The organism is Roseovarius salincola, assembly GCF_026891095.1.
Taxonomy (GTDB): Bacteria; Pseudomonadota; Alphaproteobacteria; order Rhodobacterales; family Rhodobacteraceae; genus Roseovarius; species Roseovarius salincola.
Map to the genome: position 1 here is coordinate 339,476 of NZ_JAPTNL010000002.1, position 55,521 is coordinate 394,996.

Annotated in this window: 57 protein-coding genes and 1 tRNA gene (2 of these 58 only partly in view); 26 read left to right on the forward strand and 32 right to left on the reverse strand. The window is 65.1% G+C overall.

Translation table 11 applies throughout. The annotated features are described in order from the left end of the window. Positions 1-249: the 5' portion of a Na/Pi symporter gene (locus N5A93_RS04195; RefSeq protein WP_268953805.1), read on the reverse strand. It extends 804 nt beyond the left edge of the window; the window shows 249 of its 1,053 coding nt (coding positions 1-249); it begins with the start codon at positions 247-249; its stop codon lies off the left edge, out of view. After that, positions 213-746, reverse strand: a complete 534-nt coding sequence (locus tag N5A93_RS04200; RefSeq protein WP_268953806.1) for a Na/Pi symporter — start codon at positions 744-746, stop codon at positions 213-215. Before N5A93_RS04200 ends, N5A93_RS04195 begins: the two co-directional genes overlap by 37 nt. Positions 747-855: 109 nt before the next feature. Between N5A93_RS04200 and N5A93_RS04205 the strand changes: the two genes are divergently transcribed. Next, positions 856-932, forward strand: a tRNA-Pro gene (locus tag N5A93_RS04205). 298 nt (positions 933-1,230) lie between these two features. Here the strand turns inward: N5A93_RS04205 and N5A93_RS04210 are convergent. From N5A93_RS04210 to N5A93_RS04220, 3 genes are read right to left on the reverse strand one after another with little or no spacing between them, the layout of a single operon-like run. Further along, entirely contained in the window at positions 1,231-1,602 is a 372-nt protein-coding gene (locus tag N5A93_RS04210; protein ID WP_268953807.1) for a MerC family mercury resistance protein, read from the reverse strand. A 24-nt stretch (positions 1,603-1,626) separates the two neighbouring features. Beyond that, positions 1,627-1,962 (reverse strand): DsrE family protein, encoded by a 336-nt coding sequence (locus N5A93_RS04215; protein WP_268953808.1) that lies wholly within the window; start codon positions 1,960-1,962, stop codon positions 1,627-1,629. Between the two features lie 48 nt (positions 1,963-2,010). Beyond that, positions 2,011-2,454, reverse strand: coding sequence for a DUF302 domain-containing protein (locus N5A93_RS04220; RefSeq protein ID WP_268953809.1), 444 nt, complete (start codon positions 2,452-2,454; stop codon positions 2,011-2,013). A gap of 317 nt (positions 2,455-2,771) precedes the next feature. On the opposite strand from N5A93_RS04220, the gene N5A93_RS04225 reads away from it, so the two are divergent. Together N5A93_RS04225 and N5A93_RS04230 are read left to right on the forward strand one after the other, a co-directional pair. Beyond that, entirely contained in the window at positions 2,772-3,656 is an 885-nt protein-coding gene (locus N5A93_RS04225; protein WP_268953810.1) for a class I SAM-dependent methyltransferase, read from the forward strand. 122 nt (positions 3,657-3,778) lie between these two features. After that, positions 3,779-5,419 carry a winged helix-turn-helix domain-containing tetratricopeptide repeat protein gene (locus N5A93_RS04230; protein ID WP_268953811.1) on the forward strand — a complete coding sequence of 547 codons (1,641 nt, stop codon included), beginning with the start codon at positions 3,779-3,781 and terminating at the stop codon, positions 5,417-5,419. A gap of 28 nt (positions 5,420-5,447) precedes the next feature. Here N5A93_RS04230 and N5A93_RS04235 read toward each other — a convergent pair whose 3' ends face one another. The 5 genes from N5A93_RS04235 to N5A93_RS04255 all read right to left on the reverse strand — a co-directional run bounded on the left by N5A93_RS04235 (position 5,448) and on the right by N5A93_RS04255 (position 7,987). After that, positions 5,448-5,789: a hypothetical protein gene (locus N5A93_RS04235; RefSeq protein WP_268953812.1), complete on the reverse strand. Its 342-nt coding sequence runs from the start codon at positions 5,787-5,789 to the stop codon at positions 5,448-5,450. A gap of 33 nt (positions 5,790-5,822) precedes the next feature. Beyond that, positions 5,823-6,182, reverse strand: a complete 360-nt coding sequence (locus tag N5A93_RS04240; RefSeq protein ID WP_268953813.1) for a class I SAM-dependent methyltransferase — start codon at positions 6,180-6,182, stop codon at positions 5,823-5,825. 10 nt (positions 6,183-6,192) lie between these two features. Then, positions 6,193-6,618, reverse strand: coding sequence for a rhodanese-like domain-containing protein (locus N5A93_RS04245; RefSeq protein WP_268953814.1), 426 nt, complete (start codon positions 6,616-6,618; stop codon positions 6,193-6,195). Between the two features lie 41 nt (positions 6,619-6,659). Then, complete coding sequence (locus N5A93_RS04250; protein ID WP_268953815.1) at positions 6,660-7,013, reverse strand: DsrE/DsrF/TusD sulfur relay family protein; 354 nt, start codon at positions 7,011-7,013, stop codon at positions 6,660-6,662. 119 nt (positions 7,014-7,132) lie between these two features. After that, the gene (locus N5A93_RS04255) at positions 7,133-7,987 is read right to left on the reverse strand and encodes a sterol desaturase family protein (protein ID WP_268953816.1); all 855 of its coding nucleotides are present in this window, start codon (positions 7,985-7,987) and stop codon (positions 7,133-7,135) included. 84 nt (positions 7,988-8,071) lie between these two features. Between N5A93_RS04255 and N5A93_RS04260 the strand changes: the two genes are divergently transcribed. The 5 genes from N5A93_RS04260 to pnp all read left to right on the forward strand — a co-directional run bounded on the left by N5A93_RS04260 (position 8,072) and on the right by pnp (position 13,332). Then, positions 8,072-8,737 carry an ArsR/SmtB family transcription factor gene (locus N5A93_RS04260; protein ID WP_268953817.1) on the forward strand — a complete coding sequence of 222 codons (666 nt, stop codon included), beginning with the start codon at positions 8,072-8,074 and terminating at the stop codon, positions 8,735-8,737. Between the two features lie 111 nt (positions 8,738-8,848). Next, complete coding sequence (locus N5A93_RS04265; RefSeq protein ID WP_268953818.1) at positions 8,849-8,998, forward strand: hypothetical protein; 150 nt, start codon at positions 8,849-8,851, stop codon at positions 8,996-8,998. Positions 8,999-9,252: 254 nt separating this feature from the next. Next, positions 9,253-10,482 carry a calcium-binding protein gene (locus N5A93_RS04270; RefSeq protein ID WP_268953819.1) on the forward strand — a complete coding sequence of 410 codons (1,230 nt, stop codon included), beginning with the start codon at positions 9,253-9,255 and terminating at the stop codon, positions 10,480-10,482. A gap of 159 nt (positions 10,483-10,641) precedes the next feature. Continuing rightward, positions 10,642-10,911, forward strand: coding sequence for a 30S ribosomal protein S15 (rpsO, locus tag N5A93_RS04275; protein ID WP_268953820.1), 270 nt, complete (start codon positions 10,642-10,644; stop codon positions 10,909-10,911). 285 nt (positions 10,912-11,196) lie between these two features. Then, entirely contained in the window at positions 11,197-13,332 is a 2,136-nt protein-coding gene (gene pnp / locus N5A93_RS04280; RefSeq protein WP_268953821.1) for a polyribonucleotide nucleotidyltransferase, read from the forward strand. A 279-nt stretch (positions 13,333-13,611) separates the two neighbouring features. Here the strand turns inward: pnp and N5A93_RS04285 are convergent, their stop codons facing one another. Both N5A93_RS04285 and N5A93_RS04290 read right to left on the reverse strand, forming a co-directional pair. Further along, positions 13,612-15,198 carry a GMC family oxidoreductase gene (locus N5A93_RS04285; RefSeq protein WP_268953822.1) on the reverse strand — a complete coding sequence of 529 codons (1,587 nt, stop codon included), beginning with the start codon at positions 15,196-15,198 and terminating at the stop codon, positions 13,612-13,614. A 44-nt stretch (positions 15,199-15,242) separates the two neighbouring features. Continuing rightward, on the reverse strand, positions 15,243-15,701 hold the full coding sequence (locus N5A93_RS04290) for an Lrp/AsnC family transcriptional regulator (protein ID WP_268953823.1): 459 nt from the start codon (positions 15,699-15,701) through the stop codon (positions 15,243-15,245). Positions 15,702-15,838: 137 nt separating this feature from the next. Here N5A93_RS04290 and ald point away from each other — a divergent pair, with 137 nt between their 5' ends. Together ald and aroC are read left to right on the forward strand one after the other, a co-directional pair. Continuing rightward, positions 15,839-16,957, forward strand: a complete 1,119-nt coding sequence (ald, locus tag N5A93_RS04295) for an alanine dehydrogenase (protein WP_268953824.1) — start codon at positions 15,839-15,841, stop codon at positions 16,955-16,957. A 125-nt stretch (positions 16,958-17,082) separates the two neighbouring features. Then, positions 17,083-18,186: a chorismate synthase gene (aroC, locus tag N5A93_RS04300; protein ID WP_268953825.1), complete on the forward strand. Its 1,104-nt coding sequence runs from the start codon at positions 17,083-17,085 to the stop codon at positions 18,184-18,186. A gap of 23 nt (positions 18,187-18,209) precedes the next feature. On the opposite strand, the gene N5A93_RS04305 is transcribed toward aroC, so the two are convergent. From N5A93_RS04305 to N5A93_RS04315, 3 genes are all read right to left on the reverse strand, one after another. After that, a complete protein-coding gene (locus tag N5A93_RS04305) occupies positions 18,210-19,085 on the reverse strand; it encodes a DMT family transporter (protein WP_268953826.1) in 876 nt (291 codons plus the stop codon). 76 nt (positions 19,086-19,161) lie between these two features. Beyond that, a complete protein-coding gene (locus tag N5A93_RS04310; protein WP_085819154.1) occupies positions 19,162-19,449 on the reverse strand; it encodes an HU family DNA-binding protein in 288 nt (95 codons plus the stop codon). Positions 19,450-19,579: 130 nt separating this feature from the next. Then, positions 19,580-21,061 carry an AMP nucleosidase gene (locus N5A93_RS04315; RefSeq protein ID WP_268953827.1) on the reverse strand — a complete coding sequence of 494 codons (1,482 nt, stop codon included), beginning with the start codon at positions 21,059-21,061 and terminating at the stop codon, positions 19,580-19,582. A gap of 106 nt (positions 21,062-21,167) precedes the next feature. On the opposite strand from N5A93_RS04315, the gene N5A93_RS04320 reads away from it, so the two are divergent. Next, positions 21,168-21,614: a VOC family protein gene (locus N5A93_RS04320; protein WP_268953828.1), complete on the forward strand. Its 447-nt coding sequence runs from the start codon at positions 21,168-21,170 to the stop codon at positions 21,612-21,614. Then, entirely contained in the window at positions 21,611-22,366 is a 756-nt protein-coding gene (locus N5A93_RS04325) for a class II aldolase and adducin N-terminal domain-containing protein (protein WP_268953829.1), read from the forward strand. The genes N5A93_RS04320 and N5A93_RS04325 overlap by 4 nt, the downstream gene beginning before the upstream one ends. Before the next feature lie 2 nt (positions 22,367-22,368). Here N5A93_RS04325 and N5A93_RS04330 read toward each other — a convergent pair whose 3' ends face one another. Next, entirely contained in the window at positions 22,369-22,860 is a 492-nt protein-coding gene (locus tag N5A93_RS04330) for a lytic transglycosylase domain-containing protein (RefSeq protein WP_268953830.1), read from the reverse strand. 132 nt (positions 22,861-22,992) lie between these two features. On the opposite strand from N5A93_RS04330, the gene N5A93_RS04335 reads away from it, so the two are divergent. From N5A93_RS04335 to N5A93_RS04345, 3 genes are all read left to right on the forward strand, one after another. After that, positions 22,993-23,856, forward strand: a complete 864-nt coding sequence (locus N5A93_RS04335; protein ID WP_268953831.1) for an SDR family oxidoreductase — start codon at positions 22,993-22,995, stop codon at positions 23,854-23,856. A gap of 90 nt (positions 23,857-23,946) precedes the next feature. Next, positions 23,947-25,338, forward strand: coding sequence for a hypothetical protein (locus tag N5A93_RS04340; RefSeq protein WP_268953832.1), 1,392 nt, complete (start codon positions 23,947-23,949; stop codon positions 25,336-25,338). A gap of 99 nt (positions 25,339-25,437) precedes the next feature. After that, the gene (locus tag N5A93_RS04345; protein WP_268953833.1) at positions 25,438-26,727 is read left to right on the forward strand and encodes an ABC transporter substrate-binding protein; all 1,290 of its coding nucleotides are present in this window, start codon (positions 25,438-25,440) and stop codon (positions 26,725-26,727) included. Positions 26,728-26,776: 49 nt separating this feature from the next. On the opposite strand, the gene N5A93_RS04350 is transcribed toward N5A93_RS04345, so the two are convergent. The 10 genes from N5A93_RS04350 to hutI all read right to left on the reverse strand — a co-directional run bounded on the left by N5A93_RS04350 (position 26,777) and on the right by hutI (position 38,126). Then, positions 26,777-28,333, reverse strand: coding sequence for a TRAP transporter large permease (locus tag N5A93_RS04350; protein ID WP_268953834.1), 1,557 nt, complete (start codon positions 28,331-28,333; stop codon positions 26,777-26,779). Beyond that, the gene (locus N5A93_RS04355; protein ID WP_268953835.1) at positions 28,330-28,836 is read right to left on the reverse strand and encodes a TRAP transporter small permease subunit; all 507 of its coding nucleotides are present in this window, start codon (positions 28,834-28,836) and stop codon (positions 28,330-28,332) included. The genes N5A93_RS04350 and N5A93_RS04355 overlap by 4 nt, the downstream gene beginning before the upstream one ends. A 103-nt stretch (positions 28,837-28,939) precedes the next feature. After that, positions 28,940-30,025, reverse strand: coding sequence for a TRAP transporter substrate-binding protein (locus tag N5A93_RS04360; protein WP_268953836.1), 1,086 nt, complete (start codon positions 30,023-30,025; stop codon positions 28,940-28,942). 30 nt (positions 30,026-30,055) lie between these two features. Further along, positions 30,056-30,505, reverse strand: a complete 450-nt coding sequence (locus tag N5A93_RS04365; protein WP_268953837.1) for a DUF1810 domain-containing protein — start codon at positions 30,503-30,505, stop codon at positions 30,056-30,058. Next, a complete protein-coding gene (gene hutU / locus N5A93_RS04370) occupies positions 30,502-32,169 on the reverse strand; it encodes a urocanate hydratase (protein WP_268953838.1) in 1,668 nt (555 codons plus the stop codon). Before hutU ends, N5A93_RS04365 begins: the two co-directional genes overlap by 4 nt. A gap of 13 nt (positions 32,170-32,182) precedes the next feature. Next, entirely contained in the window at positions 32,183-33,328 is a 1,146-nt protein-coding gene (locus tag N5A93_RS04375) for an acyl-CoA dehydrogenase family protein (protein WP_268953839.1), read from the reverse strand. Next, on the reverse strand, positions 33,325-34,509 hold the full coding sequence (locus tag N5A93_RS04380) for a CaiB/BaiF CoA transferase family protein (protein ID WP_268953840.1): 1,185 nt from the start codon (positions 34,507-34,509) through the stop codon (positions 33,325-33,327). The genes N5A93_RS04375 and N5A93_RS04380 overlap by 4 nt, the downstream gene beginning before the upstream one ends. Beyond that, entirely contained in the window at positions 34,506-35,300 is a 795-nt protein-coding gene (hutG, locus tag N5A93_RS04385; RefSeq protein WP_268953841.1) for an N-formylglutamate deformylase, read from the reverse strand. Before hutG ends, N5A93_RS04380 begins: the two co-directional genes overlap by 4 nt. Before the next feature lie 106 nt (positions 35,301-35,406). Further along, entirely contained in the window at positions 35,407-36,936 is a 1,530-nt protein-coding gene (gene hutH, locus N5A93_RS04390) for a histidine ammonia-lyase (protein ID WP_268953842.1), read from the reverse strand. Further along, on the reverse strand, positions 36,933-38,126 hold the full coding sequence (gene hutI / locus N5A93_RS04395) for an imidazolonepropionase (RefSeq protein ID WP_268953843.1): 1,194 nt from the start codon (positions 38,124-38,126) through the stop codon (positions 36,933-36,935). The genes hutH and hutI overlap by 4 nt, the downstream gene beginning before the upstream one ends. 80 nt (positions 38,127-38,206) lie before the next feature. On the opposite strand from hutI, the gene N5A93_RS04400 reads away from it, so the two are divergent. Further along, on the forward strand, positions 38,207-39,577 hold the full coding sequence (locus N5A93_RS04400) for a formimidoylglutamate deiminase (RefSeq protein WP_268953844.1): 1,371 nt from the start codon (positions 38,207-38,209) through the stop codon (positions 39,575-39,577). After that, positions 39,577-40,308, forward strand: a complete 732-nt coding sequence (gene hutC, locus N5A93_RS04405) for a histidine utilization transcriptional repressor HutC (protein WP_268953845.1) — start codon at positions 39,577-39,579, stop codon at positions 40,306-40,308. The genes N5A93_RS04400 and hutC overlap by 1 nt, the downstream gene beginning before the upstream one ends. Before the next feature lie 14 nt (positions 40,309-40,322). On the opposite strand, the gene N5A93_RS04410 is transcribed toward hutC, so the two are convergent. Next, the gene (locus tag N5A93_RS04410) at positions 40,323-41,768 is read right to left on the reverse strand and encodes a mannose-1-phosphate guanylyltransferase/mannose-6-phosphate isomerase (RefSeq protein ID WP_268953846.1); all 1,446 of its coding nucleotides are present in this window, start codon (positions 41,766-41,768) and stop codon (positions 40,323-40,325) included. A gap of 101 nt (positions 41,769-41,869) precedes the next feature. Continuing rightward, positions 41,870-43,210 (reverse strand): phosphoglucosamine mutase, encoded by a 1,341-nt coding sequence (gene glmM, locus N5A93_RS04415; RefSeq protein ID WP_268953847.1) that lies wholly within the window; start codon positions 43,208-43,210, stop codon positions 41,870-41,872. Positions 43,211-43,442: 232 nt separating this feature from the next. On the opposite strand from glmM, the gene N5A93_RS04420 reads away from it, so the two are divergent. Then, positions 43,443-44,789 (forward strand): UDP-glucose dehydrogenase family protein, encoded by a 1,347-nt coding sequence (locus N5A93_RS04420; protein WP_268953848.1) that lies wholly within the window; start codon positions 43,443-43,445, stop codon positions 44,787-44,789. Here the strand turns inward: N5A93_RS04420 and N5A93_RS04425 are convergent. Further along, complete coding sequence (locus tag N5A93_RS04425; RefSeq protein ID WP_268953849.1) at positions 44,786-46,048, reverse strand: glycerate kinase type-2 family protein; 1,263 nt, start codon at positions 46,046-46,048, stop codon at positions 44,786-44,788. The genes N5A93_RS04420 and N5A93_RS04425 overlap by 4 nt on opposite strands. A 204-nt stretch (positions 46,049-46,252) precedes the next feature. On the opposite strand from N5A93_RS04425, the gene crcB reads away from it, so the two are divergent. The 8 genes from crcB to N5A93_RS04465 all read left to right on the forward strand — a co-directional run bounded on the left by crcB (position 46,253) and on the right by N5A93_RS04465 (position 53,856). After that, positions 46,253-46,630, forward strand: a complete 378-nt coding sequence (gene crcB, locus N5A93_RS04430) for a fluoride efflux transporter CrcB (protein ID WP_268953850.1) — start codon at positions 46,253-46,255, stop codon at positions 46,628-46,630. After that, complete coding sequence (locus tag N5A93_RS04435) at positions 46,627-47,673, forward strand: RluA family pseudouridine synthase (RefSeq protein ID WP_268953851.1); 1,047 nt, start codon at positions 46,627-46,629, stop codon at positions 47,671-47,673. Before crcB ends, N5A93_RS04435 begins: the two co-directional genes overlap by 4 nt. Continuing rightward, on the forward strand, positions 47,670-48,362 hold the full coding sequence (locus tag N5A93_RS04440; RefSeq protein WP_268953852.1) for an HAD-IA family hydrolase: 693 nt from the start codon (positions 47,670-47,672) through the stop codon (positions 48,360-48,362). Before N5A93_RS04435 ends, N5A93_RS04440 begins: the two co-directional genes overlap by 4 nt. Further along, positions 48,359-49,081, forward strand: coding sequence for an ATP12 family chaperone protein (locus tag N5A93_RS04445; protein ID WP_268953853.1), 723 nt, complete (start codon positions 48,359-48,361; stop codon positions 49,079-49,081). The genes N5A93_RS04440 and N5A93_RS04445 overlap by 4 nt, the downstream gene beginning before the upstream one ends. A gap of 192 nt (positions 49,082-49,273) precedes the next feature. Beyond that, positions 49,274-50,293 (forward strand): amino acid ABC transporter substrate-binding protein, encoded by a 1,020-nt coding sequence (locus N5A93_RS04450; protein ID WP_268953854.1) that lies wholly within the window; start codon positions 49,274-49,276, stop codon positions 50,291-50,293. Between the two features lie 130 nt (positions 50,294-50,423). After that, positions 50,424-51,692, forward strand: coding sequence for an amino acid ABC transporter permease (locus N5A93_RS04455; protein WP_268953855.1), 1,269 nt, complete (start codon positions 50,424-50,426; stop codon positions 51,690-51,692). A 1-nt stretch (position 51,693) separates the two neighbouring features. After that, positions 51,694-53,049, forward strand: a complete 1,356-nt coding sequence (locus N5A93_RS04460) for an amino acid ABC transporter permease (RefSeq protein WP_268953856.1) — start codon at positions 51,694-51,696, stop codon at positions 53,047-53,049. A gap of 15 nt (positions 53,050-53,064) precedes the next feature. Then, positions 53,065-53,856 carry an amino acid ABC transporter ATP-binding protein gene (locus tag N5A93_RS04465; protein ID WP_328405003.1) on the forward strand — a complete coding sequence of 264 codons (792 nt, stop codon included), beginning with the start codon at positions 53,065-53,067 and terminating at the stop codon, positions 53,854-53,856. A 149-nt stretch (positions 53,857-54,005) separates the two neighbouring features. Here the strand turns inward: N5A93_RS04465 and N5A93_RS04470 are convergent, their stop codons facing one another. The 3 genes in view from N5A93_RS04470 to argB are tightly spaced (at most 14 nt apart) and all read right to left on the reverse strand, a layout consistent with a single transcriptional unit that may run on beyond the window. Next, the gene (locus N5A93_RS04470; RefSeq protein ID WP_268953857.1) at positions 54,006-54,482 is read right to left on the reverse strand and encodes a SixA phosphatase family protein; all 477 of its coding nucleotides are present in this window, start codon (positions 54,480-54,482) and stop codon (positions 54,006-54,008) included. A gap of 14 nt (positions 54,483-54,496) precedes the next feature. After that, entirely contained in the window at positions 54,497-55,126 is a 630-nt protein-coding gene (locus tag N5A93_RS04475; protein ID WP_268953970.1) for a ferredoxin, read from the reverse strand. A gap of 12 nt (positions 55,127-55,138) precedes the next feature. Then, a protein-coding gene (argB, locus tag N5A93_RS04480) for an acetylglutamate kinase (protein ID WP_268953858.1) crosses the window boundary here: on the reverse strand, positions 55,139-55,521 show its 3' end. The gene runs 481 nt beyond the window's last position; the window shows 383 of its 864 coding nt (coding positions 482-864); its start codon lies beyond the right edge, outside the window; the stop codon is at positions 55,139-55,141.

Sequence of the window (55,521 nt, forward strand, 5' to 3'; positions counted from 1 at the left end):
CAGGTTGCCAAGCGCCGTCAGCCGCATCGCCCGCGACCCGCCGAGCGCCGCCAGAACGGCGGTGAGCGTGGTGCCGACATTGAGTCCGATGACCAGCGCCGCCGCCTGCGCGAAGGTGATCGAAGCGGCCCCGAGAAGCACGAGCACCAGGGCGATCCCCGCCGAAGAGGACTGCGTCAACGTGACGATGATCACACCGAGCCCGACCAGCATCAGACGCCCGCCCCAGCCATCGCCACCCGGCAGCATCTCGGGGTGCAGCAGCGCATCGGCCCCGTCGAGCCCCCCTGCATCATGTCGAGCCCGATGAAGAGCAGGCAGAATCCGGCCAAGGCACGGCCCGCGCGGGCCACCCGCCCATGCGCCAGCATCGCGGCCAGCGCGGCGACGAAGATCACCGGCAGCACGGCGGTGCCCAGCTTGAGCTTGAAGCCGAGGATCATCACGATCCAGCCGGTCAGCGTGGTGCCGATATTGGCGCCGTAAAGCACGCCCAGCGCATGGGCGAAGTTGAGCAGCCCCGCGCCCACCGCGCCGATGGTCATCAGCGTGACCGCCGTCGAGGATTGCAGCGCGCCGGTCGCCACCGCCCCGGTCAGCGTGCCGCGCAACGGCGAGGCGGTGAAACGCCCCAGCATCCGGCGCAGGTCGGGGCCTGCGGCCTCTCGCAGGGCACCGGTCATGATGTCCATTCCGATCAGGAACAGGCCGATGCCGCCCAGCGCGGTCAGAAGGTTCAAGGTCATGGTTTTGCCTCCGACGACCGACAATGCAAATACGGCCCGGCGAATACAAGCGCGCCGCGATACCCCCTTGCAAAGAAGAGCAACGACGTATAATCGCCTGTTCCACGGTCGGAGTGTAGCTCAGCCTGGTAGAGCACTGTCTTCGGGAGGCAGGGGTCGGAGGTTCGAATCCTCTCACTCCGACCAGTAAAACAAGGCGCCTTCGGGCGCCTTTCTTGTCTGCGAGACAGATCTTTGTGGTTCGTTGAACCCGAGCGCCATCCGAACGCAGGCGCCCGCGCTGCCTTGCAGCGATGCCGCGGACTTCAGCGTGCGTGGGTGAACGAGGTGATGCGCGAAACCGAATGTCCGGGATACTGGGCGATCTCACCTATCGAGATACCGGCCTGCGCCATGTGCACCGCCGCAATATGCGCGAGAACGTGGGGCGACACGCCGTCCCGATATGTAGTTTTCGTTCACAGGAATGATCACGGCCTTGGCCTCATGCGCCTGCAAGCCTGAGCCGCCAATCCCAGGCTGCGGCCACCACGAGCGTGGCAAAGCCCGCGATCTCGACCATGAGGCTGTAATCGACGAACTGGACCCAGAGGACGACGCCGAATCCGGCCGCCGCCAACAAGGTTGGCATCATCTTACCATGGCGCCGCGTTCCGAACGCCACCGCCACGACCGCCACCAGGGTGATGAGAGCGATGACGACCGCCCAGATAGTCTCGTCGAGGGTCAGTGTGATCCCGGCCGCCGACAGAGTGATCACCACGGCCAACGTGCCATAGCAGCTTACCAGAGCAAGAGCGCTTGCGGCGAGTCCGGCCCAATCCGGGCTGGCCGCCGATCCATTACCGCGTTTCATATGTCTTCCTTCAAACCGCCAGGATCAAAAGCTCAGCGTGGCTGCCCCTGCCTTGATGCGTTCGTGCATGGCGCTTGCGCCGACGATCCGGACGCCGTCGATCAGATCATCCTGACCGTAGCCGCGCGCCTTCACGCAGGGCGGGCAGGCCCATAGCGTGCCGCCGCGCGACAGGAAATCGGCGATCAGATCCTTCAGGGGCTCCATCGGATGGGCGTGAACCAGATCGGTGACACCACGCCGGACAATGTCCACCGCGTCGGCGGTCAGAAAGACCGATGCGGTCAGCCCCGCCGTCAGCCCACCATTGACGACGGTGAACCCGACCGACGCCCGTTCGTCTGTGGGACCGTGGCTCATCAATGCAATCAATTCTTCTGTCAAATGGTCTCTCCCTTCCTGATCGTCTCACTCGACACCGAGCGTATCCGAGAGCAGCGCTGCGAAGGCCGGCTTTCCGGTCTCCGCCGCCGTCTTGAGGCTGGGCGCGTCGGAAAGCTCTGTCATGAAGCCGAGATCGAGCATGGACATTTCGGTGCCGCCATCATCGGTTTCGTAGAAGGCCATGTTGCCGCAAGGCATCATCGCCATGACGTGAAGACCGGCTTCCACGATATCGGGACCAAGAGGAAGGTAACAGATCTTCAGCGCGGTCACCGCACCGCCCGCCAGGTCGAATTCGGCGAGGAAGAGCCAGTCTTCCTCTGCTTCGACATGCTCGCGGATCGCGGCGACGGCCTGGGCGCGCTCCATGTCGAGCTCATGGGTGAGGAACACATCGTCAGCGATTGCCGCACTGGCCGTGAAGGCAAGAGCGGTCACAAGGCCGGTCAGCGTGCTTGGGTGTTTCATGCGGTTGATCCTCCGTGTTGGCTGTTCTGCCTGGATTTGCAGAGGCGCAGGCAGGGCGCCGTCAGGGCAAGGTTAGCGTGGCGGTCCCGGTTCGGCTTGCGGGTTTCCTGATGATTGGCTGGTCACGGTCCGACAACGGCGCAGGTGCCTGACATGGCGTCAAAATGCTGATCGTCGCTGGCGATGGATCGTCAGGGAATCCCCACATATCCCGCAAGCACCGGATCGCGCGGAAAAATAGACTGAGCATGTGGCCCCCGGCATCTTTCAGCCGGCGTGGCCCGCAGATAGCCAGTTGGAGGGACGCGACCATGAGCATGGCAGACACAACAACCGGGGCACCCAGGGAAGACACTGAATTCGTCCAGTTCTGGAACGAGGTGCTGGCCCCGAAATTCACCCGCTTCCGCCATGTTCTGGTGGGCGGCCTTACCTATCACAGCGAGGCAGTGTTCCCCAAACTTCCCGTCAAGGCCGGTGACCGGGTGCTTGACGTGGGCTGCGGCTGGGGGGACACGGCGATGAAGCTGGCCCGATTGGTCGGACCCGAGGGCGAGGTGTTCGGCATCGATTGCTGTGATGCCTTTCTCGCTGATGCGAAGGCCGATCTGGCCGGGACCGAGTTGACGAACGTGACGTTCCTGCGTGGCGATGCCGAGGTCGCCTTGCCTGAGAAGGACTTCGATCTTGTCTTCTCGCGCTTTGGCACAATGTTCTTCGCGAATCCTGTGGCGGGCTTGCGCAATATGCGGCAGGCGCTGCGTCCGGGTGGGCGGATGGTGCATATCGTCTGGCGCGATCCGGCAGACAACCCCTGGCTGTCCATGGCCAAGGATATCGTTCTGCGCCATCTGCCAGCGCCGGGCGACGATGCGCGCACCTGTGGGCCGGGGCCGTTCTCGATGTCGGACGAGGCCACGGTGCGCAAGATGATGGAGGTCGCCGGCTACACCGACATCGCGTTCGAGCGCGTCGATGCTCCGGTGCGGGTCGGCGACGATGTCGAGGACGCAATCGCCTTTCAGCTTTCGATCGGGCCGGCGGGAGAGGTTTTCCGCGAGGCCGGCGCTCTGGCAGAGGAGAAGCGGCCCGAGATCGAGGCGGCGCTGGCCAAGGCTATCGACGCCCAGGTGCGCGACGCCGACGGCATCGTGATCGACAGTTCTTCCTGGGTGATCAGCGCGCGCAATCCGGGCGATTGACCGCCCGGCGAAGTTGCGACCAGAGCCTGAATTGATGCGCGGCGCCGGATCCGCTATACTTGCCGACCATCGGTGCTGCGGTGTGTAGCCGCAATCTTCCAAGCCGTGAAAGAAGGGAATCGATGGCTTCACGGGCGGTCGCAGACAGGGCGATCAGCGGGCGCACTCCGGACAGCGCGGAGGATGCGGCGGGAAAGGTCAACCTCGACAAACCAACCAAGGCCATCCGGTTTGGCCCGTTCGAACTGGATTTCGACCGCTACGAGCTGCGCTGCAACGAGGCACCCGTTGCGCTTGAGCCGCGCACCTTTGATCTTCTGGTATTGCTCGCGCGCAATCGCGGCCGGACGGTGACGCGCGACGAGATATTCCGCGAAGTCTGGCCCGGTCGGTTCGTGTCGGATGCGGCACTCAGCAGTCAGGTTCGCTCGGCCCGCAAGGCGCTCGGGGATGACGGCAAGCGACAGGCCGTTATCGCCACCGTCCATGGCCGCGGCTTTCGGTTGCGCAACGCCGCACTCGCGCCCGAACCTGCCACCAGTGCCCCGGACCGGCCGGACCGTCGAGACAATCCCGCCCCCTGCGTTGCGATCCTGCCCTGCGCCGTGCCCGGCGACGACGGGCGGGGTGCCGTGATTGCCGAGGGATTGACGGAAGACCTCATCAACGCCCTGTCGCGCAATCGCTGGCTGCATGTCGTTCCCCGCAACGCCGCCTTCGCGCTGGGCCGCTCGGGTGAACCACCGGGCGAGATCCTGCAGCGGCTGGGGGCCGACTATGCCGTCACGGGCAGCGTGCGCCTTGTCGGGGACCGCGTCCGCGCGACGATCCTGCTAACCGAGACGCGCGGATTGCGCTGCATCTGGTCAGATCGGTTCGACCGTCGGCTGCGTGACATTTTTGATCTTCAGGACGAGCTTTCCAGTCTTGTTGCCGCGCGCATCGCCAGTGAGCTCGGGATAACGGAACAGAAGCGAGCCGCGCGGCTCAGGCCCGGCAATCTGGGCGCGTGGGAACTTTATCAGCTCGGCACTGCCGAGTTCTATCGCTTTACAGTCGCGGGCAACAGGCGCTGCCAGGACCTGATGTGTCAGTCCCTGGAACGAGCGCCCGATTTTGCGGAACCCTATGCACGGCTGGCCTATGCGATGGTTCTCGAAAGCGTCTATTTCGAAGGGCCGACAACCCCGGAGCATCTGGATGAGGCACTGCGGCTTGCCGAACGTGCCGTGGCCCTGGACGACCATGAGGCCAATACCTTCTTTGCTTTGGGGCGCGTGCAGCTTGCGCGCGGTGAATACGCGCGGGCGATCGACGCGCTCGAAACCGCGCTCGCACTCAATCCCTGTCATGCCCTGTCACATTGCGGGCTGGGAGATTCGCTTGTCTCGGATGGCCGGTTCAAGGCCGCCCTACCCAGCTTTGGACGCGCGCTTGCGCTCAGTCCGCAGGACCCGTTTCGCTGGGCCTTCATGTCTTATCGCTCGCTGGCGCATATGTTTCTTGGTGACCATGCGGCAGCCGTGCATTGGGCGCGCAGCGCGACGCTGGTCCCCAACGCGCATTATTGGGCACGCGCAAAGCTGGTTTCGTGGCTGGCCCGGTCCGGCGATCTTGATGCCGCGCGCGCGAATGTGCCCGCGCTGATGCGGGCACGCCCCGGATTCACCCGCGATTTCGCGCGGTCGCGGCTTTTTTTCGTGCGCGACCCCGCGCATCTGGAGCTTTTTCTGGACGGGCTTCGCCGTGCCGGAATTCCCTAGAGTGGGTGCCCTGATTTGAGCAAGCCTGTCATGACCGCGCCGCACCAGGTTTGGTATCGGCCTGTCTGGTTCCGCTCAGGACCAGAAAGGCCGCACCAAGCGTTGTCCAGCGCCCGAGCCACGGATCCAGAGGCGCCATGAACTTTGCTGCCAAACCAAACGGTGGATAGAAGACTGCGCCCGAGATGGCGGCATCCTGCAACCCCGCCTGATCCGCGAGCGCGAGCAGATCGCCCCGGCTTCGGAAATGAGCTGACTGCCAGAGCTTTGAGCCGAACCAGCCCTTCAGGCGGCGCTGCGCCGCCCAGAGGTTCCAGCGACCGAGCTCGCCAAGGACCAGCCGGCCGCCGGGTCTGAGCACGCGAACCATTTCGTGGATTGCCGGGCGCGGATCGTCGACAAATCAGAGCGTGGCGACGGATACGACGCAATCGAACTGCCCGTCGGGAAATGGCACCTCGCGCGCATTCCCTTCGACCAGATCGAGCGTGACACCGGCGGCTTTCGCGCGGCGGCGGGCGGCGGCGATCATGTCTGGCGAGGCATCGAGGCCAGTGACCCGTGCACCGGCCTGTGCGAGCCGGGTGGCCAGCACCCCGTCGCCGCAGCCTACGTCCAGGATGCGCATGTCGCCTGCCGGGCCGATGCGGTCCAGCAGGAGACGTTCCTCAAGTGCATCCGTGATCCGGCCAAGCGTGCTTTGACGCCATTCTGCATAGGCCGGGGGAAGCGTTTTCAGTGCGTCGGTCCGGGTCTCGGGCATGAGCACTCCATCAGGGCTTCCAGGCGGCGTCCTGTTGCCAGCCGGTGAAACCGCTCTGCATGACGACGACGTTCGTGCGTCCCGCAACCCGCAGCGCGAAGGCAGCCTGCGCCGAGAGGCTGCCGGTGTTGCAGAACAGGATCGTCATGCGGTCTTCGGGGATCTCGTCGATCCGGTCGAGCACTTCGCGCCATTCGATATTGACGGCACCGGGGATCGTGCCCGCCTCGAACTGGTCCGCGTCGCGGGTATCGACGAAGAGCGCGGTATCGAACACCGTCTGATTGAGCTGCTGGGGCAGGATGATGCCGGCCTCGTATTCCGAGAACATCATGTATTCCTGCATCGCCTCGACGGCCGCGTCCTGCGCCAGGAGAGGCGCCGCATGGACGCCAAGCGCGACGGTCGCCGCCGCAAGAAGGTGTTTCAGGGTCATCCGGGGTCTCCCTCGTTTCGGATTTCTGTTTGTCTCAGCGGTCAGAACACCAGCACTTTTTCGGCGGCGAGTGTTGCCTGTGCGAGTTCGTCCATGGTCGAGCGGGCCGGCCCCTCCATCATGTCGTCATCGGCAAGGCCGCGGGCGTCCATGCAGGTGCCGCACATCAGAACGCGGCCCTTGGCGGTGAGGACGCGGCGGAGCATGCGCTCGACGTTGTAAAAGCCATCCGGCGTCTTCTGCCCCGCCTTGGCACAGAGCACCGCGTCGGCCATCAGGAAGACGGTGATTTCAGCCTCCGCGTCGTTCTTGGCCAAGGCATGGGCCATGCGCAGCCCGTTGAAGCTGCGCTCGGTGCCATAGGGCGGGTCGTTCAGCAGGATAAGGTGTTTCATGGTTTGTCCTCAGTTCGGGGTGCTGGCTTCAGGAGCGGACAGGACCGTGTCGATAGGCCGGGTGTTGGTGCCGCGCTCTGTCTGGCCGCGGCATGCACCGCGTTGAAGGGCGTTGTCCGTCATTCCGATGGCGTCTTCGTCGTGATGCGTGGGTCGAGCGCGTGGCCTGATGCCGGGCCGCGGACGGGCTGGATCAGCATCCGGTCGAGCCAGAGATCACGGCGCGTGCGGAATTGCTCGATGCCGATGTCCATGCCCTTGTGCCCCTTGGCGGGCTGGGCGATGTAGGTGCCAAGCAGGCGGTCCCACCACGGCAGGTTGAAGCCGTAATTCGAGTTGGTCTCGCGCGGATCGACGGAGTGGTGGACGCGGTGCATGTCGGGCGTGACCACGAAGAGGCGCAGCACCCGGTCCACAGGTCGCGGCAGGTCGATATTGGCGTGGTTGAACAGAGCCGTCGCGTTCAGCAGCACCTCGAACAGCAGAACTGCGACGGCGGGCGGGCCGAGGGCCGCGACCACCGCCAGCTTGATCCCCATGGAGATCAGGATCTCGACCGGGTGAAAGCGCAGGCCAGTCGTGGCGTCAAAATCAAGATCGGCATGGTGCATCCGGTGCAGCCGCCACAATGCGGGAATGGCGTGAAACATCACATGCTGAAGATAGATCGCCAGATCCAGCAGCAACATCGAGACGACGATGGCGACCCAGAAAGGCGCGTCAATATTATTGAACAGCCCCCAACCGCTGTCCTCGGCCATGATGGCAAGGCCCACCGCGAGGATCGGGAAACTCAGCCGCAGGATCACCGTATCGAGCACGACAAGGCCAAGGTTGTTTGTCCATCGGATCACGCGCGGAATGTCGCGTCGACGACGCGGGGCGGCGACTTCCCACAGCGCCATCGCCGCCAGCACGCCAAGAAAGATGCTGAGGCGGATCGCGGGTTCGGCGGAAAGGATGGTCTCGGACATGGCCATGAGCCTTGGGGTTGCGAACAGCGGTTATACTGTTATCATTCAATGTATCAGTTGAATGATTAGACCTTGGAGTTCTCCATGTCAATCAGCCCGAAGACAGCCCTGCTGGAGGAATATGCGCTTGTCGCCCGCGCCCTGTCTGCGCCTGCGCGGCTTTCGCTTCTGGAACAACTGGCGCAAGGGGAGCGCGGGGTGGAGGCGCTGGCCGACAAGACCGGCCTGACCGTCGCCAACTGTTCGCAGCATTTGCAGCAGCTACGCCGCGCGGCCCTCGTGACCAGCCGTCGCGACGGCAAGGCGGTGATTTACCGGCTGAGCGATGCGAGGACGCTTGAACTGATGGACCTGTTGCGCATCCTGGCCGAGCGCAACCTTGCACAGGTCGAGCGCATCCTGCGTGGCCTCTCGGACGGGGAAGAACCGCCCGAGCCGGTGAGCCGCGAGGAGCTTGCCGCACGGCTGGCCGATGGTGCCGTCACCGTTCTCGATGTGCGCCCGGCGGACGAATACGCCACCGGTCACATTCCCGGCGCGCTCAACATGACACTGTCCGAACTGGAACGGATCCTTCCCACGCTCGACCCGACCACCGAGATCGTCGCCTATTGCCGCGGCCCCTATTGCATCTATGCCCATCAGGCGGTGACCGCTCTGCGCAAGCACGGGCTGACCGCGCGGCGGCTTGACGGCGGCCTGCCCGAATGGCGCGAGGACGGGCGAGAGATCGCGGTTCATCCAGGGTAGCCGGACGTCAGTTCGGGTGTTCAGGCCCGGTCGTGACGAAGACCTTTTACGCGGCAGCTTGCTTGATCCGCTTTTGAACACCGAGAACATGGCGTTGCCGCCGTTTCGGACATGACCGTGCAAGGCCGCCACTGCCTGCGTGCGGCGATCAACAACCACCGGACGACGCCATCACGACACGCGACCGAGGAACGGACAAGCGAATGCGATCTGCTTACCATCGGATTCCTGGCGACGAGCCACGCCGTCCATCACGAGTGACGATTATGGCTTTGCCCGGCCGCGTCCCTGCACTGTGTGGATACTGGTGCTGAACGGGCGGAGCAGGAGCTTGGCCGCCCGCCCCGATCTTCGGGAGGCCGGAGGGTCGACTCCTCTCACTCCGACCAGATTTACCCCAGATCACGTATCCGCGCATCGGTGTGCCGGATGGGGCGCGTGTCGTCTTCATGGGGTGTTAACCGGTTTCGCGGGAAGTTATTGACCAGACAGGCTTTTGGTGGCTCAATCATAGCGTGTATTTTCGGGTTGATGCGATGTTCATGATTGCGGGGTTGCTGAGTTTGATGGCTGTCGGTGCGACGGCTTTTTTCGGATTCGATTTCAGCACGGAAGAGGAGGTCGACGCCTCGCTGATGCCGCCCGAAAGCATGGATGACGGCACCCCGAAAACAGATCTTCTTGACCTCGTGCGAGATGGTGCCGAGGTCAATGCTGATGCTGATGCTGATGCTGATGCTGATGCTGATGCGGAGGCGGGAGCGGATCCTGACGATGACGACGCCGATGGCGCGGCCGAAGATGCCGGGGATACCAGCGAAGATGACGCTGGCACGGAGTGGGCCGAGCAGCCCGGCGAGACTTCGGGCGACGACACGGGTGACGCGTCGGTGGCGCCGGAGCTGTTGGCGGTCGCGCAGTTGGGCGAGATCGCCCGGGGCGATGATGGCGATGATACGCTGGAGGGCGGCGAGGGCGACGACCAGATCAACGGCTATGGCGGTGACGACCTTGTCGCAGGCGGGCCGGGCGACGATCAGCTTTATGGGCAGGATGGGCAGGACACGCTTCTTGGCGGTGCCGGCGACGATACGCTGCATGGCGAGGCGGGCGATGACGCGCTTGCCGGCGAGGACGGCCATGATGCGCTTTTCGGGCATGGCGGTCAGGACACGATGTCAGGTGGCGCAGGTGACGATACGCTGCATGGCGGCGAGGGCGGTGACCTGCTCATGGGCGATGAGGGGGACGATGCGCTGCATGGCGGGTTGGACGATGACACGCTGATCGGCGGGTTGGGGCAGGATACGTTGTTCGGCGGGCCGGGCAACGATGCGATCGTCGGCGTGAGCGAGGGTTTCGCAAGCCCGGATTTCGAGGATCTCGACGGCCGCGATTACCTCAATGGTGGCGATGGCGACGATATGATCCTGATGGGCAAGGACGATATCGCGACCGGCGGCGCGGGCGCCGACAGCTTCGTGATGGGCGACTGGATCACGCAGGAGCATCAGGCCGAGATCACCGATTTCTCCGCTGCCGAAGACGCGCTGATGGTGATCTATGACGACAGCGCCGATCCCGATCCCGAGCTGTCCATAGAAGCCGATGAAGAGGATCCCGACCGCCAGCATCTTGTGCTGAACGGTGAGCGGATCGCGATGCTGACCGGTGCGGCGGGGCTGAGCCTGAACGATATCGCGCTGATCCCTGAAAGCGCGCTGCCCGAGGCGCCTCTCGTCTGAAGCCCGGCACGCCGGGGTCTGCCGATTGGCCCTTTTCATTCAGCGTGAATTCTTTTATACGCGCCCATCCCCGGCCATCTGCGGGGGAGTTCTCCATAGGACCCTGCTGGACGACATCCCGGCTTGCGCCCTCGACCCTCTGACCAGAAGGAGACCCCGATGTCGATTACCGTTGAAGAAAAAGACCGCGTCATGAAGGAATATGCGACCAAGGAAGGCGACACCGGTTCGCCCGAAGTTCAGGTTGCCATTCTCACATCGCGGATTTCCACCCTGACCGAGCATTTCAAGACCCACAAGAAGGACAACCACGGACGTCGTGGCCTTCTGAAGATGGTTGCCCAGCGCCGCAAGCTGCTGGACTATCTGAAAGGCAAGGACGAGGACCGTTACCGGGACCTCATCAAGCGCCTCGGCATTCGCCGCTGACGAATTCAGTCCCGACAGGACAGCCAGCGCCCGCTCGCAATCGAGCGGGCGTTTCGCGTTTGCGGGCGGCCATGGCCGCGTTGATTGCGCGGCTTCAGGCGGATTCGCGGGGGCGGCAGTGATCGCTGCTTTCAAAATCCGCCAAACTCCTGTAATGCGCGGCCATCTGTGACGTGATGCCTTTGACCCCGGGCGCATGGGAATGGATTGGGGTCGGCGGCAATGGGGCCGCCATTGAAACGGGGGGCCGGGATACGCCCGGAAGCCTCCAGCTAGGAAAATACGATGTTCAAAGAAGTGAAAAAGTCGATGCAGTGGGGGGAAGAGACCCTCACACTTGAAACGGGCAAGGTCGCCCGTCAGGCGGATGGCTCTGTCATCGCCACGCTTGGTGAAACCTCGGTCATGGCCAACGTGACATTCGCCAAGGAACCCAAGCCGGGCATGGATTTCTTTCCGTTGACCGTGCACTATCAGGAAAAATATTATGCTGCGGGCAAGGTGCCCGGTGGCTTCTTCAAGCGCGAGGCCCGTCCGACCGAAAAGGAAACGCTGACCGCCCGCCTGATCGACCGTCCGATCCGCCCGCTGTTTGTGCCGGGCTTCAAGAACGAAACGCTGGTGATGTGCACCGTGCTCTCGCATGATCTGGTCAATGATCCCGACATGGTGGCGATGATCGCCGCGTCGGCGGCGCTGACCATTTCGGGTGCGCCCTTCATGGGGCCGATCGCCGGCTGCCGCGTGGGCTACGAGGATGGCGAATACATCCTGAACCCCGATGTCGAGGATATGCACGACCTGCGCAACAACCCCGATCAGCGCCTTGATCTGGTGGTTGCCGGCACGAAAGATGCCGTGATGATGGTCGAATCCGAAGCTTATGAGCTGAGCGAAGAGGAAATGCTGGGCGCGGTGAGCTTTGCGCATGAGCAGATCAAGCCGGTTTGTGACCTGATCATCGACCTTGCCGAGGATGCCGCCAAGGAACCGTTCGACTTCACCCCGCCGGATTATTCCGAGCTTTACGAGGCCGTGAAGGCCGCGGGCGAAGACAAGGTGCGCGCGGCCTATGCGATCACCGACAAGCAGGAACGCACCGCAGCCGTCGCCGCCGCCAAGGAGGCGATCAAGGAATCGCTGAGCGAAGAGCAGCTTGAGGATGCCAACCTCGGCGCGGCGCTCAAGAAGCTGGAAGCCAGCGTTCTGCGCGGCGATGTGGTCAAGACCGGCAAGCGGATCGACGGGCGTGCGCTCGATACGGTGCGCGACATCCGTTCGGAAACCGGTTTCCTGCCGCGCACGCACGGTTCGGCGCTGTTCACACGCGGTGAAACCCAGGCGCTGGCCGTGACCACGCTGGGCACTGGCGACGACGAACAGATCATCGACGCGCTGCACGGGAATTTCCGCTCGAACTTCCTGCTGCACTACAACTTCCCGCCCTATTCGGTCGGTGAAGCGGGTCGCGTTGGCCCTCCGGGCCGCCGCGAGATCGGCCATGGCAAGCTGGCATGGCGTGCCCTTCAGGCGGTTCTGCCCGCGGCCACCGATTTCCCCTACACGATCCGCGTCGTGTCGGAGATCACGGAATCCAACGGCTCGTCGTCGATGGCATCGGTCTGTGGCGGTTCGCTGTCGATGATGGATGCGGGCGTGCCCCTCAAGGCGCCGGTGGCCGGGGTGGCCATGGGCCTGATCCTGGAAGAGAATGGTGAATACGCCGTTCTGACCGATATTCTTGGCGACGAGGACCACCTTGGCGACATGGATTTCAAGGTGGCTGGTACCGAGAAGGGCATCACTTCGCTGCAGATGGATATCAAGGTCGCGGGGATCACCGCCGAGATCATGCAGAAGGCTCTGGCGCAGGCCAAGGATGGCCGGATGCATATCCTGGGCGAGATGTCCAAGGCGCTGAGCGAAGCGGGCGACTTCTCGGTTCATGCGCCGCGCATCGAGACGATGACCATCCCCACCGACAAGATCCGTGAAGTGATCGGGTCGGGCGGCAAGGTCATCCGCGAGATCGTGGAAGTGTCGGGCGCCAAGGTCGATATCAATGACGAGGGCATCATCAAGATCGCGTCGCCCAACAACGAGGCGATCGAGAAGGCCTATGAGATGATCCACTCGATTGTCGCCGAGCCCGAAGAGGGCGCGATCTACAAGGGCAAGGTCGTCAAGATCGTCGATTTCGGCGCCTTCGTGAACTTCTTCGGCAAGCGGGACGGGCTGGTGCATGTCAGCCAGATCGAGAACCGCCGCCTGAACCATCCGTCGGATGTGTTGCAGGAAGGTCAGGAAGTCTGGGTCAAGCTGCTGGGCTTTGATGATCGCGGCAAGGTGCGCCTGTCGATGAAGCTTGTCGATCAGGAGACCGGCGAGGAAGCCAAGAAAGAGGAAGGCGCAGAGGGCTGATCCCTCTGCAAATTCCGAATCAATGGCGAAGACCCCGGCGCGATGGCCGGGGTCTTTGTCGTTTCCGGGAGGATAGCGGCGTTTTGTCGCAGCGGATTTATGCCGAAGGTAGGGATTCCCTTACGGGACATGACCGGGTTTTTTCCCCATGATTATCAGGAAATATCTGGCTACCCTCAGGTTTGTAACGAGTAATTTGGTTAAAAGTTCCGGCTGCGCCATCACTCACGGAAAGTGCGCAAACGGCTTGGCCTCGGCGGGTGTCCCTGCCGGGGCCTTTTAACGCGCATCCTCCAAAATCATGTCAGCGGCCTTCTCGGCGATCATGATGGTCGGAGAATTGGTGTTGCCGCTGACGATGGTCGGCATCACGCTGGCATCCACCACCCTGAGCCCATGTACCCCGCGCAGCCGCAACCTCGGGTCGAGCGGCGCACTGTCATGCGCGCCCATATGGACCGTGCCCACCGGGTGAAAGATGGTCGTGCCGATATCGCCGGCGGCATGGGCCAGTTCGGCGTCGTCCTGCGCGGCGATGCCGGGTTTCACCTCCTCGGGCGCATAGCGGCGCATCGGGGCCTCATCCATGATGCGCCGGGCCAGCCGGATCGCGTCGGCGGCCACCTGACGGTCGCCATCGGTGGACAGGTAGTTCAGCGCGATCTCGGGCGCGGCGGCGGGATCGGGCGAGGTGATGCGGATATGCCCACGGCTTTCGGGGCGCAGGTTGCATACGCTGGCGGTCATGCCGGGGAAAGCATGCAGCGGCTCGCCGAACGCATCGAGCGAGAGCGGCTGCACATGGAATTCCAGGTCAGGCGTTGCAAGATCAGGGCGCGACCGCGCGAAAGCGCCCAGCTGGCTGGGGGCCATCGACATCGGGCCGCTGCGCGTGAGCATGTATTCCAGCCCGATCTTCGTCTTGCCCCAAAGCGTCGCGGAAAGCGTGTTCAGCGTCTTGGCCCCGGTCAGGCGCCATGAACAGCGCAATTGCAGGTGATCCTGAAGGTTGCCGCCGATCGCGGGCATGTCGAGCCGCGTTTCGATCCCGTGGTCCTGCAACAGCGCGCCCGGCCCGATCCCCGAGAGTTGCAGGATCTGCGGACTGCCGATGGATCCGGCGCACAGGATCACCTCGGCACGCGCATAGGCGGTCTTGCGGGTGCCGCGCTGGTCGTATTCCACGCCCACCGCGCGGCCCTCTTCCAGCAGCAGGCGCCGCGTGTGGGCTTGTGTTTCGACCCAGAGGTTCTCGCCCGAGGCGACGCCCAGAAAGGCGCGCGCGGTGTTGAGCCGCCAGCCCTTGCGCTGATTGACCTTGAAATAGCCGACGCCCTCGTTGTCGCCGGTGTTGAAATCATCGCTCGCGGGCAGCCCGGCGGCAATGGCGGCGGCTTTCCAGTGGTCAAGGACCTCCCAGTGCAGGCGCTGGTTATCGACCCGCCATTCGCCGCCCGCGCCGTGCATGTCCGACGCGCCATCGACGTAATCCTCGGAGCGTTTGAAATAGGGCAGCACATCGTCCCAGCCCCAGCCGGTATTGCCCATCTGCCGCCAGCCGTCGTAATCGGCGGCCTGGCCGCGCAGATAGAGCATCCCGTTGATCGAACTGCACCCGCCCAGAACCTTGCCGCGCGGGTAGAGCAGCGAGCGCCCGTTCAGGCCGTCTTCGGCGACAGTGCGAAAGCACCAGTCGGTGCGCGGATTGCCGATGCAGTAAAGATACCCCATCGGGATGCGGACCCAGTGGTAATTGTCGCGCCCCCCCGCCTCCAGAAGCAGTACCTTGTGGCCCTTGCCGCTGAGGCGGTTGGCCAGAGCGCAGCCGGCGCTGCCCGCGCCCACGATGACATAATCCCAATCCATGGCGGAACGATTGACGATCAATGACGGAATGGCAAGACGCCGTGTCAGACGGGCAGGGCGGTGGTGTTGAAGACCGTGCGCAGCGCGAAGCTGGATTGCATCTTGGCCACACTGGGCAGGCGCGTGAGATACTGGCGGTGGATACGGGCGAAATCCTCGGTGCTTTCGGCGACCACCTTGAGGATGTAATCCGCCGCACCCGCCGTCAGGTGGCATTCCAGCACATCGGGAATCCGCGCCACCGCCTTTTCAAAGGCTTCCAGCACCTCGTCGGCTTGCGTGGCCAGCGTGATCTCGACAAAGATGGTGGCGGAGACACCCAGCTTGCGGGCATCCAGAAGGGCCACATAATCGCGGATATAGCCTTCGGCCTCGAGCCGCTGCACCCGGCGATGACAGGCGCTGGCCGATAGGTTCACATGCTCGGCGAGGTCCGCATTCGAGATACGCCCGCGCCGCTGAAGCAGTTCGAGCAAGCGACGATCCATCGCGTCCAGGGCCATTTGAGCAATACCTTTCACCTATGGGGCGGACATTGTGAAGGATATTCACAAAAACCGTATTTTTGCGAGGGAAATTTCAAAGCAATTGCGCGGCGGTTGCGGCATTCTCCGCGCATCATCATGGGAGGGATTCGCACATGAAAATCGGTTGCCCGACAGAGATCAAGCCGCAGGAATTTCGCGTCGGCATGACGCCCAATGCCGCGCAGGAGGCCGTGGGCCATGGCCATGAGGTGTTCATCCAGGCCGGCGCCGGGATGGGCGCGGGGTTCGAGGATGATGCCTATGTCGCCGCTGGCGCGCGCATCATCGACACCGCAGCAGAGATCTTCGCCACCTGCGAAATGATCGTGAAGGTGAAGGAGCCCCAGCCCGGCGAGCGCAAGATGCTGCGCGAGGGGCAGTTGCTGTTCACCTATCTGCACCTTGCCCCCGATCCCGCCCAGACACATGACCTGCTGGAATCGGGCTGCACGGCGATCGCCTATGAGACCGTGACCGACCGCAATGGCGGCCTGCCGCTGCTGGCGCCGATGTCCGAGGTGGCGGGCCGTCTGGCGCCGCAGGTCGGCGCATACACGCTGCAAAAGGCCAATGGCGGGCGCGGTGTGCTGATGGGCGGCGTGCCCGGTGTCGGCCCCGCCAAGGTGGTCGTGATCGGCGGCGGCGTGGTGGGCACCCATGCGGCGCGCATCGCCGCGGGCATGGGGGCGGATGTCACCGTGCTCGACCGCTCGCTGCCGCGCCTGCGCTATCTTGACGACGTGTTCGGCGACGCCTTCAACACCGGCTATTCCTCGGCCGGCCTTCTGGCCGAGCATCTGACCGAGGCCGACATGGTGATCGGGGCGGTCCTGATCCCCGGCGCCGAGGCCCCCAAGCTGGTGCGCCGCGATCAGTTCCCGTCGATGAAGCCCGGCGCGGTGCTGGTGGATGTGGCCATCGACCAGGGCGGCTGTTTCGAGACATCGAAAGCGACCACCCATGCCGATCCGATCTACGAGGTGGACGGGATCATGCATTACTGCGTGGCCAACATGCCGGGCGCCGTGGCGCGCACCTCGACCATCGCGCTGGGCAATGCGACCATGCCTTTCATGCTGGCGCTGGCCGACAAGGGCTGGAAACAGGCCTGCGCGGATGATCCGCACTTGTTGAACGGCCTCAATGTCCATGCCGGGCAGCTGACCTATTACGCGGTCGGCAAGGCGCTGGGCATCGACGTGATCTCGCCCGAGAAGATCATCAAGAGCTGATATCGCGCCTTGCGCGGATGGATGCGGGCCGCCCTCAGCCGGGCGGCCCGTTTTCGTTGCGGTGGCGAAATGGCTTGAGGCATGGGCGCCGCCCCGCTAGATCATCCCGCAAAGGAGCGCAGACCATGAGCCTCAACACTTTCGGACATCTGTTTCGCGTCACGACCTGGGGTGAAAGCCACGGGCCTGCGCTGGGCGCGACGGTGGATGGCTGCCCGCCGGGGATCGCGATTGACGAGGCGTTCCTTCAGAAATGGCTCGACAAGCGCCGGCCCGGCCAGAACAAGAACACCACCCAGCGGGATGAACCCGACGCGGTGCGCATCCTGTCGGGCGTGTTCGAGGGGCAGACCACCGGCACGCCGATCCAGCTGATGATCGAGAATACCGACCAGCGCTCGCGCGATTATGGCGAGATTGCCCGGACCTTCCGCCCGGGCCATGCCGATATCACCTATCACCTGAAATACGGGCTGCGCGATTATCGCGGCGGCGGGCGCAGTTCGGCGCGCGAAACGGCGGCGCGGGTGGCGGCCGGTGGCGTGGCGCGTGCGGCGCTTGATGCGCTGGTGCCGGGGATCGCGATCAAGGGCTACATGACGCGCATGGGCGATATGGTGATCGACCGTGACCGGTTCGACTGGAACGCGATCGACGGCAATGATTTCTGGATTCCCGATGCCGGGGCCGCCCCCGAATGGGAGGCCTATCTGAAAAAGCTGCGCAAGGACAAGAACTCGGTCGGGGCCGAGATCGAGCTGGTCGCGCGCGGCTTGCCCGCGGGGCTTGGCGCGCCGGTCTATGGCAAGCTTGATACCGACCTCGCCGCGGCGATGATGTCGATCAACGCCGTCAAGGGTGTCGAGATCGGCGAGGGTATGGCCGCCGCGCGCCTGACCGGGACGCAGAACGCCGATGAGATATTCATGGGCGAGCATGGCCCGGAATTTTCATCGAACCATGCCGGGGGCATTCTTGGCGGGATATCGACCGGGCAGGAGGTGGTGGTGCGTTTCGCCGTCAAGCCGACCTCGTCGATCATGACGCCGCGCCGCTCGATCCGCATGGATGGCAGCCCGACCGAAGTGGTCACCAGGGGCCGCCATGACCCTTGCGTAGGTATCCGCGCCGTGCCGGTGGGCGAGGCGATGATGGCCTGCGTGGTGCTGGATCACCTGTTGCTGCATCGCGGACAGGTCGGCGAGGGGCCGCGCGGCAGCATCGGCTGAGGCGCTGATTCGTTTTGCGGCCTTCAGGCGCGCACCTGTTTCTGGCGCGACAGTTGCACCGCAAGGATGCCCAGCGTCACCACCGCGACGCCCAGTATGTCCCATGGCCCCAGCTTTTCGCTCAGCACCAGCGCGGCGATCAGCACCCCGAGGAACGGATTGAGGAAGTGGAAGGTCGCGGCCTTGATCGCACCGATCCGATTGACCAGCTTGAACCAGACCAGCGTCGCCGCCAGGCCCGGTATGAGCGTGGTATAGACAAAGGCCGCGATCAGTTGCCAGCTCCAGTCGATTTCGATCGTCTCGGTCGCCAGGCCAGCAAGACCCAGAAAGAAACTGCCGACCAGCATCTGCAAGCCCACCACCATCAGGAAGTTCCCCCCCGATGTCGCCCCGCGCACCGACAGCGTGGCCAGCGTCAGCGCCAGCACCCCGCCCACGCACAGCGCGACGCCGTAGATATCCGCGCCACCCTGAAGGCGCGAGCCCATGATGATCGCCACACCGATCAGCCCGGCCACCAGCCCCAGTCCGCCCAGCCAGCCACTGCGCTCGCCGAAGATGACCCAGCTTGCCAGCCCCACCATCAGCGGCATGGTCGAGGCGATGATCGTCGCCAGCGAGGCTTCGATGGTCTGCATGGCAACGAAATTAAGCCCCAGATACAGGGCGTTCTGGCAAATCCCGAAGATGATCGTCGCGCGCCACTGGCCGCGCGTCAGATGCCAGCTCTGGCGCAGGGCCAGCGCGATCGCCACCCCGATCAGCCCCGAGATCAGGAATCGCAGGCTGAGCGCCGTCAGCGGCGGTGCGGCGGCCACGATGATCCGCGCCGAGGTGAAGGCGCTCGACCACATCACCGCAAAGGCCACACCCATCGCGATTGCCCGGATGTCCATCGTCGTCGTCTCCTGAAACTGAAAAGGGCCGCCCTGTCGGGGGCGACCCTTTCCGAAACTCGCGGTCTTTGCAAGGTCAGCCGTTGACGCTGTCCTTGAGGGCCTTCGCGATGGTCATCTTGACCACCTTGTCGGCGTCTTTCTTGATCTGCTCGCCCGTGGCGGGGTTGCGCACCATGCGCTCGGGGCGCTCGCGGCAGTAGATCTTGCCGACGCCCGGCAGGGTCACGGCGCCGCCGTTCGACACTTCGCGGGTGATGATGTTGATCACGGCGTCCAGTGCTGCATTGGCGGATTTCTTGTCGCTGCCCATTTCTTCTGCCAGGGCGGCGACGAGTTGGGTTTTGGTCATCGGTTTTGCCATTTCATGGTCTCCTTCAACTGCCCGGTCTTTGGGCCTCGTGTGCAGATTTTAACTGTATGTTGTGACCAAACACAATGAATAGTGGGGAAAAGCAAGCCTTTTTCCTGCATTTTGAGGGGATTTCGCCGATCTACAAGAAGGCGGTTTCGTTGAAACTGCGCAATTTCCGGCTATGGATGCGCTCAAGCGGCATTTGCCGCAAGGTTTCAATGGCGCGGATGCCGATCATCAGGTGTCGTGCGACCTGTGTCTTGTAGAAATCCGAGGCCATGCCGGGCAGCTTCAATTCGCCATGCAGCGGCTTGTCGGACACGCATAAGAGCGTGCCATAAGGCACCCTGAAGCGAAAGCCGTTGGCCGCGATGGTCGCGCTTTCCATGTCCAGCGCGATGGCGCGCGACTGGCTCAGGCGCTGCACCGGCCCGGTCTGGTCGCGCAGCTCCCAGTTGCGGTTGTCAAGGCTGGCCACGGTGCCGGTGCGCATCAGCCGCTTGAGGTCATAACCTTCAAGCTGGGTTTCGGCCTCGACGGATTGTTCCAGCGCGATCTGGATCTCGGCCAGCGCCGGGATCGGCACCCATGAGGGCAGGTCGGCATCCAGCACGCGATCCTCGCGCAGATAGGCATGGGCCAGCACGAAATCGCCCAGTTGCTGGGTGTTGCGCAGCCCGGCGCAATGGCCGACCATGATCCAGGCATGCGGGCGCAGCACCGCGATATGGTCGGTCGCGGTCTTGGCGTTCGATGGGCCGACGCCGATATTGACCAGCGTGATCCCCGACCCGTTCTCGCGCTTGAGGTGAAAGGCAGGCATCTGCGGCTGCTTTTCGCAGGGGGGGATCACCTCGTCGGGGTCGGTGATCTGGGTGTTCCCGGTGCTGACGAAGGCGGTGTAGCCGCTGTCGGGGTCGGCCAGCATGCGCCGGGCATAGGCTTCGAATTCCGAGACGTAGAACTGGTAGTTGGTGAACAGCACATGGTTCTGGAAATGTTCGGGATCGGTGGCGGTGTAATGCGACAGCCGCGCCAGCGAGTAATCCACCCGCTGCGCGGTGAAGGGCGCCAGCGGCTCGCTCCCGTCGGCGCCGGGCTGAAAGGTGCCGTTGACGATGTCATCATTGGTGGTGCTGAGATCCGGAACATCGAAGATGTCGCGCAGCGTGAACTTTGCCGCGCCTTCCTGGGGCACGGTGATGCCGGGGTCGTTGGCGACGGCGAAATGGATCGGCATCGGCGTGTCGGAAACCCCGATGGTCACCGGAACACGGTGATTGTCCAGCAGCAGGCCGATTTGCTGGCGCAGGTAGTGGCGGAAAAGGTCGGGCCGCGTGATCGTGGTCGCGTGGGTGCCGGGCGCGGCGACATGACCAAAGCTCAGCCGGCTGTCCACCTGCGCATGGCTGGCGGTGGTGATGCGGATCTGGGGATAATAGGCGCGGATGCGCTGCGTGGGCAAAGCGCCACGCAGGGTATTGGCGAACTCGTCGCACAGGAACCGCGCCGCGCCCTCGTATAGCAGGATCAGCCGGTCGACCGCCGCGCGCGCGTCGCTGAAATCTTCGGGTCCGGGCAGGTCGGGTGTTCTGAACCCGGCGGGGCCGTCCGTCGCCATGGGGCGTGTTCCTTCGCGTTGTTCGGATATCGCCCCTGCACGTTGACACGGCCACTGGCGGCGATCAAGCTGATGGGCGAAACGGATGCGCGCGAACAGGACACCCATGGATTTTGAAACCGTCACCCCCGAGGCGTTCGGCCGGTCGCTGCGCGGTTTCGGCTTCAATATCCTGGTCAGCGACGTGCCGCGCACGGCGGATTTCCTGACGGCGGTGTTCGGGCTGGAACTGCACCGGGTCAGCGCGGATTTCGCCATCGTGGCGCAAGGTGACAGCGTGATGCAGCTGCATGGCGATGGCACCTACCATTCCCATCCGCTGCGTGGGCTGCTACCGGAAAACCCGCCACGCGGCGCGGGGATCGAGATCAGGCTTTACGATTGCGACCCCGACGATGCCGCAGGCCACGCCGAGGCGGCGGGCGGCACGATCCTGCAACCGCCCACCGACAAGCCGCACGGGCTGCGCGAGGCGGTGATCCTGTGCCGGGATGGCTATGCCTGGGTGCCTTCGCGCCCACTGAAAGACTTTGAACAAGGAGAAAGAACATGAGCGTGACGCAACTGACCCCGAACCTCGATCACCGGGCCGAGCGGGTGGATCTTGCCGCCGCGTTTCGATGGGCCGCGCGGCTGAACATGCACGAGGCCGTTGCCAATCATTTCAGCCTGTCGGTCAATGATGACGGCACCCAGTTCCTGATGAACCCCAACCAGATGCATTTCGCCCGGATCAAGGCCAGCGACCTGATCCTTGTGGATGCCAACGATCCCGAGACGTTGCAGAGGCCCGGCGCGCCCGATCCCACCGCATGGGGGCTGCATGGCGGGCTGCACCGGCATTGCCCGCACGCGCGCTGCGCCATGCATGTGCATTCGATCCATGCCACCGTGCTGGCCAGCCTTGCCGACAGCTCCCTGCCGCCGATCGACCAGAACTGCGCCACCTTCTTCAACCGCACCGTCATTGATGACGGTTACGGCGGGCTGGCCTTCGAGGATGAGGGCGAGCGTTGCGCGCGCCTGTTCGACGACCCGTCGCGCAAAGTGATGATCATGGGCAATCACGGGGTGATGGTGATCGGCGACAGCGTGGCCGACACGTTCAACCGGCTCTATTATTTCGAGCGCGCCGCCGAGACCTATATCCGCGCGCTTCAGACCGGGCGCGAATTGCGTGTGCTGCCCGACGAAATCGCCGAAAAGACCGCGCGCGAACTCGAGTCCTATCCGGGGCAGGGCGAGCGCCACCTTGCGGAACTGCGCGCGATCCTGGATGCCGAGGGCTCGGATTACGCGGCTTAGGCTCAGGCCGGGCGCAGGCCGGTTTCGACCAGCAGGCCCTTGCGCTTGGCCTCGTAGTAATAGCCGCGCGCGTACCACATGATCGCGGCGTCCGGGTCGCCATCGGCCACCATGTAGGCGCCGCGCAGGTATTTGACCGCGTATTTCAGGTTGGTTTCCGCATCCAGCAGGTCGTCGGGCTGACCGCGAAACCCCATCGTCCGGGCGGTCTGGGGCAGGATCTGCAACAACCCGTAATAGGGGCCGTTGCGTGCCCAGGGGCGATGCGTGCTTTCGCGGATCGCCAGGCGATGCACCAGTGATCGGGGCACGTCGTAATGATCGGCATATTGGTTGATCAGGCGGCGCAGTTCCGGGGTCTCGTTGGGATAGAGCGGCGGCGCCATCATGTTGCGGGTGGCGGTCGTCGTAGTCTCGCGCGCGCCGCATCCGGCAAGTGCTGTGGCAAGGCCAAGGCCAAGAACGAGGGCGGAACGTCGGCTGTAACGCTGCATGAGGCCTCCGGGGTGCTTTGCCGTGTAATCTGCCCTGATCGGCGCGTGCGCGCCAGACTCTTTGCACGCCATCCGCGAAAGATCGCCCATGCACCCCTTGCCTTCGCGCGCATGATGGCCAATTCATCCCTCATGAACAGAACACTTCTTTCCTTTGGCCATGGTTACAGCGCGCGCGCGCTGGCGCGCCGTTTGCTGGATGCGGGCGGCTGGACAATCTATGGCACCACCCGCAGCCCCGAGAAGGCCGAGCGCCTGCGCGCCGAGGGCGTCAATCCGATCCTCTGGCCCGATGGCGACATGCAAAAGGCGTTCGGGGCCGCGACCCATATGCTGGTTTCTGCCGGACCCGATGGCGATGGCGACCCGGTGCTGAACCATTGCCGCGACGAGATCGCCGCCATTGCACCTCGGCTGGAATGGGCCGGGTATCTGTCGACCACCGGCGTTTATGGCGACCATCAGGGCGATTGGGTCAACGAGGACACGCCGCTCACGCCCTCGACCCGGCGCGGCAAGATGCGTGTCGCGGCCGAAGCCGCATGGCGCGCGGTGCCCGGCTTGCCGCTGCATATCTTCAGGCTGGCCGGTATCTATGGCCCCGGTCGCGGCCCGTTCGAGAAGGTCCGCAAGGGCACCGCCCGCCGCATCGTCAAGCCGGGGCAGGTGTTCAGCCGCATCCATGTCGAGGATATCGCGCAGGTGCTGGAAGCCTCCATCGCGCGCCCCGACCCCGGCGCGGTCTATAATCTGTGCGATGACGATCCCGCGCCGCCCCAGGACGTGATCGCCTTTGCCGCCGAGCTTCTGGGCCTGCCAGCGCCCCCCGAGGTGCCTTTCGATCAGGCCGAGATGAGCCCGATGGCGCGCAGTTTCTATGCCGAATCCAAGCGCGTCGACAACAGCCGCATCAAGCAGGATCTGGGTGTCCGGCTGGTCCATACCGATTACCGCTCGGGGCTGCGCGCGCTTTTGAAGGACAGCGGCGGCGCCTGACGCGATGTGTCGCGGCGGGTGAGGTGTTTTAACCCATGGCATCGATTCCTCTAGTCGCTAAGCTGACCTTTTGAGATGGCGGGTTTCGGGATGCGCATTCAAACAGGTCTTGTTCTGATCGTTCTTGCGACGCTGCCCGCTACCGTGCTGGCGCATGCCGCCGAGCAGGGCTTCGTGCTGTTGTTGCCGACCGATATCTATATCCGTGCCGGGGTGGCGGCGGTGGCGCTGACGCTGGTGCTGCTGGCGTTCCTGCCGGGCTGGGTGGCGGCGCGGCTGTTCCGCCCCATGGGGATCATTCGCCGCCCGCGCGGCGTCGGGCTGCACCATGTGACCAGTTGCCTTGCGGCGGTCCTGCTGTGGGGTCTGGTCTGGCGCGGTTTCACCGGGGCGCATGATCCGACGGTCAATCCGCTGCCGCTGTTCATCTGGACGCTGTGGTGGGTGGGGCTTGTGACCTTGCAGGGGCTGCTGGGCGATCTCTGGCGCTATATCAACCCCTGGACGGGACCGGCGGCGGTGCTGGCGCGCCTGACCGGATCACGCGCGCCGCTGCGCTATCCCAACGCGCTTGGATATGGGCCGGGTATCGTTATTTTCCTGGGTTTTGCGGCGTTTCTGCTGGCCGATCCCGCCCCGGCCGATCCGCACCGGCTGGCCGGTGTGGTGGGGGGGTACTGGTATCTGACGCTGATGGGGGTCACGCTGTTCGGGCCAAGGTGGCTGTTGCGGGCCGAGGCGCTGAGCATCCTCATGCGCTGTTATGGCCACATGGGCCTGATTGGGCGCCTGCGCGGACGCATCAGCGCCGGGCTCTGGGGCTGGCAGCTTTTTTCGCTGGGGCGCGTGCCGTTGGGGTTGGCGCTGTTCATGGTGCTCTTGTTGGGCACCGGCAGTTTCGATGGCGTGAACGAGACCTTCTGGTGGCTGGCCTTGCTGGGGGTCAATCCGCTGGAGTTTCCGGGCCGCTCAGCGGTGGTGACGCAGAACCTGATCGGGCTGGGGCTGGCCAATGCGGCGCTGATCGCGGTCTTTGCCAGCTGCCTCTGGCTGGGCGAGCGGATCGCGGGCACGCGCCGGTCCCTGGGCGAGGCGTTCAGCCTTTTCGCCCCCTCGATCCTGCCGATCGCGCTGGGCTATCATCTGGCGCATTACCTCACCAGTTTTCTGGTTGAGGGTCAGTATGTGCTGGTGGCGCTCAGCGATCCGCTGGGGCGGGGCGATGATCTGCTGGGGCTGGGGCCGTTCTTTGTGACGACCGGGTTCCTCAACACGCCCGCCACCGTCAAGGCGATCTGGCTGACGCAGGCGGGGGCGGTGGTTCTGGGCCATGTGATCGCGATCCTGCTGGCCCATGCGCAAGCGGTGCGCGCCTATGGCAGCAACCGGCGCGCGGTGCTGGCGCAGGCGCCGCTGGCCGGGTTCATGATCGCCTACACGTTTTTCGGCCTCTGGCTGCTGGCGTCGCCGCGTGGCATATAGGCCGTCTCAGGGTCTGGACAATCACCGCCCCGCTTCGCAGACTCCGCGCCGACGGGGCCAAGGCGGGCCAGCAGGCCCCAAACCGGGAGAGACCAAGGAATGACGACGAAAGCCTCGAAACGCACCACGCGGCGCGCCGCGCTCAGGACCCTTGCGGGCGGCGTCGCGGGCGCGGCCAGCCTGCCGCTCTGGGCGCGCTATACCCATGCGCAATCCAGCGAACCGATCCGCATCGGTTTCCAGGTGCACCGCACCGGCATCGGCGCCGCCTACGGGCGCTGGTATGACCGCACCACGCAGGCCGCCACCCGGCTGATCAACGAGGCCGGCGGCATCAATGGCCGCCCCATCGAGATCATTGCCGAGGATGACGGCACCGATCCCAAGCGCGGCGCCGAGGTGGTCGAGAAATTCGCCAGCCAGCACAAATGCGATATCGCTTTCGGCACGCTGTTCAGCCATGTGGTCACCGGCTCCGCGCCGCGCGCGGGGGAATTGAAACTGCCTTATTTCGTGGTCTCCGAAGGGCATCACGTCGCCTCGGGCAGTCTTAACCGCTACACGCTTCAGCCCGGCATCACCGATGTGAAAAGCCAGGTGTTGTCGATGGCGCCTTTCGTGGCTGAGAACCTTGGCAAGAAGGTCACGATGATCTTCCCCGATTACGCCTTCGGCCACGATCACCGTGATTTCTTTTCCGAGGCGATCGAGGCGCATGGCGGCGAGGTGGTGGCCAAGCTGGCGATTCCGCCGACGGAAACGTCTTTTACCCGCTATTTCCCCAAGATCCCGCGCGAGACCGAGGTGATCTATCACGTCATGGTCGGGCCCGGCGTGCTGACCTTCGTCAAGGAAATGGGCGAGTTCTTCGGCCCCTCCGCGCCGCAGCTTTTCGGCTTCATCGACAGTCTCGAGGCGGTCGCCATCGACAGCCCCGGCCTTGAATTCTTGGAAGGCAGCCATTTCTGGGAAGGGATGCCGCGCCACAGGCAGCCCGACCAGACCGAATTCGAGACATTCTACCGCGAACAGGTGGGCGTCGATGATCGCGGCGCGTCGGTCAGCGATCCGACGGATGTGTCCACCTATGGCCATATGTTCGGCTGCTGGGAGACGCTTTATGTCGTCAAGGCCGGGATGGAGGCCGCGGGCTATCAGGGGCCGGGCGACCGCCCCGCGCTGATCGAGGCCATCGAGGCGATGACCGATCTGCCCCATTCCAGGGAATATCCGCAAGGGCCCAAGGTGTTCAACGGCAAGACCCACCAGGTTTTCGGCCAACAGCACATCACGCGGCTTGAAAAGGGCAATCTGGTCAAGGTGCATACCACCTCGATCGAGGACACGTTCTATCCCGACGAGGTCGATTACACCACGCAGCCGCTTTGACGCCGCCGCGGCGCGGCCCCGCGCGGGCCGCGCCGACCGTCCGGCGGGTTCAGAACACCACGCCGGGCAGCCATGTCGCCAGCCCGGGCACCGCCCAGATCACGGTGATGGCCAGGATCTGCAACAGGATGAAGGGCGCGACACCCTGGTAGATCTGCCCGGTGGTGATCTCGGGCGGGGCGGCGCCGCGCAGGTAAAACAGCGAGAAGCCGAAAGGCGGCGTCAGGAAGCTGGTTTGCAGGTTGATCGCGATCAGGATCGCCAGCCATACCGGATCATGCCCCATCAGGATCAGCACCGGCGCGATCAGCGGCAGCAGGATCACGGTGATCTCGACGAAATCCAGGAAGAAGCCCAGCACGAAGATCATCGCCATGGCGAAGATCAGCGCGCCGGTCGGTCCGCCGGGCATGGATTGCAGGATATGCGCGACGCGCTCCTCGCCGCCCAGCCCGACGAAAACCAGCGAAAAGACGCTGGCCATCAGGATCGTGCCAAAGATCATCGCGGTCACGGTCATCGTGCTGGTGACCGCCCCGGCCAGCACATCGCGTTGCCCCAGGCGGCGCAGTGACGCCAGAACGGCCGTCATGCCGATCAGCGCCAGCACCCCGTAAAGGGCGCCAAGCGTCCAGGCGCCCGCGCCCGCGTCGCTGCGTTGCAGGCGCACCGGTGCCAGACCGGCGGCAAAGGCCAGGATCAGCAGCGCCGCGACACCGGCGCCGATCAGGCGCGGGCTCACGCCCTGGCGCGCGCCCGCCATCAGGATCGCGCCGATCGCGCCCACCGAGGCCGCCTCGGTCGGGGTGGCGATGCCGCTCAGGATCGCGCCCAGCACCGCGATGATCAGCCCCACCGGCGGCAGGATCGCGCGCGCCACTTCGCCAATGCCGGGTCGGCCCTCGGAGATGGGCGCGGGGGGCATGTCCTGCGGGCGGATCACGCCGCGCGCCAGAACGTAAAGAATATAGATCGCCACCAGCGTCAGCCCCGGCACCAGCGCCCCGGCAAATATCTGGCCGACCGATATGGTCTCGACCGAAAACTTGCCTTGTTCGTATTGCGCCTGCTGATAGGCGCTCGACATCACGTCGCTCAGGATGATCAGAAGGGTCGATGGCGGAATGATCTGCCCCAGCGTCCCGGCGGTGCAGACCAGCCCCGAGGCCAGCCGCGGATCATATCCGGTGCGCAGCATGGTCGGCAGGGCGATCATGCCCATCGCGATCACCGTCGCACCCACGATCCCAGTCGAGGCCGCCAGCAGCGCCCCCACCAGGATCACCGAAATCCCCAGCCCGCCGCGCAACTGTCCGAAGGCGCGGCCCATCGTATCCAGAAGGTCCTCGGCGATGCGGGACCGCTCAAGGATCACGCCCATGGTGACGAACAGCGGAATCGCGATCAGCACCTCGTTGGTCAGCACCCCGAACACCCGCTGTCCCAGCGCGCCCAGAAGGCCGAGATTCATCGCGCCGCTGGCCCATCCCAGATAGGCGAACAGGATGGCGGTGCCCGAAATCGCGAAGGACACCGGGAAACCCGACAGGATCGCGCCCATCAGCGCGGCGAACATCAACAGGTCCAGATATTCGGCGAAGATCATGCCGTGCGCCCCGCTTGCAGCGTCAGAAGGTTGCGCAGGAAACAGGCCAGCGACTGCACGATCAAGAGACCGCAGAACACCGGGATCAGGGTCTTCAGCAGGAAGACCGCCGGGATGCCGCCCACCGAAATGGCGCCTTCATGGATCGTCCAGGCGTTGCGCACCGATGGCCATGACCAATAAAGCAGCGCCAGGATCGAGGGCAGCAACAGCACCGCATGGCCGATCAGGTCGATCCAGGCCTTGCCCCTGTCGCTGGCGCGCGCCTGAAAGATATCGACGCGCACATGATCGTCCACCAGAAGGGTATAGCCCGCGCCCAGCATGAACAGTGTGGCATGCATGTAGAGTACGCTTTCATTCATCGCGATCGAACTGAATCCATAGACATAGCGCAGCAGCACGATGGTGAATTGCACCAGAACCATGGCGATCGCCAGCCAGCGCACCACGCGCCCGACGCTGCGGTTCACCATGTCCAGTCGCTCGGCCCAGCGTTCCATCACCTGCCTGCCCTCACTTGCGTTGCGCGTTATGGCCCCGTTCAGGCCGGAATGGCCCGGCGCGCGGGGTGTTGCGCGCCGGGCCGGTTGGTGGGGTCGGGTGTCAGTAGCCCAGAACCTTGGCGCGGGCGTTCATGTGCCCGTTATCCGCATAGGTCATATAGGCCCCGACCGAGTCGCGATAGGTCAGGAAGCTCTCGGTGATGCGCCCGACCAGCTCGTCGCTGTCGCCGCGCAGCTCCTCGAACACTTCGGCGGCGGCCTCGCCCATGGCCATGACCACCTCGTCGGGCAGCTTGCGGGGGATCACCCCCTCGTTGTCGACAAGCTCCTTGAAGGCTCGCGCGTGCTTGGTCTCGTATTCGGTCCACACGTCGTTATAGAGGCTGGCGCATGCGGTGCGCACCACGCCTTGCAGGTCCTCGGGCAGGGCGTTCCATGCCTCGGCGTTGACGCCGCATTCCTCGGCCGAAGAGGGCTCGCCGACGCCGGGCCAGTAGTAGTTCTTGGCCAGCTGGTGGAAGCCGAGCGCGGAATCCGTCCAGGGGCCGATGAACTCGCCCGCATCCAATGCGCCCGATTGCAGCGCCTGGAACATCGCCGGGCCGGACATCGCCTGCACCGCCATGCCGATGCGCGCGCACATTTCCGAGGCAAGGCCGGTGGTGCGGTATTTCAGCCCCTTGAGATCGTCGACCGAGTTGATCTCGTCGCGGAACCAGCCGAACCATTGCGGCCCGGAGTTGCCGCACAGGAACGGCTTGACGCCGAAGCGGCCATACATCTCGTCGTAAAGCTCCTGGCCGCCGCCATGCACCATCCAGCCGACCTGCTCGTCGGCGCGCAGGCCGAAGGGCTGGGAGCCGAACAGCAGGATGCCCTTGGATTTCGAGCCCCAATATGCGGGGACCGCGTGATAGATATGCGCGGTGCCTTCGGCCACGGCATCGAACACGCCCGGTCCGGGAACGATCTCGCCCGCCGCATGGAGTTTCACCTCCAGCCGGCCACCCGACAGGGTGGTGATCCGGTCCGCAAGGGTCTGCGCGGCAACGCCCGGCCCCGGCAGGTTCTTGGGCCATGCGGTGACCATGGTCCATTGGGTGATGTCCTGCGCCACGGCAGGAGCGGCCAGCGTGCTTGCCGCCGCGCCGATCGTGCCGGCCTTGATGAAGTCACGTCTTTTCATGTCAGTACCTCCTTGAAATGATAGGGTCATTCAGTTTGTCGTTCCCGGTTCTTCAGCCGGATTTCTGCTGTCGGCCTCGAGCAAGTCAAGAGTGATCGGGCAGCGTTGCCCATCATGGAACGCGTCCAGCACGTCACCAAAGATCTGCCCGCCGCCGGCTGCCTCGAAAAGCGTCATGGATGAGCGCAGTTTAAGCGCATCCACTGTGCCAAGAATGGCCTCGGGGTCGCGCCCCGCATGGGCCAGCATCGCCTGCGCGATTTCCTTCAGGCGCGGGCCAAGAATGGGATCGGCCAGAAAGCTGCGGGCCTCGGCAAGGTCCGCGATTCCGTAATGCTGCGCGGTCGCCGAGCGCCCCAGCCCGCGCAGCTGCGCAAAGACGAACCACATCCAGTGGCTGTCCTTCCGGCCCGCGCGGATTTCCTCCAGCGGCTGCGGCCAGACGCGCGCCTGCGCTTCGATGAAGCGCGCGAGGCTCACTTGAGGATGCCCGGCAGGTTGAGGCCATGTTCGCGCGCGCAGTCCAGCGCGATGTCATAGCCCGCATCGGCATGGCGCATGACGCCGGTGGCCGGGTCGTTCCACAGCACCCGTTCGATGCGGCGGTCGGCGTCCTTTGTGCCGTCGCAACAGATCACCATGCCGGAATGCTGGCTGAACCCCATGCCGACGCCGCCGCCGTGATGCAGGCTGACCCATGTCGCGCCGCTGGCGGTGTTCAGAAGCGCATTCAGCAGCGGCCAGTCGCTCACGGCGTCGCTGCCGTCCTTCATGCCCTCGGTCTCGCGGTTGGGCGATGCGACCGAGCCAGAATCCAGATGATCGCGCCCGATCACCACGGGGGCCGAGAGTTCGCCGTTGCGCACCATCTCGTTGAAAGCCAGCCCCAGCTTGTGGCGCAGGCCCAGCCCGACCCAGCAGATCCGCGCCGGAAGGCCCTGGAACGAAATCCGCTCGCGCGCCATGTCCAGCCAGTTATGCAGATGCGGGTCGTCGATCAGTTCCTTGACCTTGGCATCGGTCCTGTAGATGTCCTCGGGGTCGCCCGACAGCGCGCACCAGCGGAACGGCCCGATCCCGCGGCAAAACAGCGGGCGGATATAGGCGGGCACGAAACCGGGAAAGGCGAATGCGTCCTCCATCCCCTCGTCCTGCGCCACCTGCCGGATGTTGTTGCCGTAATCCAGTGTCGGCACGCCCGCGTTCCAGAAATCGACCATTGCCTGCACCTGCACGCGCATGCTGGCGCGGGCGGCCTTTTCCACCGCCTTGGGCTCGGTTTCCTGGCGCGCGCGCCATTCGGCCACGGTCCAGCCCTGCGGCAGGTAGCCATGCACCGGATCATGCGCGCTGGTCTGGTCGGTGACGATATCGGGGCGCACGCCGCGCCTGACCAGTTCCGGGAAGACATCGGCGGCATTGCCGATCAGCGCCACGGATTTGGCCTCGCCCGCACTGGTCCAGCGCTCGATCATTTCCAGCGCCTCGTCCAGATCGCTGGTGATCTCGTCCACATAGCGCGTGCGCTTGCGGAACTCGGCGCGGCTTGCGTCGCATTCCACGGCCAGGCAGCAGGCCCCGGCCATCACCGCCGCCAGCGGCTGCGCACCACCCATGCCGCCCAGGCCCCCGGTCAGGATCCAGCGGCCCGTCAGGTCGCCGTCGTAATGCTGGCGCCCGGCTTCGACAAAGGTTTCATAGGTGCCCTGCACGATGCCCTGACTGCCGATATAGATCCAGGACCCGGCGGTCATCTGGCCGTACATCATCAGCCCCTTCTTATCGAGTTCGCTGAAATGGTCCCAGTTGGCCCAATGCGGCACCAGGTTGGAATTGGCGATCAGGACGCGCGGCGCGTCCTTGTGGGTGTGAAACACGCCCACCGGCTTGCCCGATTGCACCAGAAGGGTCTCGTCCTCTTCCAGCCCCTTCAATGTGCCCACGATGCGGTCGAAATCCTCCCAGGTGCGCGCGGCGCGGCCGATACCGCCATAAACCACCAGCTCATGGGGGTTCTCGGCCACATCGGGATGCAGGTTGTTCATCAGCATCCGCATCGGTGCCTCGGTGACCCAGTGCTTGGCGCTGATCTCGGCGCCGGTATCGGGATAGATGTCGCGCGTGTTGTGACGGGGATCGGTCATGTTTGGTCCTCCCTCAATGGGCCAGCAGATGGCCGGCAATGATGTTGCGTTGAATTTCGGACGAGCCTTCGTAGATGCGCATGATCCGCAGATCGCGCGTCAGCGGTTCGATGGGGAAATCGCGGGTATAGCCATAGCCGCCGTGAATTTGCAGCGCGGTATCGGCCACCATGTCGGCGGCCTCGGATGCCTTCAGCTTGGCCATCACCGCCGCATCCGAAAACCGCTCGCCCAGCTCGCGCCGCCTTGCCGCCTCCAGCGCCATCAGCCGCGCCGATTGCAGCTCCAGCGCCATGTCGGCCAGCATCCAGCGGATGCCCTGCTTGTCGCTCAGCGCCTCGCCGCCGATCACCCGGCCCTTCGCATAATCCCGGGCGCCGTCCAGCGCTGCCTGCGCCATGCCGATACATTGCGCGGCCACCTCGACGCGGCCATTGTCCAGCACCTTCATCGCCGTCTTGAAACCCTGCCCCGCCGCGCCCAGAAGCGCATCCTCGGGCAGTTCGCAATCGATATTGAGCGTGAACACATGCCCGCCCTTGAGGCCCATGGTCCGCTCCGGCGCGCCCGGCTCGAACCCCGGCGTGCCCTTTTGCACCACAAAGGCGGAAATGCCACGATGCCCGGCCTCGGGGTCACTGACCGCGTAGACCACCACGAAATCCGCGATCCCGCCATTCGAGATGAAGCATTTCGTGCCCTGCAGGTGCCATCCGTCTTGCGTGCGCCGCGCGCGGGTCTTCATGTCGGCGGGGTCGCTCCCGGCGGTCGGCTCGGTCAGCGCGAATGCGCCCAGCATCTCGCCCGTGGCGGCCTTTGGCAGGATCGCGGCGCGCTGCGCATCGCTGCCCCCGATCAGGATCGAATCCGTCGCCAGGTAATGCGCCGTCAGCGCCGACACCGTCGAGCCACAGCCCCCCGCCACGATCTCGACCGCGCGCAGCAGCGCCTGCGCCGAAATGCCGGCGCCGCCATGCGCCTCGGGCAGATTCGCGCCCAGCAAACCGGCCTCGGCCAGCAGCTTGATCTGCTCATGCACGAAAGCGGCGGTTTCGTCGGTCTCGGCCGCTTTCGGGGCGATCCGCTCGGCCACGATCCGCTCCAGCATGTCGCAAAACAGCCGTTCTTCCTCGCTGAGCATGTGAAACAGCCCGCTCATGTCAGCACCCCCGCTTTTCTCAGGTTATCCAGTTGCGCGGCCTCGACGCCGCAAAGATCGTGCAGGATGCTTTCGCCATCCGCGCCCAAACCGGGGGCCGATGCGCGCGCGGCGGGTTTTTCATCGTCAAAACGCACCGGCTGCGCCACCACCGCCGCTTGCCCCAGCACGTCATGGGGCAGATAGGCGATCAAGTTGCGGCTCTTCGCGTGTTCGCTGGCGCTGGCCTGCGCGATATCCCAGATCGGCGCGCTCGGCAGTTGCGCCTCGGCCAGGGCGGTCATCGCCGCTTCGGTCGTCCTTGCGCGGCTCCAGTCCTCGATCATGGCTTTCAAAGCGGGTTCATGTCGTGTGCGCGCCTCGTCCGTGGCAAAGCGCGCATCCTGCGCCAGCTCCGGCTGGCCGATCAGCTCGGCAAGGCGCGCGAATTGGGCGGGCGTCAGCACGGCGATCACCACCTGCCCGTCCTGCGTCGCAAAACAGCCGAACGGGGTCGAGAGCGGATGCCGGTTGCCCACGCGTCCGGGCGTTTCGCCAGCGTAAAGATACTGCGCGTGGCTGGTAGTCAGCAGCGAGAACAGCGCGTCATACATCGCCACATCCAGCGTCGCGCCCTGTCCGCTGCGCGCCTTTTGCACCAGCGCCGCCATGATCGCCCAGGACCCGAACAAGCCGCCCATCAGGTCGGCGATCGATTCCCCGGTCTTCAGCGGCGCGCCGCCCTCTTCGCCGGTGGCGGCCATCAGCCCCGACATCGCCTGCACCACAAGGTCATAGGCGGGCAGGTCGCGAAACGGTCCGGTCTGCCCGAATCCCGAGATCGAGCAATAGACCAGCCCCGGATCGTCACCGCGCAGCCTTTCAGGCCCAAGCCCGATCTTTTCCGCCACGCCGGGGCGGAAATTCTCGACCACCACATCGCAGCCCGCCGCGATGGCGCGCGCCAGCCGCAACCCCTCGGGGTCCCTGAGGTTCAGTGCGATGCTCTTCTTGCCGCGATTGTTGAGAGTGAACAGCGCGCTTTCGCCCTCGGCGAAGGGGCCGATATGGCGGTAATCATCGCCGCGCGGCGGCTCCAGCTTGATGATCTCGGCGCCCAGGTCGGCCAGCAGCGCGGTGCAATAGGGGCCTGCCAGCACGCGGGTCAGGTCCAGCACGCGGATACCTTGAAGCGGCTTCATGACAGCGCCCCGCCGCGGCCCAGATCGTCCAGCCGCTTCAGGATGTCCGCCAGATGCGGGCGCAGCGCCCCGGCGCGTTCGTGCAGGTAGGGCCAGGGCGGGGATTCCTCCATGTAGATCGATTGCGCCAGCTCCATCTGGATCGCGTGCAGCCCCTCGGCGGGGCGCCCGTAATGGCGCGTGGTCCAGCCACCCTTGAAGCGCCCGTTCACGACGCAGCCATAGCCTTCGGCGGCGCGGCAGACGTCCTCCACCGCCTCGGCCACGGCGGGCGCGCAGGTCTTGCCCTCATTGGTGCCGATATTGAAATCGGGCAGGGTGCCCTCGAACAGAAAGGGGATATGCGAGCGGATCGAATGGCAATCATAGAGGATCGCCACCCCGTGGATCGCCTTCACGCGCTGCAGTTCCGCAGCCAGCGCAGCATGGTAGGAGGCATGCCAGGTTTCGCGCCGGTATTCCACCTCACCCCCCGATGGCGGCTCATCCCAGATCGGCGCGCCGTCGAAATCGGTCAGCGGCACGAGCCCGGTGGTGTTCTGGCCGGGATAAAGGCTTTCGCCCGACGGGTCGCGATTGGCGTCGATGACATAGCGATGGAAAGTCGCGCGCACCAGTGTCGCGCCCTCCAGAAGCCCGGCGTAAAGCTTGTGAATATTCCAGTCGGTGTCGCTCAGCCCCTTGCCGCGCGCATTGAGCCTTGCGCGGATGTCCTGGGGCACATGCGTTCCGGTATGGGGCAGGCCCAGAACCACCGGGCTTTCGCCGCGTGTCACCTCGACCGGATCCATCACGCCATTCCTTCTTCTGTTGCGAAATATCCCGGGGTGAATTGGCCGCAGGCCAAGAGGGGCAGCGCCCCTCCCTTCCTTGCCCCGATGCGCCGCCACCAGCCGCTCAAAGCGTCATCTCCAGCCCGGCGGCCACCACAAGATCGCCCTCGCGGATCAGCGCCGCCGCCTCCTGAAGGTCGGGCGCAAGATATCGGTCGGCCTCCAGCGCCGGGATCGCCTCGCGCAGCCGCGCGATCACTTTCTGCAACGGCGCGCTGGTGGTCAGCGGCGCGCGAAAACCGATGCCCTGCGCGCCGCAGATCGCCTCGACGCCAAGGATCGTGTTGAGGTTCGCATTCATCCGCGCCAGCCGCCGCGCGGCATGGGCGGCCATGCTCACATGGTCCTCCTGGTTGGCGCTTGTGGGGGTGCTGTCGGTGGTGCAGGGATTGGCCAGGTGCTTGTTCTCGCTCATCAGCGCGGCGGTTGTGACTTCGGCGATCATCAGCCCCGAATTGAGCCCCGGCGCAGGCGTCAGGAAGGGCGGCAGGTCGAAGCTCAGGTTCGGGTCCACCATCAGCGCCACGCGGCGCTGCGCGATGGCGCCGATCTCGGCGATGGCCATGGCGATCTGGTCGGCGGCGAAACCCACCGGCTCGGCGTGGAAATTCCCGCCCGATACGATGCGCCCCTCATCGACCAATACCAGCGGATTATCCGTGACCGCGTTGGCCTCGATCTCCAGCACCTCACCGGCGCGGCGCAAGAGGTCGATCGCGGCGCCGCTCACCTGTGCCTGACAGCGGATGCAATAGGGATCCTGCACGCGCGCATCCCCTTCGCGGTGGCTCTCGCGGATCTCGCTGCCATCCATCAGCGCCCGCTGGGCGCGGGCCGCGGCGATCTGGCCGGGATGGCCGCGCAGCGTGTGAATCGAATCGATCAGCGGCGCGGTCGATCCCATGATCGCATCGGTCGACAGCCCCGAGGTCACGATGCAGCCCTGCGCATTGCGCCAGGCATTCCATAGCCCCGCCAGCGCGCAGGCGGTCGAAAACTGCGTCCCGTTGATCAGCGCCAGCCCCTCCTTGGGGCCAAGCACGATGGGGGCAAGCCCCGCCTGCGCCAGTGCCTCGCCGCCCGGCATGCGCGCGCCATCCGCCACCCGCGCCTCGCCTTCGCCGATCATCACCGCCGCCAGATGCGCCAGCGGCGCCAGATCCCCCGACGCCCCGACCGAGCCCTGATCGGGCACCACCGGCGTCACGCCACGCGCCAGCATATCCTCGATCAGGGTGATCGTGCGCCATGCCACGCCCGAGGCCCCGCGCCCCAGCGACATGAGCTTGAGCACCATTATCAGCCTCGTGGTGGCGGTGTCCAGCGCCTCGCCCACGCCGCAGCAATGCGACAGGATCAGGTTGCGTTGCAGCGCTTCGGTCTGATCGGCGGGGATCTTGACGCTGGCCAGCTTGCCGAACCCGGTATTGACCCCGTAAACCGCCTCATCGCCCTCGGCGGCCTTTTGCACCAACGCGGCGGCGGCCTCGACGGCGGGGCGGCAGGCGCGATCCAGGGCCGCGCTCAGTTTGCCGCGCCAGATCGCTTCCATCCGGGCCAGGGTCACCTCGCCGGGAACCAGCGTCTCGGTCATGCCTCACCTCCGAAAATCCGCCGGTAAAGCGGGTTGAACCCGATGCGATACGCCAGCTCGGCTGGCTGCGCCGCGTCCCAGATCGCGAGATCCGCGCGCTGGCCCGGCGCAATGGTGCCGCAATCCGCCAGCCCCAGCGCCTTGGCCGCATGGCAGGTGACACCGGCCAGCGCTTCCTGCGGGGTCATGCCAAACAGTGTGCAGCCCATGTTCATGCTCAGCAGAAGCGACGACATCGGCGACGAGCCGGGGTTGCAATCGGTCGCCAGCGCCATCGGCACGCCATGCGCGCGAAAGGCCGCAACCGGGGGTTTTTGCGTCTCATGCAGCGTATAGAACGCGCCGGGCAACAGCACCGCGACGCTGCCCGCGGCGGCCATCGCGGCGGCGTCCTCATCATTGGCGTATTCCACATGATCAGCCGACAAGGCGCCGTAGCGCGCCGCCAGTCGCGTGCCGCCGATATGGCTCAGTTGCTCGGCATGAAGCTTGACGGGAAGGCCCAGCCGTTTCGCGGTGTCGAACACCCGTCCGATCTGCGCCGTGTCAAAGGCGATTCCCTCGCAGAACCCGTCCACCGCATCGACCAGCCCCTCGGCGGCGGCGGCCTCAAGGGCGGGCAGGCAGATGTCGTCGATATAGGCGTCGGGGCGGCCCTTCATCTCGGGGGGCAGCGCATGGGCACCAAGGAACGTGGTCACGATCCTGACCGGGCGCAGCGTCGCGATTCGGCGCGCGACCCGCAGCATCCTCAACTCGGTCTCGATATCCAGACCATAGCCCGATTTCACCTCGATCACGCTGGCGCCCTCGGCGATCAGCGCATCGGCAAAGCGCAGCGCACCCGCAAGCAGCGTGGCCTCGTCGGCATCGCGCGTGGCGCGCACGGTCGACACGATCCCGCCACCGGCGCGCGCGACCTCTTCGTAGCTGGCACCGCCCAGGCGCATCTCGAATTCGCCCGCGCGGTCGCCGCCATGCACGATATGGGTGTGGCAGTCGATCAGCGCCGGGGTCACCAGCCGCCCGCCCAGATCCTCGGCCGGTTCCGTGCTATGTTCGGCAGGCAGGTCGGCGGCGGGGCCGATCCAGCGCACCAGCCCGTTCCCGATTGCGATCGCCGCGTTTTCGATCAGGCCATAGGGCCTGTCGCCAACCATCGTCGCCACTGTCGCGTTTTGCAGGAGCATTGCACAACCTTGTTGATCTGCGAGTCGTTTCATGTGATTATGTCTATACATATTCCAACGGTCAAGACGGGAAAATGGCGATGACACGGATCTGGGCTGAACAGGCGCTTTTGCCCTCGGGATGGGCGCGCGATGTGGCGGTGGAACTTGACGCGGCGGGGCGCATCGCCTCGGTTGCCGAAGGTCAAGCGCCGGGCGCGGGCGATCAGCGCAGCGGCATCCTTCTGCCCGCGCCCGCCAATGCCCATTCCCACGCCTTTCAACGCGCCATGGCCGGTCTGACGGAATCGCGCGGCCCCGATCCGCGCGACAGTTTCTGGACCTGGCGCAAGCTGATGTATCGCTTCCTTGACCGGCTCGATCCCGATCAGGTGCAGGCCATCGCCGCCCTTGTGCAGATGGAGATGCTCGAGGCGGGCTATGCCACCAATGTCGAATTTCACTACCTTCACCATGCCCCCGGCGGCGTGCCCTATGACACCCTTTCGGAAATGGCGCAGCGCATCGTTGGGGCCGCACAGCAGACCGGCATCGGCCTGACGCTCCTGCCGGTGCATTACCGCTTTGGCGGCTGCGACCGGCGCGACCTGACCGCAGGGCAGATCCGTTTCGGCAACGATCCCGACCGGTTCGCGCGGCTGGTCGAAGACTCCCGCGCGGCGCTTGGCGCGCTGCCGGATGACGCGCGCCTTGGCGTTGCCCCTCACAGCCTGCGGGCCGTCACGCCCGGGGATATCGCCCGCGCGCCTGATCTGGCGCAGGGCGGGCCGCTGCACATGCATCTTGCCGAACAGGTGGCCGAAGTCGAAGAGGTGCAGGCCGCGCTGGGCGCGCGCCCGGTGGAATGGCTGCTCGATAATGCGCAGGTGGATGGGCAATGGTGCCTCATTCACTGCACCCAGATGCAGCCGCATGAAACCGAGGCGCTGGCCGCCTCGGGCGCGGTGGCGGGGCTGTGCCCGATCACTGAATCCAGCCTTGGCGACGGCATTTTCGACGGCGTGCGCTGGATGAATGCGGGCGGGCGCATCGCGGTGGGCTCGGATTCGAACATCCGCATCGCCCTTTCGGAAGAACTGCGCACGCTGGAATATTCCCAGCGCCTGCGCGACCGCTCGCGCGCGGCGCTCGCCCATGCGCAGGCCAGCACCGGGCGGCGTCTCTTTGATGCGGTCTGCGCGGGCGGCGCGCGCGCTTCGGGGCGCGACAGCGGGCGGATCGCGCCCGGTGCCCTGGGCGATCTGGTGGCGCTCGATGCGGGTCATGTGGACCTTACCGGCCAAAGCGGCGACATCCTGCTCGATTGCTGGATATTCGCGGGCAATGACGCGATGGTGCGCGATGTCTGGTCGGCGGGGCGTCACCTGGTGCAGGCTGGGCGCCACCATGCGCGCGACCAGATCACCGCCGCCTATGCGCGCGCGATGGAGCCGCTGCGGGGGGCGCTCTGATGGCCACCGGCGCGCCGCCGCCCAAGGGCTGGCAGGCCATCCATGACGAGGTGCTGCGCCGCATCCATGCGCGCGACTGGCCGCCCGGCCATGTCATCCCCAACGAGGTGGATCTTGCGCGCGAATTCGGCTGTGCGCGCGCCACGGTCAACCGCGCGCTGCGCGCCTTGGCCGGGGAAGGCATCCTTGAACGCCGCCGCAAGGCGGGCACCCGCGTCGCCTTGCACCCGGTCAGCCGCGCCACCGTCGATGTGCCGGTGATCCGGCGCGAGATCCAGGAGCGCGGCCAGCGTTACGATTACCGCCTGCTTGACCGCGGCACCGCGCAGCCCCCGGCGGCGATCCGCGCGACGCTGGGCGCGGGCGAGGCGCTGCATGTCACCGCGCTGCACAGCGCCGATGGCGCGCCCTATGTGTTCGAGGATCGCTGGATCAGCCTTGATACCGTGCCCGGCGCGGCGTCGGAATGCTTTACGTCGCTCAGTGCCAATGAATGGCTGCTGGCGCGCGCGCCCTATACGCATGGCGATATCGCCTTTTCCGCCGAGGCCGCGTCGGCGCGCGACGCCGCATTGCTGGACACCGGCACCGGCGCGCCGCTTTTCGTGATCTGGCGCACCACCTGGGATCATGACCGCGCGATCACCACCGTCCGGCTGGCCTATGCGCCGGGCTATCGCATCCGCACGCGGATCGGCGGCGTCGCCGCCGGAACCGGTCAGGGGGATTAAACCCGCGGGCCTGCTCAGCCGTCGTTCTCGCGGGCATAGACATCCTCGTAGCGGATGATGTCGTCCTCGCCCAGATAACTGCCGGTCTGCACCTCAATCAGCGCCATCGGCACCTTGCCGGGGTTCTCCATCCGGTGCACCGCGCCCAGCGGCACATAGACCGACTCGTTCTCGCTGACCAGCTTCACCTCGTCGCCGATCGTCACCCGCGCGGTGCCCGACACGACGATCCAGTGTTCGGCTCGGTGAACATGGCTTTGCAGGCTCAGCGCCGCGCCCGGCTTGACCACGATGCGCTTGACCTGGAACCGCTCCGACAGGGCCAGCGTCTCGAAATAGCCCCAGGGCCGGTGATCGCGGGCAAAACTGTCGGCCTGGCTCACGCCCTTGGCGCGCAGCGTCTTGACGACCTGCCCCACGTCCTGGGTGCGCGACATGTCGGCCACCAGCACCGCGTCGGGCGTGGCCACGACCATCGTGTTGCTCAGCCCCAGCCCGACCACCTCGAGCCCTTCGCTTTCCGAGCGCAGCAGCGTGTTCTCGCAGTCTATCGCCGTGGCCGGCCCCGACAGGCAGACGCCATTGCCGTCGGACCCGGCCTCCTGGCGGACGGCGGCCCAGCTGCCAAGGTCCGACCAGTGATGCGCGTAAGGCACCACCGACAGGTTCCCGGCGCGTTCCATCACCGCGAAGTCGATCGAGATGCTTTCGGCTTTCGCCCAGGCTTCGGGGTCGAGCCGCAGAAAGCCGAGATCGGGGCGGGCCTTGTCGAGCGCATCGCGCACCGGGGCCATCAATTCGGGGGCATGGGCCTCGAAGGCGGCGATCACGTCGCGCGCGGCAAACAGGAAAATCCCCGCGTTCCACAGGAAATTGCCCGCCGCCAGCATGTCGCGCGCGACATCGGCATCGGGCTTTTCCACGAAACGGCGCAGCGCCACGGCACGGCCCGATCCGTCAGGCGCCTCGCCCAGCTCCAGGTAGCCATAGCCGGTCTCGGGGCGCGTCGGCGTGATCCCGAAGGTCACCATCTGACCGCTCGCGGCGGCCTCGGCCCCGGCGGCGATGGCGGCGTGAAAGGCTTCGGTGTCGGGGATGACGTGATCCGACGGCGCCACCAGCATCAGCGCGCCGGGGTCGCTTGCGGCCACATGCAGCGCCGCGGCCAGAACGGCGGGGGCGGTATTGCGCGCCTCCGGCTCGATCAGCACCGCGCCGGGCTCGACACCGGCCTCCAGCATCTGTTCGGTCACCATGAAGCGGAAATCGGCATTGGTCAGCACCACCGGCGCGGCGAATGACAGCCCCGCGCCTTGCCCGCTCAGCCGCTTTGCGCAGCCCTGAAGCAAGCTCTCATCGCCCAGGATGCGGGCGAACTGCTTGGGATAACCCTTGCGCGACAGCGGCCAGAGTCTCGTGCCCGAACCGCCGCAAAGAATGACCGGAGTGATCGTCTGCATCTGTCAAAAATCCCGTCGCATCATCTGAACGTTTCCGCCTTCCTGCCGCGCCTTTGGGGCAAGCCAAAGGCGCGCCGCGGGCATTCTGTTGACCTTGGCGCTCAGCTTTCGCGCTCCACCGCCGCCACCACATCGCCCAGAACCCGATCCAGCAGCGCCGGATCGACGGCCTCGGCCATCACCCGGATCAGCGGCTCGGTCCCCGATTTGCGGATCAAGAGCCGCCCGTCATGCCCCAGCGCCTTTTCGCCCTTGGCGATGGCCTCCTGCACGGCGTCGGCCTCCAGCGGGGCCTTTTCGGGCTGGTAGCGCACATTGATCAGCTTCTGAGGCACCGGCTCGAAAACGCGGGCAAGCTGGCTGGCGCTCTGGCCGGTCTCGACCATGCAGGCCAGGAATTGCAGCGCCCCGATCAGCCCGTCGCCGGTGGTGGCGTAATCGGTCATCACGATATGGCCCGATTGCTCGCCACCCAGCGAATGCCCGCCCTGGCGCATCGCCTCGACGACATGACGGTCGCCCACCGCCGTGCGCTTGAGGGCGATCCCGCGGTCGTTCAGATGCCGCTCGAGACCGAGGTTGGACATCACCGTCGCCACAAGCGTGTTGCCCGCCAGACGCCCCTGTTCGGCCCAGCGCGTGGCAATCAGGCCCATGATCTGGTCGCCATCGGCGATCTGGCCCTTCTCGTCGATCAGCACCACCCGGTCGGCATCGCCATCAAGGCATATGCCGATATCGGCACGGGTCTCGATCACCTTCCTGGCGGCGGCGTCGGGATGGGTCGAACCGCAGTTCTTGTTGATGTTGGTTCCGTCCGGCTCCACGCCGATGGCGATCACCTCGGCACCCAGTTCCCACAGCACCGCGGGGGCGGTGCGATAGGCCGCGCCATGGGCGCAATCCACGACGATGCGCAGCCCGTCCAGACGGCGGCGCGACGGAAAGGTCGTCTTGGCATATTCCACGTAGCGCCCGCGCGCGTCGTCAAACCGCTTGGCGCGCCCGATGTTCTCCGGCGCGGCGGCCTTGATCCCGTTCGTCATCAGCGCCTCGATCCCGGCCTGGGCCTCGTCGCTCAGCTTGAAACCGTCGGGTCCGAAGAACTTGATCCCGTTATCCGAGGCCGGGTTGTGGCTGGCCGAGATCATCACTCCCACATCGGCGCGTAGCCCGTGGGTCAGGTAACCGATCGCCGGGGTCGGCATCGGCCCCAGCAGGAACACGTTCATCCCGGTCGATGTGAACCCGGCGGTCAGCGCGTTCTCGATCATGTAGCCCGACAGCCGCGTATCCTTGCCGATCACCACCCGGTGCTCCTGCGTGTCGCGGCGAAAATAGCGCCCCGCAGCCGCGCCCAGCTTCAGGGCGATCTCGGCCGTCATCGGCCAGCTGTTGGCGCGTCCGCGCACGCCGTCGGTGCCAAAGAGTTCCTGCGCCATGGCCGTGGTCCTTCGTTCCTGTCATGCCTCTGGCATGGGTTGCCGCTTCTCCTTACCCGTGTGCCGAGGGTCTGTCCAATGGCGGATGCAGGGCGCAGCGCTACGCGCCATTGCCGCAAGCGGGTTTCCGCATCACGCCTTTCGCGCCCTTTTCGCATGCCTGATTGACGCAGGTGCGGGCGATCTGCATTAAAGGGCGCGCATTGGGCAGGTTCTTGAAAGGTAAGCGGTCATGAAAATCGCAATGATCGGAACGGGCTATGTCGGGCTTGTCTCGGGGGTATGTTTCTCGGATTTCGGGCATGACGTCGTCTGCGTCGACAAGGACCCCGACAAGATCGGAAAGCTGGAACGCGGCGAGGTGCCGATCTACGAACCCGGCCTCGGGACGCTTCTTGAGAAGAATGTCGAGGCGGGCCGCCTTTCTTTCACCGGCGATCTGGCGCAGGCGGTCGAAGGGGCCGAGGCGGTGTTCATCGCCGTCGGCACACCCACGCGGCGCGGCGATGGCCATGCCGATCTGTGCTATGTCATGGCCGCCGCTCAGGAGATCGCCCGCGCCGCCAGCGATTACGTGGTCATCGTGACCAAATCCACCGTCCCCGTCGGCACCAACCGGCAAGTGAAGCAGGCAGTGAAAAAGGCCAATCCCGATCTCGATTTCGATGTCGCCTCGAACCCCGAATTCCTGCGCGAAGGCGCGGCGATCGAGGATTTCATGAAACCCGACCGCGTGGTCGTCGGCGTGCAGACCGACCGCGCCGCCGAGGTGATGGCCGAGATCTACCGCCCGCTCTACCTGCGCGAATTCCCGATCATGACCACCGATCTGGAAAGCGCCGAGATGATCAAATACGCGGCCAACGCCTTTCTGGCGACCAAGATCACCTTCATCAACGAAATCGCCGCCCTGTGCGAACGCACCGGCGCCGATGTGAAACAGGTTGCGCGCGGCATGGGGCTTGACGGGCGTATCGGCAACAAGTTCCTGCATGCCGGCCCCGGCTATGGCGGCAGCTGCTTTCCCAAGGATACCCGCGCCCTGGCGCGCACCGGGCAGGAACATGGCGTGCCGCTGCATATCACCGAATCCGTGATCGCCGTGAACGAACAGGTCAAGCGGCGCATGACCGACAAGCTGCTCGACCTTTGCGACGGCTCGTTCAACGGCAAGACAGTGGGGGTTCTGGGCGTCACCTTCAAACCCAATACCGACGACATGCGCGAGGCGCCCTCGCTCTCGATCGTGCCCGCGCTGGTGGGCGGCGGCGCCAAGGTGCGCGTCTGCGATCCGCAAGGGCGGCGCGAGGGTGAAAACCTTCTGCCCGGCGTGAACTGGATGGACGATCCCTACAAATGCGCCCACAAGGCGGATCTTCTGGTGATCCTGACCGAATGGAACGAGTTCCGCGCCCTCGATCTCAAGCGTATCGCGCGCAAGATGGCCACGGCGCGGCTGGCCGACCTGCGCAACATCTACACCGCGCGGGATGCGAAACGCGCAGGGTTCCTTGCCTATGAAAGCATCGGGCGTGCGGGCTATCTTGAAGCCGGCGCCGACGAAGCCGAAACCGGCTAGGCCCCCGGCGCGATCAGGATCGCGCGGAAATCATTGACATTTGTCAGGGTCGGCCCGGTCACCACCTGGCCGTTGATCGCACCGAAAAAGGAATGCGCGTCGTTTTGCGCCAGCGCCATCGCCGCGTCCACGCCCACCGCGCGCGCGCGCTGCAACGTATCCGGCCCGATATGCGCCCCCGCCACCTCGGCGGCGCCATCGACCCCGTCAGTATCGCAGGCGAGCGCATGAATGCCCGCCGCGCCCTCCAGCGCCATCGCCATCGCCAGCGCATATTCGGCATTCGGCCCGCCCACACCCTCGCCGCGCCGCGTCACCGTCAACTCGCCCCCCGACAACAAGAGCACCGGCGCCTCGCCCGGCGCCAGCGCGTCGCGGATCTCCAGCGCCAGCGCGGCGTGATCGCGCCCCAGCTCGCGCGCCTCTCCCTCCAGCGCGTCACCCATCACGCGCACCGTCATTCCCTCCTGCCGCGCGATCTCAGCCGCCGCCTCCAGCGATTGCGCGGGTGCGGCGAAAATCACGTTCCCGACCCTGTCCAGCCGCGGATCGTCCGGCCTGACCACGCCGCTTGGCCCGTTGAGCACATCCGCCACCGCGCGGGGCAGGTCGATGCCGTGCCGCTCCAGCACCGCCAAGGCCTCTTGCGGCGTGCTTTCATCGCCCACCGTCGGCCCCGAGCCGATCATCGCCGGATCGTCCCCCGGCACATCCGAGATCATCAGCGCCAGCATCCGCGCCGGACAGGCGGCGGCGGCCAGCTGCCCGCCCTTCACCCGGCTCAGATGCTTGCGCACGAGGTTCATCTGCCCGATCGCCGCCCCCGAGGCCAGCAGCGCGGCATTCACCGCCTGCTTCTCCTCCAGCGTGATCGCGCCCGCCGGCTGCACCAGCAGCGCCGAGGCACCGCCCGAGATGAGCGCCAGCACCATGTCGCCCTCGCCCAGATCACCCAGCATGTCCAGCATCCGCGCGCTCGCCTCCATGCCCGCCTGGTCCGGCACCGGATGCGCGGCCTCGACGATCTCGATGCCCTTGCAGGGTCGCCCATAGCCGTATCGGGTGATGACCAGGCCCTCGCAGGGGCCATAGACCGCCTCCACAGCCTCGGCCATGCGCGCACTCGCCTTGCCCGCCCCCACCACCAACAGCCGCCCCCCGGGGCGCTCGGGCAGGGCGCGGTGCAGGCCCTGCATCGGATCGGCCACCGCCACGGCGCGATCGAAAAGCCGCCTCAGGAACCGGATCGGATCGCGCATCAACGCTGCCTCCTCATGCACATTCGCGCCCATCCTAACGCGCGCCCCGCCCGCCCGACAGCCCCCTGCGGCCGGCCCTTCATCTGGCCTCAAATACCTCGGGGGAGTCGCGCCCTTGCGCGACGGGGGCAGCGCCCCCATGCCCCCCCCGGCCAAAGCGCGCGCAGCTTGACAATCAGCGGCGCGCGCGCGACAGACGCGGCCATGATGATGACCTTCCTTCAGGTGGCCCTCGGCGGCGCGATCGGCGCGGTGCTGCGCTTTGGTACCGGGCTTGCGATGCTGCGGCTGGCCGGTCCGGGCTTTCCGCTTGGGGTGCTCTCGGTCAATATCCTCGGCTCCTTCCTGATCGGCCTGTTCAGCGTCTTCGCCTTTCAGCGCGGGGCGCAGCATCTCAACCCCTTCGTGATGACCGGCATCCTCGGTGGCTTCACCACTTTCTCGGCCTTTTCGCTCGAGGCGTTCACCCTCTATGAGCGCGGCCAGATCGGCTCGGCGGGGCTTTACGTGGTGCTTTCGGTGGTCCTTTCGCTGGGGGCTCTGGTGCTCGGGGTCTGGCTGGCGCGCGGGGTCTGGGCATGAGCGGCGTTCAGACCCTGACCGTGGGCGCCGATGACGGCGACCAGCGGCTCGACCGCTGGCTGCGCCGCCAGTTCCCGCAGCTTCAGCAGGGGCGCATCGAAAAGATGTGCCGCAAGGGCGAGTTGCGTGTCGATGGCGGCCGCGTCAAGGCCAATACACGGCTCGAAGCGGGCCAGCAGGTGCGCGTGCCCCCCTTGCCCAGCCCGGACAAACCCGCCCCCGCCGCGGCGAAATCCGCGATCAGCGAGGCCGACGCGCGGATGATCCGCAACGCGGTGATCTACCGCGACGACCATATCATCGCGCTCAACAAACCCCCCGGCCTGCCGGTCCAGGGCGGCAGCAAGCAGACCCGCCATGTCGATGGCCTGGCCGAGGCGCTGCGCTTTGACGCCGAGGAAAAACCGCGCCTCGTTCACCGGCTCGACAAGGATACCTCGGGCGTGCTGGTGCTGGCGCGCAGCCGCAGTGTCGCCAAGGCGCTGACCGCCGGGTTCCGCCACCGCGACACCCGCAAGATCTACTGGGCTGCCGTGGCCGGTGCGCCGGTGCCGCGCATGGGCACGATCCGCTTCGGCCTCGTCAAGGCGCCGGGGCATGGCGCATCGGGCGAGGGCGAAAAGATGCTCTGCCTGCATCCGCGCGACGTGGACAGCACCGAAGGCGCCAAGCACGCCACCAGCGATTACGCCGTGATCGAGGCGGCCGGCACCCGCTGCGCCTGGGTCGCGCTGGTGCCCGTGACCGGGCGCACCCACCAGCTTCGCGCCCATATGGCCGAGATCGGCCACCCCATCATCGGCGATGGCAAATACGGCGGCTCCGGCCAGGAGAACATGGGCGACGGCTGGGGCGCGCAGCTTGGCGGCGAGGTCAGCCGCAAACTGCATCTTCATGCGCGCTCGCTGACGCTGGAACACCCGGTCACCCGCGCCATGCTGCACCTGAGGGCACCGCTGCCCGAACATATGCTGCGCACCTGGGAGATGTTCCAGTGGATCCCCTCCGAGGCCCCCGAAGACCCGTTCGAGGCGCTTGAATGACCCAGTCTTCGCTGCGTCTCGTGATCTTCGACGTGGATGGCACACTGGTTGACAGCCAGGCCGACATCCTTGCTGCGATGGGCCATGCTTTCGGCTCTGCCGGTCACCCGATGCCGCCGCGCGCCGAGGTGCTGTCGATCGTCGGCCTGTCACTCGATGTGGCGGTGGCGCGTCTCGCGCCAGAGCTCGACACCTCTCTTCACGCCCGCATGGTCGATTGGTACAAGGAGGCCTATATCGCCCTGCGCGCGCAGGCGGGCGCGGCGCATTCCTCGCCGCTCTATCCCGGCGCGCTGGCGGCGATCGAGGCGCTCCATGCCCAGCCCGAAACGCTGCTCGGGGTGGCGACGGGCAAATCGCGCCGCGGGCTCGACAAGCTGTTCGAAGCGCATGACCTGGGGCGCTACTTCGTGACCCGGCAGGTCAGCGACCATCACCCCTCCAAGCCCCATCCCTCTATGATCGCGGCGGCGCTCGCGGAAACCGGGGTCGCGCCGGGCGATGCGGTGATGATCGGCGATACCAGCTATGACATGGATATGGCGCAGGCCGCGGGGATCGCCGCAATCGGCGTTGGCTGGGGGTATCACCCGCCCGCCACGCTGGCACGTACCGCCGCGCTTGGCGTGATCGACGATTTTTCGCAGCTCGCCCCCCGTCTCGATCTTCTGTGGGAGAAAGCCTCATGAGCGAATGGAAGGCCCGCCGTTTCTGGAAAGCTGCTGAACCGGTCGCTGAAGCGGGCGGTTTCACCGTCCGCCTCGATGGCCGCCCGGTCAAGACCCCGGCCAAGGCGGCGCTGATCGTGCCAAGCGAGGCCATGGCCGAGGCCATCGCCGCCGAATGGGATGCGCAGGGCGAACAGATCGACCCCGGCGCGATGCCTGTCACCCGCGCAGCCAATGCCGCCATCGACAAGGTTGCCCACCAGCACGCGGAAGTGGCGCAGATGCTCGCCGATTACGGCGATTCAGATCTCTTGTGCTATCGCGCCGAAAGTCCGGTGGAACTGGTCGAGCGCCAGCGCCGGGAATGGGACCCGCTGCTTGACTGGGCCGCCGATGCGCTGGGCGCGCGGCTGCGCCCGGTGACCGGGGTGATGCATGCGCCCCAGGACGGCGCGGCGCTGGCCACGCTGTCGCGGCAGGTTCACGCGATGGACGCGTTCACCCTGACGGCGTTTCACGACCTGGTCAGCCTGTCGGGCTCGCTGGTGATCGGGTTCGCCGCGCTCAGCGAGGCGCGCGACATCGCGGCGCTCTGGCAGGTGTCGCGGCTCGATGAGACCTGGCAGGAAGAGCTGTGGGGCCCGGATGAGGAAGCGCGCGAACATGCCGCACGGAAAGAATCGGACTTTCACGCCGCCAAACGCTTTCACGATCTTGCGCGCGCAGGGCATTCGGGCTGAAAGCAACAGCTTACGTAAGGATAGGTCGGCCCGTGAACGATTGTTTTTCATGATCCGGGGCTTGACGTTTCATGATGAATCCACTCACACTCGATGCCACTGAAGGGGAACCGCCCCTTTTACAGTATGGCGCGGCCCCTGCTGGCCGCACGAACCGCTTTTCAAAAGGCGGATAATCAGGAAGAGGTAAACATGAAAAAATCCGTAATTCTTGGCGCGCTGACCGTTGCCGGGCTGTCGGCCGGGGCTGCCGCGGCCGCTACCCTTGACGACGTGAAAGACCGTGGCAAGCTGAACTGCGGTGTGACTACCGGCCTGGTCGGTTTCGCCGCCCCCGACGCCAATGGCGAATGGCAGGGCTTTGACGTCGGCGTCTGCCGCGCTGTCGCCGCCGCCGTTCTGGGCGATCCCTCGGCCGTCGAATTCGTGCCGACCACCGGCAAGACGCGTTTCACCGCTCTGGCCTCGGGCGAGATCGACATGCTGGCGCGCAACACCACCTGGACCCTCAGCCGCGATGTCGACCTCAAGAACGAGTTCGTCGGCATCAACTACTATGACGGTCAGGGCTTCATGGTTCCCAAGGCACTGGGCGTCAGCTCGGCCAAGGAACTGAGCGGCGCCACCGTCTGCATCCAGACCGGCACCACCACCGAGCTGAACCTGGCTGACTTCTTCCGTGCCAATGACATGGAATACGAGCCGGTTCCGATCGAAACCAACGCCGAAGGCCAGCAGCAATATCTGGCCGGTGCCTGCGACACCTACACGACGGACGCATCCGGCCTGGCCGCGACGCGCGCCACCTTCGAGAATCCGGGCGACCATGTCATCCTCCCCGAGATCATCTCGAAAGAGCCGCTCGGCCCGCTGGTGCGCCATGGTGACCAGCCCTGGGGCGATATCGTCCGCTGGACCCTGAACGCGCTGATCGCCGCCGAAGAATTCGGCATCACCTCGGCCAATGTCGAGGACATGGCGTCCAACGGTACCGACAAGCCCGAGGTCAACCGTATCCTCGGCGTCGAGGGCACGCTGGGCGAGATGCTGGGCCTCGAGGCCGACTGGGCCGTGAAGGCGATCGCGGCCGGTGGCAACTACGGCGAGCTGTTCGAGAAGCACATCGGCGAGAAAACCCCTGTGGGTCTGGCCCGCGGGCTGAACGCCCAGTGGAAAGACGGCGGTCTGATGTACTCGCCGCCGTTCCGCTAAACGGGATAACGTCAAGGGCGCGGGCCAGACCCCGCGCCCTTTTCGCTTTCGTACCAACGATCGGCCCACGGCGCGCCCACGCGTGCCGCCATAGAAAAAAACCCGGGCCGACAGACGGGGAAGATCCTGGATGACAACATATACCGACCCCCCCAAGGAGTCGTTCCGGCTATCTATGCTCTTGTATGATACCCGGTATCGTTCGATGACGATCCAGATCGTCGCTCTGATGGGTTTCATGTTGCTGGCGGCCTGGCTGATCAGCAACACGATCCAGAACCTTGCCGCGCTGGGGAAGCCGATCGAATTCGGATTTTTCACCGAAGCCGCCGGCTATGACATCAACCAGCACATCATCGAATACGGCAACCAGGACACGCATCTGCGCGCGTCCTTCGTCGGGCTTCTGAACACGCTGATCGTCGCTGTTCTTGGCTGTGTCACGGCCACGATTGTCGGGGTCATCATCGGTGTGCTGCGTCTTTCCAAGAACTGGCTGGTCGCGCGGATCATGACCGTCTACGTGGAAATGTTCCGCAACGTGCCATTGCTGCTGTGGATCCTTCTGGCCATGGCGATCCTGATCGAAAGCCTGCCCCAGCCCAGTGCCTTTCGCGGCGAAGATCCCGCCGCCACGATGAAGCTTTTCGAAAGCGTGGCCATCACCAATCGCGGCCTCTACATCCCCGAACCGCTTTTCTCGCGCTCACTGGGGGATGTCCACCTGCTCGGACAATCCAGCTTCCGGATGGATGTCTCGCTCGATTTCCTGGCGCTTGTCCTCGTGCTTGTCCTGTCGATCTTCGCCACCCGCAAGGTCACGGCGCGGGCCGAGAGGATCCAGAACGCCACCGGGCTGCGACCGACCACATGGTATATCAATCTGGGCCTGATCGTGATCCCTTCGACGATCCTGCTGATCGCTCTCGGGTTCCATCTCGGTTATCCCGAGCTCAAGGGGTTCAACTTTCAGGGCGGCACCCATCTGCGCAATTCGCTGACCGCGCTCTGGCTGGCGCTTTCACTTTATACCGCAGCCTTCGTGGCCGAGATCGTGCGCGGCGGCATCCTTGCCATCAGCCACGGTCAGACCGAGGCCGCATCGGCGCTCGGGATTCGCCCGCAGCGGATCATGCGCCTCGTGGTGCTGCCCCAGGCGCTGCGGGTCATCATTCCCCCGCTGATCTCGCAATACCTGAACCTGACAAAGAACAGCTCGCTCGCGATCGCGGTCGGTTACATGGACATCACCGGCACGCTTGGCGGGATCACCATGAACCAGACCGGCCGCGAGCTGGAATGCGTGCTGCTTCTCATGCTGGTCTACCTGGTCATCTCGCTGATCATTTCGGCGGTCATGAACTGGTACAACAACCGTGTCAAACTGGTGGAGCGGTAAGATGTCAGAGCATAAATTCGTCCGTACCGAAATGCTGCCCGAGCAGACACCGCCGGTTTCCGAGGTGGGCGTCATCGGGTGGATGCGCGCCAACCTGTTCTCGGGCTGGTTCAACTCTATCCTGACGATCCTGTCGCTGCTGTTCATCTATTACATCCTGTCAGGGGTCGTCCCCTGGACGTTCCAATCCGTCTGGAATGCCGGATCGCTTGATGAATGCCGCCAGATCATGAAGGCCACCTGGGGCGAGACCCACGGCCATGCCTGCTGGGCGGTGATCAAGGACCGCTGGCTGCAACTGCTTTACGGTTTCTACCCCCCCTATCCCTATGCACCCGGCGCCACCGTCGGCCTGCCGCCCTCCGACGCCTGGCTGCCGTCATATTTCCGGCCCAACCTGGCGCTTGTGCTGCTGTTCGTCGCGCTTTCGCCGGTGCTGTTCAGTAACGTGTCGCGCAAGCTGCTGATCGTCTCGGCGGCCTATCCGTTCCTCATGCCCTGGCTGATGTGGGGCGGGTCTCTCTGGGTGCCCGTCAGTGCCGCCCTCGGTTTCGTCATCCTGTTCGCCATCCTGAAATACGGGCCTTCGGTGATGGGGTCGCTCGTGTCGGTCATTGTCGCGGTGCTGGCGGCGCTCGCGTGGTGGATGGTGCTGTCGGGCTATGTCACGCCGGTCCTGGCCGATCTCATGCCCATCGGCCTGCCCGAGGTGCAAAGCCGTCAATTCGGCGGCTTCATGCTGGCGGTGCTGCTCGGGGTCGTGGCGATCGGCCTGTCGCTGCCCATCGGGGTGGTGCTGGCGCTCGGGCGGCAATCCGACCTGCTGATCGTCAAATCCCTCTGCGTCGGCTTCATCGAGACGATCCGCGGTGTGCCGCTGATCACGCTGCTGTTCGTGGCCTCGGTGCTGCTCAACTACTTCCTGCCGCCGGGCACGGATTTCGACATCATCGTGCGCGTGATGATCATGGTCACGATCTTCGCCTCGGCCTATAACGCCGAGGTGGTCCGTGGCGGTCTCGCCGCCCTGCCCAAGGGCCAGTATGAAGGCGCCGACAGCCTCGGCCTCAACTACTGGCAGGCGCAGCGGCTGATCATCATGCCGCAGGCGCTCAAGATCGCGATCCCCGGCATCGTCTCGACCTTCATCGGCGTGTTCAAGGACACGACGCTGGTGTCGATCATCGGCCTTCTGGATCCGATCGGCCTGTCACAGGGCATTCGCTCCAATGCGGAATGGAACGGTATCTACTGGGAGCTTTTCGCCTTCATCGCCGTGCTGTTCTTCATCTTCTGCTTCGGCATGTCCCGTTACTCCATGTGGCTGGAGCGCAAGCTTCAGACCGGACATCGTTAAGAAAGGATCACGTCAATGTCTGATCTGGCTACCGATCTCAATATCGACCGCTCCAAAATGCAAGTCTCGGACGAGGTTGCCGTCGAAATCACCGGCATGAACAAATGGTTCGGCGCCTTCCATGTGCTGCGCGACATCGACCTGACCGTCTACGAGGGCGAACGCATCGTCATCGCCGGTCCCTCGGGGTCGGGCAAGTCCACGCTGATCCGCTGTATCAACGCGCTTGAGGAACACCAGAAGGGCAAGATCGTGGTGGATGGGACGGTGCTGTCCAACGACCTCAAGAACATCGACCGGATCCGTTCCGAGGTCGGCATGGTGTTCCAGCACTTCAACCTGTTCCCGCATCTGACCATTCTCGAAAACTGCACCCTCGCGCCGATCTGGGTGCGCAAGGTGCCCCGCCGCGAGGCGGTCGAGACCGCGATGCACTTCCTCGAAAAGGTCAAGATCCCCGAGCAGGCGAACAAGTATCCCGGCCAGCTCTCGGGCGGTCAGCAGCAGCGCGTCGCGATCGCCCGCTCGCTCTGCATGAAGCCGAAGATCATGCTGTTCGACGAACCCACCTCCGCGCTTGACCCCGAGATGATCAAAGAGGTGCTCGACACCATGATCCAACTCGCCGAGGAGGGCATGACCATGCTTTGCGTCACACACGAGATGGGTTTCGCCCGTCAGGTGGCGAACCGGGTGATCTTCATGGATCAGGGGCAGATCGTCGAACAGAACGAGCCCGAGGAGTTCTTCAACAACCCGCAATCCGAACGGACCAAGCTGTTCCTCAGCCAGATCCTCGGACACTGAATCGGGCAGGTTGACCGGCATTGGCGCGGCCCCTTGGGGGGCCGCGTTTTTCGTCATTTGCGGGGTGGTTTTCGGGTTTTGTACAAACCTGTCGCGCAAGGCGTCGGATTTGGTACAAAACCGCCGTACAAAACGGACGATTTGTACGGTCAATCCACCAGTTCGCGCGGCACGATGAAACCCTCGACATGGCCCCTCATGCCGGGGTGCAGCGCGCTCCAGTCGTTGATATCGAAGGTCACGACCAGTGTGGCACCGGTCGGATAATCGGCAAATCTTGCGTGATCTGGTGGGGTGTCCACTATATCCTGTGCAAAATCGCCGATCCCTGGATTATGGCCCAACAGCAGTACGCACGCCCCTTCGCCCTGTTGCAGCGCGCCCAGCAGGTCGTCGGGATCGGCATGATAAAGCGAATCGAGAAACCGCGTTTTCACCTCGAATCCCAGTTGCTCGCAGGTCTCCCGCGTGCGCTGCGATGTCGAGCTAAGTATCTGATCTGGCGTGAAATTTCGATCCCGCAACCATGCGCCAAGCGCCTTCGCCGAGCGTCGCCCACGCCCGTTCAATGGCCGCGCATGATCGTCCAGCCCGGACTGCCCCCAACTCGATTTCGCATGCCGCATCAATATAACTCGTCTCATTTGAACGCCCTCATATGAAATGCCGACTGCTCCTCCCGCCGACCGTGGGATTGACTGACAGGACAGGCCCGCCGCACCAGGCAACCCTTTGACATACATATGTTTTCTGGGTCTTCCAGATGCGCTCGGCATGCGGCCGCATCATAGGGGGCCGGCCCCAGGGCGCCCACCGGGCAGGCGCTCAGGCAGGGTTGATTTTCGCAAGTATCACAAGGGTTTGGCGGTGGATCCGGCAGTTCGATCGCCTCCGCAAAGCCAAGCGCCCCGCGATAGGACACCATCAACCCCGCCACGTCATGCACCAATGGCCCGACCGGCGAAACATGCGCCCGCCCGCTTGCCCGCGCCCATTGCAGAAACGGTTGAAACGGCGGCCCGCCGAACGGGAAAAACGCTTTTGCATTCAATGTGTTGGCTAGTTCCCCGATGATGCGCTCGGACCAGCGATCCAGCGGATCGGCCCGGCCGTCACCATATTCGGGCGACCCCGTGAAATGCCCCCAGAACCCCGGTTCCAGCGGCCCCAGAAGAACCAATGTCTTGAAACCGTCAGGCAGGTCGTGGCTGACGCCGCCGAAGATAGCCAGATGCTGCTTTTCCGCATGCTTTTCAATGTCTTGCAGCATCATGACGAGATCCTATCTTGGCCGGATCAGCGACCCTGCGCCATGCTCGGTGTAAAGTTCCAGCAACACCGCATTCGGCGCCCGCCCGTCCAGAATGACCACCGCGCGCACCCCCCCGTCGATCGCCGCCAAGGCGGTCTCGGTCTTGGGTATCATCCCCCCCGAGATCGTCCCCTCCCGCGTCATCTGGCGGATCTGGTCGGCGGTGAGCTCGGTCACGACCTCGCCGCTATCATCCCGCACTCCGTCGATATCGGTCAACAAAAGAAGGCGATCCGCCTTCAGAGCTGCCGCGATCGCACCGGCCGCGGTGTCGCCGTTGATGTTGAACGTCTCGCCATTCCGGCCCGCGCCAAGCGGCGCGATCACCGGGATCGCGTCGTCGTTGAACAAGG

Coding starts and splice junctions, on each gene's coding strand:
- N5A93_RS04200 (WP_268953806.1), bottom strand. CDS start 746: ATGACCTTGAACCTTCTGACCGCGCTGGGCGGCATCGGCCTGTTCCTG.
- N5A93_RS04210 (WP_268953807.1), bottom strand. CDS start 1,602: ATGAAACGCGGTAATGGATCGGCGGCCAGCCCGGATTGGGCCGGACTC.
- N5A93_RS04215 (WP_268953808.1), bottom strand. CDS start 1,962: ATGAGCCACGGTCCCACAGACGAACGGGCGTCGGTCGGGTTCACCGTC.
- N5A93_RS04220 (WP_268953809.1), bottom strand. CDS start 2,454: ATGAAACACCCAAGCACGCTGACCGGCCTTGTGACCGCTCTTGCCTTC.
- N5A93_RS04225 (WP_268953810.1), top strand. CDS start 2,772: ATGGCAGACACAACAACCGGGGCACCCAGGGAAGACACTGAATTCGTC.
- N5A93_RS04230 (WP_268953811.1), top strand. CDS start 3,779: ATGGCTTCACGGGCGGTCGCAGACAGGGCGATCAGCGGGCGCACTCCG.
- N5A93_RS04235 (WP_268953812.1), bottom strand. CDS start 5,789: ATGGTTCGCGTGCTCAGACCCGGCGGCCGGCTGGTCCTTGGCGAGCTC.
- N5A93_RS04240 (WP_268953813.1), bottom strand. CDS start 6,182: ATGCCCGAGACCCGGACCGACGCACTGAAAACGCTTCCCCCGGCCTAT.
- N5A93_RS04245 (WP_268953814.1), bottom strand. CDS start 6,618: ATGACCCTGAAACACCTTCTTGCGGCGGCGACCGTCGCGCTTGGCGTC.
- N5A93_RS04250 (WP_268953815.1), bottom strand. CDS start 7,013: ATGAAACACCTTATCCTGCTGAACGACCCGCCCTATGGCACCGAGCGC.
- N5A93_RS04255 (WP_268953816.1), bottom strand. CDS start 7,987: ATGTCCGAGACCATCCTTTCCGCCGAACCCGCGATCCGCCTCAGCATC.
- N5A93_RS04260 (WP_268953817.1), top strand. CDS start 8,072: ATGTCAATCAGCCCGAAGACAGCCCTGCTGGAGGAATATGCGCTTGTC.
- N5A93_RS04265 (WP_268953818.1), top strand. CDS start 8,849: ATGACCGTGCAAGGCCGCCACTGCCTGCGTGCGGCGATCAACAACCAC.
- rpsO (WP_268953820.1), top strand. CDS start 10,642: ATGTCGATTACCGTTGAAGAAAAAGACCGCGTCATGAAGGAATATGCG.
- pnp (WP_268953821.1), top strand. CDS start 11,197: ATGTTCAAAGAAGTGAAAAAGTCGATGCAGTGGGGGGAAGAGACCCTC.
- N5A93_RS04285 (WP_268953822.1), bottom strand. CDS start 15,198: ATGGATTGGGATTATGTCATCGTGGGCGCGGGCAGCGCCGGCTGCGCT.
- N5A93_RS04290 (WP_268953823.1), bottom strand. CDS start 15,701: ATGGCCCTGGACGCGATGGATCGTCGCTTGCTCGAACTGCTTCAGCGG.
- ald (WP_268953824.1), top strand. CDS start 15,839: ATGAAAATCGGTTGCCCGACAGAGATCAAGCCGCAGGAATTTCGCGTC.
- aroC (WP_268953825.1), top strand. CDS start 17,083: ATGAGCCTCAACACTTTCGGACATCTGTTTCGCGTCACGACCTGGGGT.
- N5A93_RS04305 (WP_268953826.1), bottom strand. CDS start 19,085: ATGGACATCCGGGCAATCGCGATGGGTGTGGCCTTTGCGGTGATGTGG.
- N5A93_RS04310 (WP_085819154.1), bottom strand. CDS start 19,449: ATGGCAAAACCGATGACCAAAACCCAACTCGTCGCCGCCCTGGCAGAA.
- N5A93_RS04315 (WP_268953827.1), bottom strand. CDS start 21,061: ATGGCGACGGACGGCCCCGCCGGGTTCAGAACACCCGACCTGCCCGGA.
- N5A93_RS04320 (WP_268953828.1), top strand. CDS start 21,168: ATGGATTTTGAAACCGTCACCCCCGAGGCGTTCGGCCGGTCGCTGCGC.
- N5A93_RS04325 (WP_268953829.1), top strand. CDS start 21,611: ATGAGCGTGACGCAACTGACCCCGAACCTCGATCACCGGGCCGAGCGG.
- N5A93_RS04330 (WP_268953830.1), bottom strand. CDS start 22,860: ATGCAGCGTTACAGCCGACGTTCCGCCCTCGTTCTTGGCCTTGGCCTT.
- N5A93_RS04335 (WP_268953831.1), top strand. CDS start 22,993: ATGAACAGAACACTTCTTTCCTTTGGCCATGGTTACAGCGCGCGCGCG.
- N5A93_RS04340 (WP_268953832.1), top strand. CDS start 23,947: ATGCGCATTCAAACAGGTCTTGTTCTGATCGTTCTTGCGACGCTGCCC.
- N5A93_RS04345 (WP_268953833.1), top strand. CDS start 25,438: ATGACGACGAAAGCCTCGAAACGCACCACGCGGCGCGCCGCGCTCAGG.
- N5A93_RS04350 (WP_268953834.1), bottom strand. CDS start 28,333: ATGATCTTCGCCGAATATCTGGACCTGTTGATGTTCGCCGCGCTGATG.
- N5A93_RS04355 (WP_268953835.1), bottom strand. CDS start 28,836: ATGGAACGCTGGGCCGAGCGACTGGACATGGTGAACCGCAGCGTCGGG.
- N5A93_RS04360 (WP_268953836.1), bottom strand. CDS start 30,025: ATGAAAAGACGTGACTTCATCAAGGCCGGCACGATCGGCGCGGCGGCA.
- hutU (WP_268953838.1), bottom strand. CDS start 32,169: ATGACCGATCCCCGTCACAACACGCGCGACATCTATCCCGATACCGGC.
- N5A93_RS04375 (WP_268953839.1), bottom strand. CDS start 33,328: ATGAGCGGGCTGTTTCACATGCTCAGCGAGGAAGAACGGCTGTTTTGC.
- N5A93_RS04380 (WP_268953840.1), bottom strand. CDS start 34,509: ATGAAGCCGCTTCAAGGTATCCGCGTGCTGGACCTGACCCGCGTGCTG.
- hutG (WP_268953841.1), bottom strand. CDS start 35,300: ATGGATCCGGTCGAGGTGACACGCGGCGAAAGCCCGGTGGTTCTGGGC.
- hutH (WP_268953842.1), bottom strand. CDS start 36,936: ATGACCGAGACGCTGGTTCCCGGCGAGGTGACCCTGGCCCGGATGGAA.
- hutI (WP_268953843.1), bottom strand. CDS start 38,126: ATGCTCCTGCAAAACGCGACAGTGGCGACGATGGTTGGCGACAGGCCC.
- N5A93_RS04400 (WP_268953844.1), top strand. CDS start 38,207: ATGACACGGATCTGGGCTGAACAGGCGCTTTTGCCCTCGGGATGGGCG.
- hutC (WP_268953845.1), top strand. CDS start 39,577: ATGGCCACCGGCGCGCCGCCGCCCAAGGGCTGGCAGGCCATCCATGAC.
- N5A93_RS04410 (WP_268953846.1), bottom strand. CDS start 41,768: ATGCAGACGATCACTCCGGTCATTCTTTGCGGCGGTTCGGGCACGAGA.
- glmM (WP_268953847.1), bottom strand. CDS start 43,210: ATGGCGCAGGAACTCTTTGGCACCGACGGCGTGCGCGGACGCGCCAAC.
- N5A93_RS04420 (WP_268953848.1), top strand. CDS start 43,443: ATGAAAATCGCAATGATCGGAACGGGCTATGTCGGGCTTGTCTCGGGG.
- N5A93_RS04425 (WP_268953849.1), bottom strand. CDS start 46,048: ATGCGCGATCCGATCCGGTTCCTGAGGCGGCTTTTCGATCGCGCCGTG.
- crcB (WP_268953850.1), top strand. CDS start 46,253: ATGATGATGACCTTCCTTCAGGTGGCCCTCGGCGGCGCGATCGGCGCG.
- N5A93_RS04435 (WP_268953851.1), top strand. CDS start 46,627: ATGAGCGGCGTTCAGACCCTGACCGTGGGCGCCGATGACGGCGACCAG.
- N5A93_RS04440 (WP_268953852.1), top strand. CDS start 47,670: ATGACCCAGTCTTCGCTGCGTCTCGTGATCTTCGACGTGGATGGCACA.
- N5A93_RS04445 (WP_268953853.1), top strand. CDS start 48,359: ATGAGCGAATGGAAGGCCCGCCGTTTCTGGAAAGCTGCTGAACCGGTC.
- N5A93_RS04450 (WP_268953854.1), top strand. CDS start 49,274: ATGAAAAAATCCGTAATTCTTGGCGCGCTGACCGTTGCCGGGCTGTCG.
- N5A93_RS04455 (WP_268953855.1), top strand. CDS start 50,424: ATGACAACATATACCGACCCCCCCAAGGAGTCGTTCCGGCTATCTATG.
- N5A93_RS04460 (WP_268953856.1), top strand. CDS start 51,694: ATGTCAGAGCATAAATTCGTCCGTACCGAAATGCTGCCCGAGCAGACA.
- N5A93_RS04465 (WP_328405003.1), top strand. CDS start 53,065: ATGTCTGATCTGGCTACCGATCTCAATATCGACCGCTCCAAAATGCAA.
- N5A93_RS04470 (WP_268953857.1), bottom strand. CDS start 54,482: ATGCGGCATGCGAAATCGAGTTGGGGGCAGTCCGGGCTGGACGATCAT.
- N5A93_RS04475 (WP_268953970.1), bottom strand. CDS start 55,126: ATGCTGCAAGACATTGAAAAGCATGCGGAAAAGCAGCATCTGGCTATC.